This is a genomic window from Cupriavidus oxalaticus (assembly GCF_038900635.1).
GTDB lineage: Bacteria > Pseudomonadota > Gammaproteobacteria > Burkholderiales > Burkholderiaceae > Cupriavidus > Cupriavidus oxalaticus_B.
The window spans coordinates 285,516-341,404 of record NZ_JAYMRX010000001.1; the positions used below are offsets into that span (position 1 = coordinate 285,516).

At 65.9% G+C, this 55,889-nt stretch carries 57 protein-coding genes and 1 tRNA gene (1 of these 58 only partly in view); 15 read left to right on the forward strand and 43 right to left on the reverse strand.

What is annotated here, in order from left to right; genetic code table 11:
• From moaA to VSR71_RS01335, 4 genes are all read left to right on the forward strand, one after another.
• Positions 1–268: the 3' portion of a GTP 3',8-cyclase MoaA gene (gene moaA / locus VSR71_RS01320; RefSeq protein ID WP_342912155.1), read on the forward strand. It extends 857 nt beyond the left edge of the window; 268 of the gene's 1,125 nt are visible here — the last part of the coding sequence; its start codon lies off the left edge, out of view; the stop codon is at positions 266–268.
• Between the two features lie 18 nt (positions 269–286).
• A complete protein-coding gene (mobA, locus tag VSR71_RS01325; protein ID WP_342912156.1) occupies positions 287–886 on the forward strand; it encodes a molybdenum cofactor guanylyltransferase MobA in 600 nt (199 codons plus the stop codon).
• Positions 887–915: 29 nt separating this feature from the next.
• On the forward strand, positions 916–2,220 hold the full coding sequence (moeA, locus tag VSR71_RS01330) for a molybdopterin molybdotransferase MoeA (RefSeq protein WP_342912157.1): 1,305 nt from the start codon (positions 916–918) through the stop codon (positions 2,218–2,220).
• A gap of 182 nt (positions 2,221–2,402) precedes the next feature.
• Positions 2,403–2,684, forward strand: a complete 282-nt coding sequence (locus VSR71_RS01335) for a hypothetical protein (RefSeq protein WP_029046288.1) — start codon at positions 2,403–2,405, stop codon at positions 2,682–2,684.
• Between the two features lie 79 nt (positions 2,685–2,763).
• Here VSR71_RS01335 and rmuC read toward each other — a convergent pair whose 3' ends face one another.
• From rmuC to VSR71_RS01365, 6 genes are all read right to left on the reverse strand, one after another.
• Positions 2,764–4,251 (reverse strand): DNA recombination protein RmuC, encoded by a 1,488-nt coding sequence (gene rmuC, locus VSR71_RS01340; RefSeq protein WP_342912158.1) that lies wholly within the window; start codon positions 4,249–4,251, stop codon positions 2,764–2,766.
• Positions 4,252–4,286: 35 nt separating this feature from the next.
• The gene (locus VSR71_RS01345; RefSeq protein ID WP_342912159.1) at positions 4,287–5,282 is read right to left on the reverse strand and encodes a D-glycerate dehydrogenase; all 996 of its coding nucleotides are present in this window, start codon (positions 5,280–5,282) and stop codon (positions 4,287–4,289) included.
• Between the two features lie 4 nt (positions 5,283–5,286).
• Positions 5,287–6,723, reverse strand: coding sequence for a sodium:proton antiporter (locus VSR71_RS01350; protein ID WP_342912160.1), 1,437 nt, complete (start codon positions 6,721–6,723; stop codon positions 5,287–5,289).
• Positions 6,724–6,898: 175 nt separating this feature from the next.
• Positions 6,899–7,585, reverse strand: coding sequence for a lactate utilization protein C (locus tag VSR71_RS01355; RefSeq protein ID WP_342912161.1), 687 nt, complete (start codon positions 7,583–7,585; stop codon positions 6,899–6,901).
• A gap of 84 nt (positions 7,586–7,669) precedes the next feature.
• Positions 7,670–8,845, reverse strand: coding sequence for a nicotinate phosphoribosyltransferase (gene pncB / locus VSR71_RS01360; RefSeq protein ID WP_342912162.1), 1,176 nt, complete (start codon positions 8,843–8,845; stop codon positions 7,670–7,672).
• 68 nt (positions 8,846–8,913) lie between these two features.
• On the reverse strand, positions 8,914–9,372 hold the full coding sequence (locus VSR71_RS01365; RefSeq protein WP_342912163.1) for a hypothetical protein: 459 nt from the start codon (positions 9,370–9,372) through the stop codon (positions 8,914–8,916).
• Positions 9,373–9,758: 386 nt separating this feature from the next.
• On the opposite strand from VSR71_RS01365, the gene fdxA reads away from it, so the two are divergent.
• From fdxA to VSR71_RS01380, 3 genes are all read left to right on the forward strand, one after another.
• Positions 9,759–10,082, forward strand: coding sequence for a ferredoxin FdxA (fdxA, locus tag VSR71_RS01370; protein ID WP_342912164.1), 324 nt, complete (start codon positions 9,759–9,761; stop codon positions 10,080–10,082).
• Positions 10,083–10,168: 86 nt separating this feature from the next.
• Positions 10,169–11,278, forward strand: coding sequence for an NAD(P)/FAD-dependent oxidoreductase (locus tag VSR71_RS01375; RefSeq protein ID WP_029046280.1), 1,110 nt, complete (start codon positions 10,169–10,171; stop codon positions 11,276–11,278).
• Positions 11,279–11,490: 212 nt separating this feature from the next.
• Positions 11,491–11,566, forward strand: a tRNA-Asn gene (locus VSR71_RS01380).
• An 86-nt stretch (positions 11,567–11,652) separates the two neighbouring features.
• Here VSR71_RS01380 and VSR71_RS01385 read toward each other — a convergent pair.
• The 5 genes from VSR71_RS01385 to VSR71_RS01405 all read right to left on the reverse strand — a co-directional run bounded on the left by VSR71_RS01385 (position 11,653) and on the right by VSR71_RS01405 (position 16,290).
• Positions 11,653–12,420, reverse strand: coding sequence for an IclR family transcriptional regulator (locus VSR71_RS01385; RefSeq protein WP_342912165.1), 768 nt, complete (start codon positions 12,418–12,420; stop codon positions 11,653–11,655).
• Between the two features lie 98 nt (positions 12,421–12,518).
• On the reverse strand, positions 12,519–13,673 hold the full coding sequence (locus VSR71_RS01390; protein ID WP_342912166.1) for a CoA transferase: 1,155 nt from the start codon (positions 13,671–13,673) through the stop codon (positions 12,519–12,521).
• 14 nt (positions 13,674–13,687) lie between these two features.
• Complete coding sequence (locus tag VSR71_RS01395) at positions 13,688–14,854, reverse strand: acyl-CoA dehydrogenase family protein (RefSeq protein ID WP_342912167.1); 1,167 nt, start codon at positions 14,852–14,854, stop codon at positions 13,688–13,690.
• 20 nt (positions 14,855–14,874) lie between these two features.
• Positions 14,875–15,852, reverse strand: coding sequence for a tripartite tricarboxylate transporter substrate binding protein (locus VSR71_RS01400; RefSeq protein WP_342912168.1), 978 nt, complete (start codon positions 15,850–15,852; stop codon positions 14,875–14,877).
• Between the two features lie 48 nt (positions 15,853–15,900).
• The gene (locus VSR71_RS01405) at positions 15,901–16,290 is read right to left on the reverse strand and encodes a cupin domain-containing protein (protein ID WP_342912169.1); all 390 of its coding nucleotides are present in this window, start codon (positions 16,288–16,290) and stop codon (positions 15,901–15,903) included.
• 485 nt (positions 16,291–16,775) lie between these two features.
• Here VSR71_RS01405 and rpsU point away from each other — a divergent pair, with 485 nt between their 5' ends.
• The 3 genes from rpsU (at position 16,776) to VSR71_RS01420 (ending at position 18,957) form a co-directional block, all read left to right on the forward strand.
• Positions 16,776–16,988: a 30S ribosomal protein S21 gene (gene rpsU / locus VSR71_RS01410; protein ID WP_010814647.1), complete on the forward strand. Its 213-nt coding sequence runs from the start codon at positions 16,776–16,778 to the stop codon at positions 16,986–16,988.
• A 180-nt stretch (positions 16,989–17,168) separates the two neighbouring features.
• Positions 17,169–18,080, forward strand: coding sequence for a nodulation factor ABC transporter ATP-binding protein NodI (gene nodI, locus VSR71_RS01415; protein ID WP_342912170.1), 912 nt, complete (start codon positions 17,169–17,171; stop codon positions 18,078–18,080).
• Positions 18,081–18,093: 13 nt separating this feature from the next.
• Positions 18,094–18,957, forward strand: a complete 864-nt coding sequence (locus tag VSR71_RS01420; protein WP_342912171.1) for an ABC transporter permease — start codon at positions 18,094–18,096, stop codon at positions 18,955–18,957.
• Positions 18,958–18,979: 22 nt separating this feature from the next.
• On the opposite strand, the gene sugE is transcribed toward VSR71_RS01420, so the two are convergent.
• Positions 18,980–19,300, reverse strand: coding sequence for a quaternary ammonium compound efflux SMR transporter SugE (gene sugE, locus VSR71_RS01425; RefSeq protein ID WP_342912172.1), 321 nt, complete (start codon positions 19,298–19,300; stop codon positions 18,980–18,982).
• Here sugE and VSR71_RS01430 point away from each other — a divergent pair.
• Complete coding sequence (locus VSR71_RS01430) at positions 19,294–19,593, forward strand: hypothetical protein (RefSeq protein WP_342912173.1); 300 nt, start codon at positions 19,294–19,296, stop codon at positions 19,591–19,593. The genes sugE and VSR71_RS01430 overlap by 7 nt on opposite strands.
• 14 nt (positions 19,594–19,607) lie before the next feature.
• Here the strand turns inward: VSR71_RS01430 and VSR71_RS01435 are convergent, their stop codons facing one another.
• The 31 genes from VSR71_RS01435 to VSR71_RS01585 all read right to left on the reverse strand — a co-directional run bounded on the left by VSR71_RS01435 (position 19,608) and on the right by VSR71_RS01585 (position 51,356).
• Positions 19,608–20,813, reverse strand: coding sequence for an O-succinylhomoserine sulfhydrylase (locus tag VSR71_RS01435; protein ID WP_342912174.1), 1,206 nt, complete (start codon positions 20,811–20,813; stop codon positions 19,608–19,610).
• Entirely contained in the window at positions 20,810–20,989 is a 180-nt protein-coding gene (locus VSR71_RS01440) for a hypothetical protein (RefSeq protein WP_342912175.1), read from the reverse strand. Before VSR71_RS01440 ends, VSR71_RS01435 begins: the two co-directional genes overlap by 4 nt.
• A 147-nt stretch (positions 20,990–21,136) precedes the next feature.
• Positions 21,137–22,666, reverse strand: coding sequence for an amidophosphoribosyltransferase (purF, locus tag VSR71_RS01445; protein ID WP_342912176.1), 1,530 nt, complete (start codon positions 22,664–22,666; stop codon positions 21,137–21,139).
• Between the two features lie 109 nt (positions 22,667–22,775).
• Positions 22,776–23,273 carry a CvpA family protein gene (locus VSR71_RS01450; protein WP_209763429.1) on the reverse strand — a complete coding sequence of 166 codons (498 nt, stop codon included), beginning with the start codon at positions 23,271–23,273 and terminating at the stop codon, positions 22,776–22,778.
• Positions 23,274–23,315: 42 nt separating this feature from the next.
• Positions 23,316–24,035, reverse strand: coding sequence for an SPOR domain-containing protein (locus tag VSR71_RS01455; RefSeq protein ID WP_342912177.1), 720 nt, complete (start codon positions 24,033–24,035; stop codon positions 23,316–23,318).
• 67 nt (positions 24,036–24,102) lie between these two features.
• Entirely contained in the window at positions 24,103–25,413 is a 1,311-nt protein-coding gene (gene folC / locus VSR71_RS01460) for a bifunctional tetrahydrofolate synthase/dihydrofolate synthase (protein WP_342912178.1), read from the reverse strand.
• A gap of 159 nt (positions 25,414–25,572) precedes the next feature.
• Entirely contained in the window at positions 25,573–26,445 is an 873-nt protein-coding gene (gene accD / locus VSR71_RS01465; protein ID WP_342912179.1) for an acetyl-CoA carboxylase, carboxyltransferase subunit beta, read from the reverse strand.
• Positions 26,446–26,620: 175 nt separating this feature from the next.
• Positions 26,621–27,421: a tryptophan synthase subunit alpha gene (gene trpA, locus VSR71_RS01470; protein ID WP_342912180.1), complete on the reverse strand. Its 801-nt coding sequence runs from the start codon at positions 27,419–27,421 to the stop codon at positions 26,621–26,623.
• A 1-nt stretch (position 27,422) separates the two neighbouring features.
• On the reverse strand, positions 27,423–28,334 hold the full coding sequence (locus VSR71_RS01475; RefSeq protein ID WP_428979331.1) for a DNA-methyltransferase: 912 nt from the start codon (positions 28,332–28,334) through the stop codon (positions 27,423–27,425).
• Positions 28,334–29,527, reverse strand: a complete 1,194-nt coding sequence (trpB, locus tag VSR71_RS01480) for a tryptophan synthase subunit beta (RefSeq protein WP_116346157.1) — start codon at positions 29,525–29,527, stop codon at positions 28,334–28,336. The genes VSR71_RS01475 and trpB overlap by 1 nt, the downstream gene beginning before the upstream one ends.
• A gap of 136 nt (positions 29,528–29,663) precedes the next feature.
• A complete protein-coding gene (locus VSR71_RS01485; RefSeq protein WP_342912181.1) occupies positions 29,664–30,386 on the reverse strand; it encodes a phosphoribosylanthranilate isomerase in 723 nt (240 codons plus the stop codon).
• Positions 30,373–31,191, reverse strand: a complete 819-nt coding sequence (gene truA / locus VSR71_RS01490) for a tRNA pseudouridine(38-40) synthase TruA (protein WP_342912182.1) — start codon at positions 31,189–31,191, stop codon at positions 30,373–30,375. The genes VSR71_RS01485 and truA overlap by 14 nt, the downstream gene beginning before the upstream one ends.
• Before the next feature lie 128 nt (positions 31,192–31,319).
• Complete coding sequence (locus VSR71_RS01495) at positions 31,320–34,166, reverse strand: FimV/HubP family polar landmark protein (protein WP_342912183.1); 2,847 nt, start codon at positions 34,164–34,166, stop codon at positions 31,320–31,322.
• 275 nt (positions 34,167–34,441) lie between these two features.
• Positions 34,442–35,578: an aspartate-semialdehyde dehydrogenase gene (gene asd / locus VSR71_RS01500; RefSeq protein WP_342912184.1), complete on the reverse strand. Its 1,137-nt coding sequence runs from the start codon at positions 35,576–35,578 to the stop codon at positions 34,442–34,444.
• 90 nt (positions 35,579–35,668) lie between these two features.
• Positions 35,669–35,800 (reverse strand): hypothetical protein, encoded by a 132-nt coding sequence (locus VSR71_RS01505; RefSeq protein ID WP_012353360.1) that lies wholly within the window; start codon positions 35,798–35,800, stop codon positions 35,669–35,671.
• Positions 35,801–35,899: 99 nt separating this feature from the next.
• Positions 35,900–36,967: a 3-isopropylmalate dehydrogenase gene (gene leuB / locus VSR71_RS01510; protein WP_342912185.1), complete on the reverse strand. Its 1,068-nt coding sequence runs from the start codon at positions 36,965–36,967 to the stop codon at positions 35,900–35,902.
• A 22-nt stretch (positions 36,968–36,989) separates the two neighbouring features.
• Positions 36,990–37,640: a 3-isopropylmalate dehydratase small subunit gene (gene leuD, locus VSR71_RS01515; RefSeq protein WP_342912186.1), complete on the reverse strand. Its 651-nt coding sequence runs from the start codon at positions 37,638–37,640 to the stop codon at positions 36,990–36,992.
• Positions 37,641–37,650: 10 nt separating this feature from the next.
• Entirely contained in the window at positions 37,651–37,782 is a 132-nt protein-coding gene (locus tag VSR71_RS01520) for an entericidin A/B family lipoprotein (protein ID WP_022535977.1), read from the reverse strand.
• A gap of 14 nt (positions 37,783–37,796) precedes the next feature.
• Positions 37,797–39,206, reverse strand: a complete 1,410-nt coding sequence (leuC, locus tag VSR71_RS01525; RefSeq protein WP_342912187.1) for a 3-isopropylmalate dehydratase large subunit — start codon at positions 39,204–39,206, stop codon at positions 37,797–37,799.
• A gap of 351 nt (positions 39,207–39,557) precedes the next feature.
• On the reverse strand, positions 39,558–40,259 hold the full coding sequence (locus tag VSR71_RS01530; protein ID WP_116322290.1) for an ABC transporter ATP-binding protein: 702 nt from the start codon (positions 40,257–40,259) through the stop codon (positions 39,558–39,560).
• On the reverse strand, positions 40,259–41,026 hold the full coding sequence (gene livG, locus VSR71_RS01535; RefSeq protein WP_342912669.1) for a high-affinity branched-chain amino acid ABC transporter ATP-binding protein LivG: 768 nt from the start codon (positions 41,024–41,026) through the stop codon (positions 40,259–40,261). Before livG ends, VSR71_RS01530 begins: the two co-directional genes overlap by 1 nt.
• Before the next feature lie 8 nt (positions 41,027–41,034).
• Complete coding sequence (locus tag VSR71_RS01540) at positions 41,035–42,297, reverse strand: high-affinity branched-chain amino acid ABC transporter permease LivM (RefSeq protein ID WP_342912670.1); 1,263 nt, start codon at positions 42,295–42,297, stop codon at positions 41,035–41,037.
• 35 nt (positions 42,298–42,332) lie between these two features.
• Positions 42,333–43,259, reverse strand: a complete 927-nt coding sequence (gene livH / locus VSR71_RS01545; RefSeq protein WP_133098521.1) for a high-affinity branched-chain amino acid ABC transporter permease LivH — start codon at positions 43,257–43,259, stop codon at positions 42,333–42,335.
• Positions 43,260–43,515: 256 nt separating this feature from the next.
• Entirely contained in the window at positions 43,516–44,643 is a 1,128-nt protein-coding gene (locus tag VSR71_RS01550) for a branched-chain amino acid ABC transporter substrate-binding protein (RefSeq protein WP_342912188.1), read from the reverse strand.
• Between the two features lie 539 nt (positions 44,644–45,182).
• Positions 45,183–46,484 (reverse strand): citrate synthase, encoded by a 1,302-nt coding sequence (gltA, locus tag VSR71_RS01555; protein ID WP_342912189.1) that lies wholly within the window; start codon positions 46,482–46,484, stop codon positions 45,183–45,185.
• Between the two features lie 43 nt (positions 46,485–46,527).
• On the reverse strand, positions 46,528–46,815 hold the full coding sequence (locus tag VSR71_RS01560; protein ID WP_116322295.1) for a succinate dehydrogenase assembly factor 2: 288 nt from the start codon (positions 46,813–46,815) through the stop codon (positions 46,528–46,530).
• A gap of 78 nt (positions 46,816–46,893) precedes the next feature.
• Positions 46,894–47,595 carry a succinate dehydrogenase iron-sulfur subunit gene (locus VSR71_RS01565; protein WP_135705162.1) on the reverse strand — a complete coding sequence of 234 codons (702 nt, stop codon included), beginning with the start codon at positions 47,593–47,595 and terminating at the stop codon, positions 46,894–46,896.
• A gap of 34 nt (positions 47,596–47,629) precedes the next feature.
• Entirely contained in the window at positions 47,630–49,408 is a 1,779-nt protein-coding gene (gene sdhA, locus VSR71_RS01570) for a succinate dehydrogenase flavoprotein subunit (protein ID WP_342912190.1), read from the reverse strand.
• 3 nt (positions 49,409–49,411) lie between these two features.
• Complete coding sequence (gene sdhD / locus VSR71_RS01575) at positions 49,412–49,777, reverse strand: succinate dehydrogenase, hydrophobic membrane anchor protein (RefSeq protein ID WP_116324062.1); 366 nt, start codon at positions 49,775–49,777, stop codon at positions 49,412–49,414.
• An 11-nt stretch (positions 49,778–49,788) separates the two neighbouring features.
• Positions 49,789–50,196, reverse strand: a complete 408-nt coding sequence (gene sdhC, locus VSR71_RS01580) for a succinate dehydrogenase, cytochrome b556 subunit (RefSeq protein WP_342912191.1) — start codon at positions 50,194–50,196, stop codon at positions 49,789–49,791.
• A gap of 281 nt (positions 50,197–50,477) precedes the next feature.
• On the reverse strand, positions 50,478–51,356 hold the full coding sequence (locus VSR71_RS01585) for a GntR family transcriptional regulator (RefSeq protein WP_342912192.1): 879 nt from the start codon (positions 51,354–51,356) through the stop codon (positions 50,478–50,480).
• 431 nt (positions 51,357–51,787) lie between these two features.
• Between VSR71_RS01585 and VSR71_RS01590 the strand changes: the two genes are divergently transcribed.
• From VSR71_RS01590 to VSR71_RS01605, 4 genes are all read left to right on the forward strand, one after another.
• Positions 51,788–52,771: a malate dehydrogenase gene (locus VSR71_RS01590; protein ID WP_342912193.1), complete on the forward strand. Its 984-nt coding sequence runs from the start codon at positions 51,788–51,790 to the stop codon at positions 52,769–52,771.
• A 126-nt stretch (positions 52,772–52,897) separates the two neighbouring features.
• Positions 52,898–53,878: an HpcH/HpaI aldolase/citrate lyase family protein gene (locus tag VSR71_RS01595; RefSeq protein ID WP_342912194.1), complete on the forward strand. Its 981-nt coding sequence runs from the start codon at positions 52,898–52,900 to the stop codon at positions 53,876–53,878.
• A gap of 45 nt (positions 53,879–53,923) precedes the next feature.
• Entirely contained in the window at positions 53,924–55,105 is a 1,182-nt protein-coding gene (gene prpC, locus VSR71_RS01600; protein ID WP_342912195.1) for a bifunctional 2-methylcitrate synthase/citrate synthase, read from the forward strand.
• Between the two features lie 167 nt (positions 55,106–55,272).
• The gene (locus tag VSR71_RS01605) at positions 55,273–55,848 is read left to right on the forward strand and encodes a hypothetical protein (RefSeq protein ID WP_342912196.1); all 576 of its coding nucleotides are present in this window, start codon (positions 55,273–55,275) and stop codon (positions 55,846–55,848) included.
• Positions 55,849–55,889 lie beyond the last annotated feature (41 nt).

The window sequence follows — 55,889 nt, forward strand, 5'->3', positions numbered from 1 at the left end:
GATTTCCAGCGTTACCCATGCCTTCTGCGGCGATTGCAGCCGCATCCGGCTGTCCACCGAAGGCCGCCTTTACCTGTGCCTGTTCGCCACCGAGGGCTACGATCTGCGCGCGCTGCTGCGCGGCGGCTACAGCGACCTGGAGATCTCGAACGCGATCGCGCAGGTGTGGCTGGGCCGCACCGACAACTACTCCGAGCAGCGCGGCGACCCGGCGGTGCGCCAGGCACGGGCCGAGCGCAAGATCGAGATGTCCTATATCGGCGGCTGAACCCGCCGCCGCACCTTCATGATTGCACGCGACGACATCACCGGCCTGATTCTCGCAGGCGGCAGGGGCAGCCGCATGGGCGGCACCGACAAGGGGCTGCAGCCGCTGCACGGCACGCCCATGGCGATGCATACGATGATGCGCCTCGGCCCGCAGGTCGGCGGCCTGATCATCAACGCCAACCGCAATCTGGCGGCCTATGAATCGTTCGGCGTGCCGGTCTACACCGACTCCTTGCCCGACTTCGCCGGGCCGCTGGCCGGCATGCTCGCGGGGCTGGAACAGTGCGGCACATCCTGGATGGTGACCGCGCCATGCGATTCGCCTTTCCTCCCCACCGACCTCGTGGCGCGGCTGTCGCAGGCCATCGAGTCCGAGGGCGCGGAACTGGCGATCCCTGTGACGCTGGATGAAACCGGCAAGCGCCAGACCCAGCCCGTGTTCTGCCTGATGCCGGTCAGCGCGCTGGACAGCCTGGTAGCGTATCTTTCGGGCGGCGGCCGCAAGATCGAAACCTGGGCCGCCTCGCACCGGCTGGCCGAGGTGATGTTCGACGATGCCGCGGCCTTCGCCAATATCAACACGCTGGACGAACTGCGCACGCACGAAAGCCGCTAGTCGCCGCAACCACCCGCCGCCGAGCCACCATGCCTTCCCTGCAATCCGTCATTTCCTGCCTGTCCGACTATGATCCCACCGCGCTGCCGGTGGACCAGGCCAACCGCATCATCGGCGAGGTGGTGGAGCCGGTGCGCGGCATCGAACAGCTGCCGATCCGCAGTGCGCTCGACCGCGTGCTGGCCGAAGACATCGTCTCGTCCATCGATGTGCCGGCCCATGACAACTCGGCCATGGACGGCTATGCCTTCCGCAGCGAAGCGCTCGCCGCCGCGCAGACTGACATGGTCGAACTGGAAGTGATCGGCAGCGCCTTCGCCGGCGGCGCCGGTGCGCTCGCGCCCACGGCCGTGCAGGCGGTACGCATCATGACTGGCGCGGTAATGCCGGCCGGCTGCGACACGGTGGTGCCGCAGGAATTCGTCGAAACGTTGGCCGACGGCGCACGTATCCGCTTTGCCGCCGACTGCGTGCGTGCCGGCGACAACCGCCGCCTGCGCGGCGAAGACTTGGCGCGCGGCCAGGCCGCGCTGCCGGCCGGCCGCATCGTCCAGCCCGCCGACCTGGGCCTGCTGGCCTCGCTGGGCATTGCCGAAGTGCGCGTGCGCCGGCGCCTGCGCGTGGCCTTCTTCTCCACCGGCGATGAACTGCGCTCGATCGGCGAGCCGCTGGAGGCTGGCTGCGTCTACGACTCGAACCGCTATACGCTGCACGGCATGCTGCGCCGGATGAACGTCGAACTCCTCGACATGGGCGTGGTGCGGGACGACCCGGAGGCGCTGGAAACGGCTTTCCGCACTGCCTGCGAAAGCGCCGACGCGGTCATCACCTCGGGCGGCGTCTCGGTCGGCGAGGCCGACTACACCAAGCAGATCATGGCGCGCCTGGGGGATGTCACCTTCTGGAAGATCGCCATGCGCCCGGGCAGGCCGATGGCGTTCGGTCGTATCGGCCGCGGCGAGGGCCGGGAGGACCGGGATTCGGCGCTGCTGTTCGGGCTTCCGGGCAACCCCGTCGCGGTGATGGTCACTTTCTACCACTTCGTGCGGGCGGCGCTGCACCGGCTGATGGGTGCCAGCGTGCCGCCGCTGCCGCTGCTGCAAGTACGCAGCGCGCAGGCGATTCGCAAGAAGCGCGGCCGCACCGAATACCAGCGCGGCATCCTGGGCCGGGCGGCTGACGGGCAGTGGGAAGTGCGCATTACCGGCCAGCAGGGTTCGGGCGTGCTGCGCTCGATGAGCGAGGCCAACTGCTTTATCGTGCTTGGCCACGAGCAGGACTCGGTCAAGGCCGGCGATCCGGTCGGGGTCATGCTGTTCGACGGGCTGATCTGAGCGTCGCAACGGGCCGGCCGCCTGGCTGCGGCCGCAATGTGTCGCATTTGTGCCGCACATTTGCCGCCGTGACGCCTCCGGCGCTTGGCTTTCGGCCGCGGCGCGGGCAGCAGACTATGCTTGGGGTCGGGCAGTCGCTACACTTGGCGCACGATTCAGCAACAATCAAGTTATCCCCAGTCATGAATCAGGAGATCGCCTACCTCCACCCCGTAAAGACCGCCCGCGCGCTGGTGCTGGTCTACCTGTGCTTCTCCCTGCCGATCGTCTCGCTGGGCCTGTTCGTTACCTTTATCCGCTACGGCGACCTGCCGGCGATCACGGTCTTCAGCGCGATCATCCTGAATGCGCTGATCGGCTTCGGCCTGCTGTGGCTGGCGTGCAAGGCCTACAACTGGGTGGCCGCCCGCTTTGGCGGCATCGAAGTCCACGTGCGCGAGCTGGCGCCGGAAGACGACCGCTGAACCCTCGCTGATTACGGGCCGGCAGGCTGCCGGCCCGCCGGCCTCGCCCGCCCCGCGGGCCTTCCCTGCTCCGGCGCGCTCAGCCGCCGCTGTCGTCCGGCGTCTCGGCCGTTTCCACCCCGTTAAGTCCCAGCAACTGCTGCGCGGCATCGCCCGGCAGCGCTTCCACCGTCCGCAGCTTGCGCGCCATCTGGCGCGTGCGCACCTCGGCCTGCTCGATATTGCGCGCCGCGCGCTCGAGCGTGTCGCGGGTCTTGGCCAGAACGTCGCCGAACTTGCCGAATTCGGTCTTGACCGCGCCGAGCACCTCCCACACTTCGCTCGAGCGCTTTTCCAGCGCCAGCGTCCGAAATCCCATTTGCAGGCTGTTCAACAGCGCGGTCAGCGTGGTCGGGCCCGCCACGGTGACACGGTAATTTCGCTGCAGCAGGTCGGTCAGGCCGGGGCGCCGCAGCACTTCGGCGTACAGTCCTTCGGTCGGCAGGAACAGGATGGCAAAATCCGTGGTCTGCGGCGGCGCCAGGTACTTCTCGGCAATGGTCTGCGCCTCGCGCCGCAACGCAACTTCCAGTTCGCGGCCAAAGGCGATGACGCCCTCCGGGTCACCACGCTCCTGGGCATCGACCAGTCGCTCGTACTGCTCCTTGGGAAACTTGGCATCGACCGGCAGCCACACTGGCGCGCCGCCGTCCCCACCGCCGCCCGCGGCCTTGCCGGGCAAGCGGATGGCAAATTCCACCCGGGCACCGGAGTTGCGCACCGTTTCGACATTCTTGCCGTACTGGTCCGGCGTCAGCATCTGTTCCAGCAGCATCTCAAGCTGGACTTCGCCCCAGGTGCCGCGCGACTTCACGTTGGTGAGCACCTTCTTCAGGTCGCCAACGCCCTGCGCCAGCGCCTGCATTTCCCCCAGCCCGCGATGCACCTGCTCGAGGCGGTCCGAGACCAGCCGGAACGACTCGCCCAGGCGCTGCTCCAGCGTCGCATGCAGTTTCTCGTCGACGGTGCGGCGCATCTCCTCCAGCTTGGCCGCGTTGTTGGCCTCGATGTCGCGCAGCTTCTGCTCCAGCGTGGCGCGCACTTCTGCCAGCCGGCGCTCGTTGGCTTCGGACATCTGCGCCAGCTGCTGCTGCAACCCGTCGCCGAAGCGGCGCAGCGCCCCCGCCTGTTCGTCGCGCGCCTGCTGGCCTTGCAGCATCAGGTGCTGGCGTACGTGCTCGAGCTGCTGCGTGTTGGACTCGGTCAGCTTGGCGAGCTGCTGCGCGAAGGTGTCGATCTGGTTGTTCTGCAGCGTGGCGATGCCGGTCAGCTGCGACGACAGCGCCTGCTGGAAGCGCAGCATCTGCTGTGCCGACTCGTCGCGATTGCCGCGCGCGGCCTCGGCTACGTCGGTGCGGACCTCACGCTCCACGCGCTCCATGCCGCGCGCCCCTTCGACACGCAAATCGGCAAGCTGACGGGCCAGCTCGGCGCCGGGAGAGGCGGCCTGCTGGCGCAACAGCACAATCACCAGCAGGACGACCGCGAGCAGCGCCACGGCCAGCGTCAGGTACGGAATCAAGGACATGCAGCAACAGGTTAAGCGACGGACAACCGCGCGCCTCAGCGGCGGTTCGGCATGACTTCAGGGTTGATCACGGTAGGCGGATGGCCGGCCTGCGGGCCCTGGTCGAGCGCGGCGATCAGGTTATCGGCGGCCAGCATCGCCATGGCGCGGCGGGTCTTTTCCGACGCGCTGGCGATATGCGGCGTCAGCACGACGTTGGGCACCGTCAGCAGGTCCGGATGGACCTTGGGCTCGCCCTCGAACACATCCAGCCCGGCGCCGAAGATGCGCTTGTCGCGCAGCGCCTGCGCCAGTGCGGCGTCGTCGACGATACCGCCGCGCGCAAGGTTGACCAGCGTTGCCGTCGGCTTCATCAGCGCCAGCTCGGCAGCGCCGATGGCATGGTGGCTCTGCGGGCCATAAGGCAGCACCAGCAGCAGGTGGTCGGATTGGCGCAGCAGGTCCTCCTTGCTGACATAGCGGGCATTGAGCGCGTGCTCGGTGTCCGCCGGCAACTGGCTGCGGTTGTGGTACAGCACGCTCATGCCAAACCCGCTGGCACGGCGCGCCAGCGCCTGGCCGATGCGGCCCATGCCCAGGATGCCGAGCGTGCTGCCGTACAGGTCCATGCCGACCAGCATGTCGTAGCTCCAGCGCTGCCACTTGCCGGCGCGCAGGTAGTGCTCGGACTCGGTGACGCGGCGCGCGGTGGCCATCAGCAGCGCCCAGCCGAAATCGGCGGTGGTCTCGGTCAGCACGTCGGGCGTGTTGGTGGCGACGATGCCCGCGGCGGTCAGCGCCGGCACGTCGAGATTGTTGTAGCCGACGGCCATGTTGCACACCGCGCGCAGCGACGGCAGCGCAGCGACCACGTCCGCGTCGATGCGGTCGGCGGCGTTGGCCAGCACGCCGGCCTTGCCAGCCAGCCGCGCCATCAGCGCGGCGGCATCAAGCACCGCGTCCTGCTGGTTGTCGTCGACATCGAAATACTGCGCCAGGCGCTCGATCACTTCGGGATAGATGGCGCGGGTGACAAGGACGGACGGCTTCATGGCATCACACGTGGAAGAAGAGGAGGGTCATGATGACGAACAGCGGCATCAGGAAGATGCCCGAGTACAGCATGTAGCCGAAAAAACTCGGCATGCGTACGCCGCGGTTCTCGGCAATGGCCTTGACCATCAGGTTGGGCGCGTTGCCGATATAGGTATTGGCGCCCATGAACACCGCGCCGGCGGAAATCGCGGCCAGTGTCGAGGCGTCGCGCGTCATCAGCGTGGCGGCGTCGCCGCCGGCGGTGTTGAAGAACACCAGGTAGGTTGGCGCATTGTCCAGGAACGAAGACAGCAGCCCGGTCGCCCAGAAATACATGCTGTCGACCGGCTGCCCGTTGCTGTCGCTGACCGCGCGGATCACGCCGGCAAAGGCGCCGTCGGTGCCGGACTTGAGCATGGCGATCACCGGGATGATGGTCAGGAAGATGCCGGCGAACAGCTTGCCGACTTCCAGGATCGGTTCCCAGTTGAACTCGTTGCCCGTGCGCGCGGTGTGCGGCGTGACCAGCAGCGACACCACCGCCACCACGATCAGCAGCGCATCGCGCACCGCCGCCTGAAGCGGCACATCGGTACCGAAGACGTTGAACGAGATGGCCGGCTGCCACAGGCCGCTCATCAGCACCAGGCCGATCAGGGCCAGCAGCAGCGCGAAGTTGATCTTGCCGTCGATGGTGATGCCGTTCGAGTCAGGCGTCGGATCGTTCTTCTGCGGCAGTTCTTCTTCCTTGTTGCGGTAGTAGTGGCGGTCGACCAGGTAGAACACCACCAGCAGCACCGCGCAGATAAACAGTGCTTCCAGGTAGATGTTGCGCATGGTCCAGAAGAAGTCCACGCCCTTCAGGAAGCCGAGGAACAGCGGCGGATCGCCCAGCGGCGTCAGCGAGCCGCCGGCATTGGCCACCAGGAAGATAAAGAACACGACCACGTGCGCCACGTGCCGGCGGTTGTCGTTGGCACGCAGCAGCGGGCGGATCAGCAGCATGGCCGCGCCGGTAGTCCCCATGAAACTTGCCAGCAGCGTACCCAGCGCCAGGATGCCCGTATTGAGCCCCGGTGTGCCATGCAGGTTGCCACGCACGCAGATACCGCCCGCGACGATATAGAGCGAAGCGATCAGCGAGATGAACGGGATGTACTCGGCGAGCAGCGCATGCACCGCGCTGGCGGCGGCCGCATGCGTGCCGAACACCGCGGCGAACGGCAGCAGGAACAGCAGTCCCCAGCCCGCTGCGATCTTGCCATAGTGGTGGTGCCAGAACTTTGGCGCGAGCAGCGGCCACAGCGCGATCGACAGCAGGATGCCGGCAAACGGCAGGCCCCATAGCGGCGACAAGGTGGCCCCGGCGAGGTCCGCGGCATGCGCGGCAACAGGGAAGACAGCAAGGACAGCTGCCAGCATGGTCAGCATCGGCAACTGTACGAAAGCACGTCGCATCAGGCAGGATCTCCTCGGGAATGCAGCATTCATGGTGCATCGAGCCCCGGCAACGAACGGCGTGCGGGCTCGCATGGCAAGCCTGCAAGTGTAATCCAAGCTTCTCGCGCGACCGCGCTCCGTCGCACGTTTACAGGCGATTCTTATGTCCGCTTATGTCCGTGCCGCCCGTGGATCAAGCCTGCTCGACCACGATCACATGCACGCGATACGGGCCATGCGCGCCCAGCACGATGGTCTGCTCGATATCCCCGGTGCGCGACGGACCGCTGATGATATTGGTCGCGCGCGGCAGCTCGCCGCGCTCGCTGCGCACCAGCGCAAAGGCCTCTTCCAGTCCGGCGACCACGCGCGAGCGCGGCACCACCGCGATATGCGTTTCCGGCAGCAGCGCAGCGGAGGCAAACGTCGCCGGCCCCGACAGCAGCATCAGCGAGCCCGTCTCGGCGATCGCGCAGAAGCAGCCGGTGATGCCGACCAGATCGCCATGATCGCGGTCGGCCTCGACCTCGCGCAGCGGCGGCCGGCATTCGACCGTAATGCCGGCGTCCTGCCAAGGCAGCGTGCCCAGCGCATCCCATGCCACCGCGCGCTGCACCAGGTTCAGGCTGTCGAGAAAACGTCGCGCTGCCGCCGGCACCTGGTCCATGGTGGCGACACGGTCGACGGTGGACGCCATGCGCTGGGCCTGCGCCAGGAAGGCTTCGACGAGATCGGCAACCGGCGCCGGGCGCGGTCCCTGCGGATGGCGCGCGAGGTAGTCGGCCACCGCGGCGCGTTCGCCCTGCGTGGGCTGGCGCGGCCTGCCCTGTGCGGCACGGATGCGGGCGAAGATGCGGTCGCGGGCGTCGTTGGTTTCCATAGGGCCTGGCAGTGCGGTTGGCAAGGATGCGCCGATTATAGTTGCCGCGGCACGGCACGGCGCGCCGAAATCCCGCTATGTCCGCTATGCCGGCTGGACCGAGAACACCTGCCGCAGGTAGGACAGGTAGCCGGCATCGTCGCACATGGTCTTTTCCGGTGTGTCCGACAGCTTGGCCACGGGCTGGCCATTGCAGCGCACCATCTTGATCACGATCTGCAGTGGCGTGTAGCCGAGATCGTTGGTCAGGTTGGTGCCGACGCCGAAAGCCAGCCGGCAGCGGCCGTGGAAGCGCTGGAACAGCTCGATCACGCGCGGCACGTCGAGGCTGTCGCTGAAGATCAGCGTCTTGGTGCGCGGGTCGACGCGGTTGGCGGCGTAATGCGCCACCATGCGCTCGCCCCACACGATCGGATCGCCCGAGTCATGGCGCACGCCGTCGAACAGCTTGCAGAAGTACAGGTCGAAGTCGCGCAGGAAGGCATCGAAGCCGTAGGTATCGGACAGGGCGATGCCAAGGTCGCCGCGGTACTCGCGCGCCCAGCGTTCGAGCGCGTACACCTGCGAGTCGCGCAGACGCGGCCCCAGCGCCTGGCAGGCCTGCAGGTATTCGTGCGCCATCGTGCCGAGCGGCACCATGTTGTGCAGGCGGGCGAAATGGACGTTGCTGGTGCCGACGAGCTGCGGACCGAGCTCGCGCCGCATGGTCAGCAGCACCTCTTCCTGCCAGTCGCGCGAGAAGCGCCGGCGCGTGCCGTAGTCGGCGATGACGCAATCGGCCAGTTCAGGCGGCTGCAGCAGGGCCAGCTTGTCTTCCAGGCGGCGGCGGCCGCCGGCGAGATCGGGCCGCGGCTGGGTGCGGCGGAAGTAGACCTCGTTGACGATCGCCAGCACCGGCACTTCGAACAGGATGGTATGCAGCCAGGGGCCGATGATCGAGATCTCGATCTCGCCGTTGCCCTGCGGCGCCTCGCGCACCGACACGTACTTCTCGTTCAGGTGGAACAGGCCGAGGAAGTCGATGAAATCGCTCTTGATAAAGCGCAGGCCGCGCAGGTAGGCGAGTTCATCGTCGGTAAAGCGCAGCTGGCACAGGTGCGCGATCTCGGCGCGGATCTCGTCGATATACGGCGTCAGGTCGACGCCGGCGTTGCGGCACTTGAAACGATATTCGACCTGCGCCTGCGGAAACTGGTGCAGGACCACCTGCATCATCGTGAACTTGTACAGGTCGGTGTCGAGCAGAGACTGGATGATCATGGCTAGCCAGACGGCGATGTGCCGGGTCAGTCCGACATGCTAACCGAGACTGCGCGCGTCGGGGGCGCTCAGGCGCCGTCGAGGAACGGCTGCGGCGCGCGCAGGACCGGCTTTCCGGCTGCCCTGCCCTGCAGGCACCACAGCACCCGGCCGTCGCGCCCGGGGCATGACACCAGCGTGGCGGCGCTGCGCGGCACGCGTTGCGGCAGCGGCTCGGCAAAGGCGCCGTCCTCGGCAAGGATGCGCTCGCTGTAAACCGCCGCGCCCGCGCGCTCGAAACGCAGCACCTGCATCCGGTCCCCCGGCTTCGGGTTCAACTCGGGTCCGCAAGGCATCAGTCCGGCACGGCCGCAATGGGCGATGGCATCGCCCGCGGGGGAATCGGTCACGGTGAAGTGGTCCCAGTCGAAGCCGGTCAACGCGGGCAAGGCGACCGGCGCTTCGGATCGCGCGCGCCATGCCACGAGCCGGGACACTACGCTGTCCGCCATGCCCGGCTGGACCAGGGCTTGCGCAGCGGCGGACATTGTCATCGCCGGAAATGCCGCGAGCATCACAAGCAATGACGGCAAGACGGCGCGGCGGCAATAACGGAGCTGGCGTAGCATACGAATCTCCCGGCGTGGAGGCATGGGGCACTCAGGCGTCTCATCATGCCTGCGGTCGTGCAAGCATGCCAGCGGCCCGCCATGTCTTGGATCAAAAGTACATAAAGAAATAAGAAAACTATCTGATCCAGCTATATAGACCCGCTATCCTTGCCAGAAGGCTCGGCTACAATACCGGTTCCCGAAAGGCCACGGCTGGCGCTCGCCCCGCCCATACCTGCCGCCAAGGCAGATGGAGGCGTCCGCCGGCAAGAAGCGGCCCAACAGTTTCCCATTAAAAGCCGACCCGTTTTCCTGGAACCGAAATGACTCACGTTGTCACCGAATCCTGCATCCGTTGCCGCTATACAGACTGCGTTGACGTATGTCCGGTGGATTGTTTCCGCGAAGGCCCGAACTTCCTGGCCATCGACCCGGATGAGTGCATCGACTGCGCCGTGTGCGTGGCCGAATGCCCGGTGAACGCCATTTACGCCGAGGAAGACGTGCCGGGCGACCAGCAGCAATTCATCGACCTGAACGCCGAGCTGGCGCGCGCCTGGCCGTCCATCACCAAGACCAAGGCCCCGCTGGCCGAGGCCGAGGACTGGAAGGACACCACCGACAAGCTGCAGTACCTGGAGCGCTGAGCGTACCAGGCAGCAAAGAAAGCCGTCCCCACGCGCTTTCCGCAATGCCGGGCACTCGCGTGCCCAACCAACGTATCAGGACGAATATGGACTTGAGCATTCCAAATCCCGTTGCCGACGCGACCAAGCAGGTCGAAGGCGGCAGCCCCGCCGGCGGCCAGCCGCTCGAAATCGACGCGCTGATCGTCGGCGCCGGTCCGGTGGGCCTGTTCCAGGTATTTGAACTGGGCCTGCTCGAAATCAAGGCCCACGTGATCGATTCCCTGAAAGTCGTTGGCGGCCAGTGCGTGGAGCTGTATCCGGACAAGCCCATCTACGACATCCCGGCCGTGCCCAGCTGCACTGGCCAGGAACTGACCGACAACCTGCTCAAGCAGATCGAGCCGTTCGAGCCGACCTTCCACCTGGGCCAGGAAGTCTCAGTGGTGGAGCGCCGTGAAGACGGCCGCTTCTTCGTCGAGACCTCGCTCGGAACCCGCTTTATCACCAAGACCATCTTCATCGCCGCCGGTGTGGGCTCGTTCCAGCCGCGTACGCTGAAGGTCGAGGGCCTCGACAAGTTCGACGGCAAGCAGCTGTTCTACCGCGTCAAGGATCCGAGCCGCTTTCACGGCCGCAACCTGGTGATCGTCGGCGGCGGCGATTCCGCGCTGGACTGGACGCTGGACCTGGTCGGCAAGGCCGAGTCGGTGGTGATGATCCACCGCCGCGACGGCTTCCGCGCCGCGCCGGCCTCGGTGGCCAAGATGAAGGAACTGTGCGAGCAGATGGAAATGCAGTTCCTGGTCGGCCAGATCGGCGGCTATGAAGAGAAGGACGGCGTGCTTACCGAGATCAAGGTGACGGGGGCCGACGGCGTGACCCGCCGCCTGCCGCTGGACGACCTGCTGGTGTTCTTCGGCCTGTCGCCCAAGCTCGGCCCGATCGCAGAGTGGGGCCTGGACCTGGAGCGCAAGCAGATCAAGGTGGATACCGAGAAGTTCCAGACCAACATCCCGGGTATCTTCGCCGTGGGCGACATCAACACCTACCCCGGCAAGAAGAAGCTGATCCTGTCGGGCTTCCACGAGGCCGCGCTGGCCGCGTTCGGTGCTGCGCCGTATATCTTCCCCGAGAAGAAGATCCACATGCAGTACACCACGACCTCGCCGAAGCTGCACAAGGTCCTGGGCGTGGAATCGCCGGTGTTCGACTGATCCGGCGCTGCACGAAGCCGCAGAAAAAAGCCGCCGCAAGGCGGTTTTTTTCTGGCACAAACGAAAAACCGTCGCTATAATGCGGCCTCGCTGTCGAACACCAAGGTGGGACGCAGCCAGCCAGCCGTCCCGAAGCACCTGACGACAAACAAAATGTTGACAAGGTGTTGACGACAAAAAGAGAAACTGGCTATAATCTTTTTCTCAGCTGTTCCCCGATAGCTCAGTCGGTAGAGCGACGGACTGTTAATCCGCAGGTCCCTGGTTCGAGCCCAGGTCGGGGAGCCAACCGATACGGAAGCCCGGTGCAAACGCACCGGGCTTTTTCGTTTGTGACGTGCGTTCGGGGCTGCCGCAGCGCCCCTGCCCTCCGCTTATCCCTGCAGTGAACCGCCTGCGGCCTTCAGTGCCACAACAATAGCCTCCGCATTGGCCTCGACCCGATGCAGCGGGCCCGCCACTGACATCCCGTAGACAACGCCGCCGAGCGATACCGGGATCGCGATGGCCCCCAGGTCCGGGAACGATTCGCCGAAATTCGGATACCAACCCTGCGCTTGCCATTGCTGCATCGCTGCCTCGAATACCCGCAGCGAGTCCACTGTGCGCCCGGTGCGCGACGCAAAGGAAACGCCAGCCAGCAGTTCCGCGCGGGTCTGCGCGGTCATGGTGCCGAGGATGGCGCGGCCGATGGAATTTACATGCGCATCGCGCAGTTCGCCCGGCGCGGCGATATAGCGCACCGGGTTGGCGGACTCGCGCACCTCCAGGTACAGCACGCGGCCGTCGTCCTGCAGCTTGCCGAAGATCACGGTTTCGCCGGTGCCGTCGCGCAGCGACTCCAGCACCGGCTGCACGCGTTCGAGCAGCGGGTCGTTGCGCGCGATGCGCTGGGCGATATCGAGCAACCGCCGCGTGGGGTAATAGCCCTGGCGGCGGCCGGTTTCGTACAGGTAGCCCAGCGACGCCAGCGTGCGGATCAGCCCCAGGCAGCTCGACATCGGCGCGCCCAGCAGCTTCGCCAGTTCGGTCAGCGTCAGCGAGCGCCCTTCGCGCGCATAGATCTCCATGATCTCGATCACGCGCAGCGCCGTCTTCACGCTGCCGTGGCCGGATTTTTCCGCCGCTTCGTTTTCTGCCATCGTAGGCTTCCTCGACTTCCGTGTGCTTTGGCCAGATTGTACGCGGCGCGTTGGCACGCGACATGCGGGTGGCACCTGCCGATTCCGGTGCAGCCGGATCAGGTGCCGGTATCGTCCTGCGCCTGTGGCAGGCCTTCCGGCCAGCTGCGGATATTGCCCGGCGTGCGCGAGAACCGCGTGGGGATGCCGACGCCGCGCAGCCTCCCTTCGCTCGGATGGTCGTATTCGAACATCATGCCGGTGGCGCGCAGGTGCGGGTCATCCACCAGGCTGTCGAAATGCGGCAGCTCGCTGTGCGGGATATCGGCGTCGCGCAACAACGCCAGCCACTCCGCGGTGGTGCGCTGCGCGACGATTTCGGCCAGCGTGGCGTAGAGCGCGTCGATATTGGCGCTGCGCGCGGCCGGGGTCGCATAGCGCGGGTCGCGCGCCAGTTCGGCATGTCCTGACAGGTCGAAAAAGCGCAGCCACTGCGCGCTCGTGTAAGGCAGCAGCGCGAGATGGCCGTCGCTGGTGCGGTATGGCTTGCGGTGGGCCGACATCACGCGCGGATAGCCGGCAGGGCCGAGCGGCGGCACGAAAGTCTGCCCGGCGAGCTGCTCGGTGGCGAGGAAGGCCACCAGCGTCTCGAACATCGGCACCTCGATGGCCTGCCCCTGGCCCGATCGCTCGCGCTCATACAGCGCCATCGGGATCGCATAGGCGACAGTCAGGCCAGCGACCTTGTCGGCAAGAATGGTGTTGACGTACTGCGGGCCCTCGTTCGAGTTGGCGCCCTGGAACTGCGCCATCCCGCTGCGGGCCTGGATGATGTCGTCGAAGGCCGGTGCGCCGGCATACGGCCCCTCCTCCGAATAGCCATAGGCGCCGCAATAGATCAGCCGCGGATGGTCCGCCCGCAGCGAGGCATAGTCCAGGCCGAGCCTGCGCAGCGACTGCGGACGCACGTTGGAGACGAAGACATCGGCCGTGGCGATCAGCGACTTCAGCTCGGCAAGGTCGTCCGGCCGCTTGACGTCGAGCACGACGAACCGCTTGTTGCGGTTCAGGTTGAGGAAGCTGGCGCCCATCGCGGCATGGCGCGCCGGCTCGGCATGGCGGAACACATCGCCGGCGGGCGCTTCGACCTTGATTACCTCGGCGCCCATGTCGCCGAGGATCTGCGTGGCGTACGGACCCATCGCCACCGAGGTCATGTCGATCACCCGCACGCCCGCCAGTGGCCCGGTCGCGGGAGGCGCTTTGTCTTGCATCGTCACCTCCCCGTTCAGTACGACTTGGGCAAACCCAGCACCCGCTCGGCGATAAAGCACATGATCAGCTGCGGGCTGACCGGCGCGATGCGTGGGATATACGACTCGCGCAGCAGGCGCTCGACGCGGTATTCGCGCGAATAGCCCATGCCGCCCAGCGTCAGGATCGCGGTCTGGCACGCGTTGTGGCCGGCCTCGGCGGCGAGGTACTTGGCCGCGTTGGCCTCGGCCCCGCAGGACTGCCCCGCATCGTAGCGCGCGGCAGCCTTCAGCATCATCAGGTTGGCCGATTCCAGCTGCATCCACGCCTGCGCCAGCGGGTGCTGGACGCCCTGGTTCATGCCGATCGGGCGGCCGAAGACCACGCGCTCCTTGGCATACTGCGTGGCGATCGCCAGCGCCGCGCGACCCAGCCCGATGGCTTCCGCGGCGATCAGGATGCGCTCGGGGTTCAGGCCATGCAGGATGTATTCGAACCCCTTGCCCTCTTCGCCGATCCGGTCTTCCTCCGGGATGAACAGGTCGTCGATGAACAGCATGTTGGTATCGACGGCGGCACGGCCCATCTTGTCGATCTCGCGGATCTCGATCCTGCTGCGGTCGACCTTCGTGTAGAACAGCGACAGCCCTTCGGTCGACTTCTTCACCTGCTCCAGCGGCGTGGTGCGCGCCAGCAGCAGCATGCGATCGGCCACCTGCGCGGTCGAGATCCAGATCTTGCGCCCGCTCACTGAATAACCACCCGGCACCTTGCGCGCGAAGGTCTTGAGCTTGGTGGTGTCCAGGCCCGCGTCGGGCTCGGTCACGCCGAAGCAGGCCTTCTCCTTGCCGGCGATCAGCGGCGGCAGAAAGCGGCCCTTCTGCTCCTCGGTGCCGAACACAACCACCGGGTTCAGGCCGAACACGTTCATATGCACCGCCGAGGCGCCGGTCATGCCCGCGCCCGACTGCGAAATGGTCTGCATCACCAGCGCCGCTTCCAGGATGCCGAGACCGGCGCCGCCGAACGCCTCGGGCATCGCCACGCCCAGCCAGCCGCCCTCGCACAGGGTCTTGTAGAACTCGTGCGGATAGGTGCCGGACTTGTCGAGGCGGTCCCAGTATTCCATGTCGAACTGCGTGCAGACCTGCTGCACGGCTTCGACGATCGATGCCTGTTCTTCGGAAAGATCGAAATTCATGTGCTTGCCTGTCTCGTTGTTTATTCCGGCTGGATGCCCGCGTCCTTCACCAGCCGCGACCACTTCTGCAGTTCGGCCACGACAAACTGGTTCAGCTCGGCGGGCGTGCTGCCGAACGGCTCGAAGCCCAGCGCGTGGAACTGCGCGGCATGCTGCTTGCTGGTGGCGATGGCAACCAGTTCGCGGTTGAGGCGCTCTACCACGGGCGCCGGCACGCCGGCGGGTGCGAATACGCCGTTCCACGACGTGATATCGAAACCCTTGAGTTCGGGCGCACTGGCGACCGGCGGCAGGTCGGGCAGCAGCGCACTGCGTTGCGCGGTGGTCACGGCCAGCGCGCGCAGCTTGCCGGCCCGCACATTGGCGATGCCCGCGGCAAAGTCGACGAACATCGCCTGCACCTGGCCGCCCATCACGTCGGTCATCGCCGGCGGCGTGCTCTTGTACGGCACGTGCAGCATCTTCAGGCCCGCCATCTTCGACAGCGTCGCGCCGGCGACAATGCCGGTGCTGTTGCCGCTCGCGTAGCTCATGCCAGGATGCGCCTTGGCGTAGTCGATGAACTCGCGCAGCGTCTTCACCGGCAATTGCGGATTGACCACCAGCATGAACGGCAGGTTGCCCATGCGCGAGACCGGCGTGAAGTCTTTGACCGGGTCGTAGCGCAGCTGTTTCATCAGCGACGGGTTGGCCGAATGCGTGGTGTTGGTGGTCATGAACAGCGTATAGCCGTCCGCCGGCGCCTTGGCGACGAACTCGGCGGCGATGGTGCCGTTGGCGCCTGGCTTGTTGTCGACCACCACTGGCTGCTGCAGCGATTCGCCCAGGTACTTGGCGGTCAGCCGCGCCACGGCATCGGTGCCGCTGCCGGCGGCGAACGGCACCACCAGACGCAGCGGCTTGGACGGAAATTCATCGGCGGCCAGCGCCGGTGTTGCAAGCAGCGCGGCGGCACATCCCAGCACCAGGCTGGCGAAAGCGGTCTTGAAGCACTTCACGGTCTGTCTCCTGTCGTTATATGAACCCTTGCCGTGGCCGGCCGCGTCTCAGGCGGGCCGTATCACGCGCTCAGGCGATTCCTCGTATGGTGGGGAATAGATCACCAGGATCCTGGCTGGCTCTTCACTGACCACCGTGAACACATGCATCTCGTCCGGCGGGAAGAAGCAGCAATCGCCAGGTCCGAGTTCCTTGCGCTGGCCGCCCACCTCGGCAATGGCGCGGCCTTCCAGCACGTAGCACACTTGCTCGATGCCAGGGTGCGCGTGGGGCAGCGCGCCCTTGCCCTTCTCGATGGTGCCGTGGATCACTTCCAGGTGGCGCGAACCCACGGTCTCGGGGCCGATCAGCCGGCGGTTCAGCGTCCCGACGTGGTTGGCGGGGTGGTAGCCCTCGACCTCATCGGTCGAGATGAAATAAACCGGGGATTTCGACACGCTGCTCTCCTGTCTGGAACTCGCCGTTTGACGATTAATTCATATTCATGAATCTTATTTTATATATATGAATTTCGTCGTCAAACTATTTCGGGCGCCTTGCGGGTTTACCGGGAGGGAACGTTGGTCCATGCATTTGCTGGCTTCATCGGGGTGGCCGACGCGCGAGGAAAAGCGGATAATTCGCGGCTTAGCGGTCCTTCCTGCGGCGCCCATCGCACGCCATTCTTGACAGGCGCGTCGTATACATGCCATAGTTACGGGCGTATAGCATTCATGGAAACCGGTACTGTCAGGCTCCAGTTATATTCGGACCTGGCGCTATCACCCCTGACACTGGTTGCACGGACTGAAACGTCCACATCTTTCAGGTTCGCGGGGGCGCACCGGGCGTATGCCCAGCGTGCAATACCAGTCGCTCCGGCGACAGCAGTTTCCCCCCGTGTGAACCAGCCGCTACCGCGGCAATCCCCTAAAGGACTGAATTGACCAAGATCGTTTTGAAACCCGGTGAGCCCGTTGAAGTTGCGATGCGGCGTTTCCGTCGTGCCATTCTGCAGACTGGCCTGATCGTTGAACTCAAGAGCCGCACCGCTTACGAGAAGCCGACGACCGAGCGCAAGCGCAAGAAGAAGGCCGCCGAAGCACGCCTGCGCAAGCGCCTGCGCATGCAAATGCTGCCGAAGAAGATGTACTGATTCGGGCAAGCTTCAAAAAAACCGCCAGTTCGCTGGCGGTTTTTTTATGCCCGCGCGCAACGCATTCCGGGCATTCGCCAAAACGGCGGCTTTTGCTGCACTGCGCAACCTGAGCGTTGCGCGGATGCCCGGCATAATGGCGGATATTGCGCCCGCTTAGGGCGCCCACCGGACCCTACCTTGACTGCCATCCTCGAGTTGCGCAAGGTGCGCAAGCAATACGGCGAGACGGTCGTCGTCGACGACCTCGACCTCCAGGTGTTTCGCGGCCAGTGCTTTGGGCTGCTCGGCCCCAACGGCGCCGGCAAGACCACCACGCTGCGCCTGCTGCTGGGCCTGACCACGCCCATGGCCGGCTCGCTGACGCTGTGCGGTGAGCCCATCCCCGAGCGGGCGCCGCAGGCGCGCATGCGCGTGGGCGTGGTGCCGCAGTTCGACAACCTCGATCCGGATTTCTCGGTGATCGAGAACCTGCGCATCTTCGGGCGCTACTTCGGGCTGTCGTCGGCCGAGATCGAGCGGCGCGTGCCGATGCTGCTCGAATTCGCACGGCTGGAGAACCGGGCCGAGGCGCAGGTGCGCGATCTCTCCGGCGGCATGCGCCGGCGCCTGACGGTGGCACGCGCGCTGATCAACGATCCCGACCTGCTGGTGATGGACGAGCCCACCACCGGGCTGGACCCGCAGGCGCGCCACCTGATCTGGGAGCGCCTGAAGTCGCTGATGGCGAGCGGCAAGACCATCCTGCTGACCACGCATTTCATGGAAGAAGCCGAACGGCTGTGCAACTACCTGTGCGTGATCGACGGCGGGCGCAAGATCGCCGAAGGCAAGCCGCACGAACTGATCGACAGCCAGATCGGCTGCGATGTGGTCGAGGTCTACGGCGATGAACTGGACACGCTGCGCGGCACGCTGACTCCGCTGGCGCAGCGCACCGAAATGAGTGGCGAGACACTGTTCTGCTACGTGCGCGAGCCCGCCCCGCTGCTGGCGGCGCTGCACGGCAGGAACGGCGTGCGCTACCTGCACCGCCCGGCCAACCTGGAGGACGTGTTCCTCAAGCTGACCGGCCGCGAGATGCGGGATTGAACCAGGGACTGACATGAGCGAACAGGATCCCCGCACCGATACGTCCGAAAGGCCCGCCATCGCCACCCGGAGCGCTGGCCCGGCCGCGCGCCAGATTTTTCCCCAGCCGCTGCTGCCACGCAACATGCGCAACTGGATGATGGTCTGGTACCGCAACTACCTGGTGTGGAAGAAGCTGGCCATTCCGTCGATGATCGGCAACCTGGCCGACCCGATGATCTACCTGTTCGGCCTCGGCCTCGGGCTGGGGCTGATGGTGGGCCAGGTCAACGGCGTGTCTTACATCGCCTTCCTCGCCGCCGGCACCACCGCATCGAGCGTGATGATGTCGGCCAGCTTCGAGTCGATGTACTCGGCCTTCTCGCGCATGCACGTCCAGCGCACCTGGGAAGCGATCATGCACGCACCGCTGACGCTGGGCGACGTGGTGCTGGGCGAGATCTTCTGGGCGGCCAGCAAGGCGGTGCTGTCGGGCCTGGCGATCATGCTGGTGGCGGCCGCGCTGGGCTATGCGCAAATGCCGGGCGCGCTGCTGGCGCTGCCGGTGATCGTGCTGGCCGGCATTGCTTTCGCCGCGCTGGCGATGATCGTCACCGCGCTGGCGCCCAGCTACGACTTCTTCATGTTCTACCAGACGCTGGTGATGACGCCGATGCTGCTGCTGTCGGGCGTGTTCTTTCCGGTGGAGCAATTGCCGGAAGGCGTGCAGGCGGCCACCAGGCTGCTGCCGCTGGCGCACGCGGTCGAGCTGATCCGGCCGCTGATGCTGGGCCGGCCTGTGGAAGGCGCCGGCCTGCACCTTGCCGTCCTCGCAGCCTATGCGGCGGCAGCGCTGGTGGTTTCGCTGGTGCTGCTGCGCCGGCGCATGCTGCGCTGAGTTGCGCTGGGTTGCGCTGAAATCAGGCGCTGCCCACCAGCTTGAGCCCGGCAATGCCGCACACGATCAGCGCGATGCAGCCTATGCGCGCCACGGTCGCGGGCTCATTGAAGAGTATGATGCCGAGGATCGCGGTGCCAACCGCACCGATGCCGGTCCACACCGCGTAGCCGGTTCCCACCGGAATGTGACGCAGCGCCAGTGCCAGCAGGATCACACTGATGGCCATGCCGGCCAGCGTGATGACGCTCGGCACCAGGCGCGTGAACCCGTCGGTGTATTTGAGCCCGATTGCCCACACCACCTCGAACAGCCCTGCCAGGGCCAGCAGTGTCCATGCCATACCGAAATTTCCCGTTGCAGCATACCGTGCGCAACGATAGCGGAGAATCCGCCACCTTGCAGCGCGTTGCCGTGGCGTTGGCAGCCGCGTTGGCCACCATTTCGCTGAACGGCTGCATGGTGATGGCCGTGGGGAGTGCCGCGGTTTCGACCGTGGCAACCGTCGGCTCCGCCGCGGTCAGCGTGGCCTCGACCGCGGTAGGCACCACCTACGACATCACCGCTGCTGGCGTGAAAGCGGTGGCCGGCAGCGACGATCCAGCGCCGGCGCCGGAGCCGGAGCCGGCGCAGTAAGCGCAGCGGCTTGCTTATTCGCCCAGGCCGCGCAGCAGGTCGGCCTTCAGGTCCTCGACCGACTCCAGCCCCACCGCCAGCCGGATCAGCCCTTCTCCCACGCCCGCGGCGGCCTTGGCCTCCGGGCTCACGCGCGCGTGCGTGGTGGTGTACGGATGCGTGATGGTGGTGCGGGTATCGCCCAGGTTGCCGGTGATCGAGCACAGACGCGTGTTGTCGATCACGCGCCACGCGTTGGCGCGCTGCTGCTCGGGCGTGGCGCCCTTCAGTTCGAACGAAACGATCGCGCCGCCGCCGCTCTGCTGCCGCATCGCAATCTCGTGCTGCGGGTGCGACGCCAGCGCCGGGTGGAACACGCGCGCCACGGCCGGATGCGACTCCAGGAACTGCGCCAGCGCCAGCGCGCTGGACGAATGGCGCTCCATGCGGATCGCCAGCGTCTCCATGCCCTTGAGCAGCACCCACGCGTTGAACGCCGACAGCGTCGGGCCGGCGGTGCGCACGAACGGGAATACCTTGCCCATGATGTAATCGTGCGAGCCCAGCACTGCGCCGCCCAGCACGCGGCCCTGGCCGTCGATATGCTTGGTGGCGGAGTGCACCACGATGTCGGCGCCGAACTTCATCGGCTGCTGCAGCGCGGGCGAGCAGAAGCAGTTGTCGACCACCAGCAGCGCATTGGCGTTGTGGGCGATGTCCGCCACGGCCGCGATGTCAGCCACTTCGGTCAGCGGATTCGACGGCGTCTCCAGGAAGAACAGCTTCGTGTTCGGCCGCACTGCCGCACGCCACGCTTCAAGGTCGGTCGGATCGACGAAGGTCGTCTCCACGCCGAACTTGCCGAAGATATTGTTGAACAACGTCATGGTCGAGCCGAAGATCGCGCGCGAGCTGACCAGGTGATCGCCCGCCTGCATCGACGACAGCACCACCGACAGGATCGCGCTCATGCCCGATGCCGTGGCCATGCAGGCCTGCGCGCCTTCCAGCGCGGCCAGCCGCGACTGGAACATCGACACGGTCGGGTTGGTGAAGCGTGAATAGGTGAAGCCCTCTTCCGAGTTGGCAAAGCGTTCGGCGGCCTCGGCGGCGCTGTTGAAGCAGAAGCTCGAGGTCAGGTACATGGCCTCGGAATGCTCCATGAACTCGCTGCGCAGCGTGCCGGCGCGCACGCCAAGGGTATCGATGCCGAGCGATTCAGGATTGAGCGGTTCGTTCATGCTGGTGGCGCGGTCGTACCCGCGCGAATGCAATGGTTGCGGCCCGCCGCGGCGAGGCGGCCGGCCATGAAAAAAGCCCGTACGATCGGATGGTCGGATCGACGGGCTTGCTGTTCTGCGGCGGCCTTCAGCGGGCTGTGGCGATTGGTGGAAGCGTTGCGCAGCGCTGCACGCATTGGCGAATCTTGCCGGCCACCATCTCTTTAGCTGTTTCGGGCTGGACCCGCGTCCGCAAGCTGACTATCAAATCGACGCCCGGCCATGTTACGGCCGGGCGTCGCATCCGTCAACGAAGGGACATGCCCGCGTGGCGGGCTTGCGGCTTACTCGTTGTTGCCGGAGCGCTGCAGGTGCAGCGCCGAGCGCTCGGTGTCGGCCGCGGTGCCGTCGCGGTCCGCCTGGCTGCGCGCGGTTTCCAGGCGGTCCAGGTAGGCCTCGTCGATATCGCCGGTGACGTAACGGCCATCGAAGCACGACGCATCGAAGTCCTTCAGCGCCGGGTTGATGTCGCGCACCGCCTGCTTCATCGCTTCCACGTCCTGGTACACGAGCTTGTCCGCGCCGATGATCTTTGCGATCTCTTCGTGCGTGCGGCCATGCGCCACCAGTTCGCTGCGGGTCGGCATGTCGATGCCGTACACGTTCGGGAACTTCACCGGCGGCGCTGCCGAGGCAAAGATCACCTTGTTGGCGCCGGCGTCGCGCGCCATCTGCACGATCTCGAACGAGGTGGTGCCGCGCACGATCGAGTCGTCGACGATCAGCACGTTCTTGCCCTTGAACTCGACGCCCATGGCGTTGAGCTTCTGGCGCACCGACTTCTTGCGCACCGCCTGGCCGGGCATGATGAACGTACGGCCGACGTAGCGGTTCTTGAAGAAGCCTTCGCGATAGTTCACGCCCAGGCGGTTGGCCACCTGCATCGCGGCCGGGCGGCTCGAATCGGGAATGGGCATCACCACGTCGATGTCGCCGGCCGACACTTCCTCGCGGATCTTTTCGGCCAGGTAATCGCCCATGCGCAGGCGCGCGTCGTAGACGGGAACGCCGTCGATGCACGAATCCGGGCGGGCCAGGTAGACGTACTCGAAAATGCAGGACGTCAGCACCGGATTGTCGGCACACTGCTTGCTGTAGAGCTTGCCGTCCAGGTCGATAAAGATGGCCTCGCCCGCTGCCACGTCGCGCTCGAACTTGTAGCCGATGCCTTCCAGCGCCACCGATTCGGACACAACCATCCACTCCTTGCCCGACGGGGTCTCGACGCTGCCCAGGCACAGCGGCCGGATGCCGAACGGATCGCGCACCGCCAGCATGCCGTAGCCGGCGATCTGCGCCGTGATGGCGTACGAGCCGCGCACGCGGCGGTGCATGCCCGCAACGGCCTTGAAGATGGTTTCCGGGTCCAGCGCCATGCCGTTGCTGGCGCGCTGCAGCTCGTCGGCCAGCACGTTCAGCAGCACTTCGGTGTCGGAGTGCGTGTTGATGTGGCGGCGGTCGCGGCGGAACATTTCCTCGCGCAGCTGCTGCCAGTTGGTCAGGTTGCCGTTATGCGCCAGGATGATGCCGTACGGTGCATTGACGTAGAACGGCTGCGCCTCTTCCTCGCTCGAGGCCGAGCCGGCGGTCGGGTAGCGCACCTGGCCGATGCCCGCGGTGCCCGGCAGGCCGCGCATGTTGCGGGTACGGAAGACGTCGCGCACCAGGCCGTTGGCCTTGTACATGTGAAAAGTACTGCCGTTGGCGGTGGCGATGCCGGCAGCATCCTGTCCGCGGTGTTGCAACAACAGCAGGCTGTCGTAAATCAATTGGTTGACAGGCGTGGCTGAAACCACACCGACGATACCGCACATGCCAAGCTCCCAGGAAAGGCTTTGAATCAGGGGGCGCAGCCTGGTCCGGCTATCCTTCCGGACCGCAAGGCCTGCGTACTACTGGCCGGGCACCATGCCCGGCTTCATGTCATGTCTTGACGTACTTCGCCAGCTCCGGCGGCAACCATGGCTTTACCGATTCCATGGCCTGCATCACATAGGGGCGGCTCACCGCATCGCGCCAGAACGGTTCCTCCGGCAATTTCGTCAGGCTGGCGAGCGTCACCATCACCATCACCAGCAGCACGCCGCGCAGCAATCCGAACACCAGCCCGAGCCCGCGGTCCGCCGGCTTGAGGCCCGTGCTCTCCAGCAGTTGCCCGACCACCATGCCGGCCAGCGACGCCCCGAGCACGGTGCCGATCAGCAGCACCACGAAACCCAGCGCGTGACGGGCCAGCTCTCCGCCGGGCAGCGACTCGGGCATCCAGCCCGCGGCCACCGCGCCGTAGCGGAACGCGACCCAGAATGCCACCACCCAGCCGATCAGCGACAGCACCTCGCGCACCAGGCCGCGCAGCACGCCCAGCGCGGCCGAGGCCAGCAGGATAAAGACCACGGCGTAGTCGAAGAAAGTCGGCTGCATCGTTGCTCGCTGCCGCGCCCATGCGCCAGGCAGCGCTAGCCCTTACTGTTCGATTACCTTCGAGGTCAGGCCCGCCGCGCGCACGCGCTTGTCGGCGGCATCGGCGGCGTCGCGGTCGCTGAAGGGACCGGCGCGCAGCAGGATGCGCTCGCCATCGGCCAGCACTTTCTTTTCCACATAGGCCGGCACCTTGCTCGCCTTGAGCTTGGCCAGCCAGGTCTTCGCCTTCTCTTCCGAAGAGAACGCGCCGATCAGGATCAAATACTTGCCGCTGCCCTGGGGCTTGGCCTCAGGCTTGGCTTCGGGCTTGGCGTCGGCCTTGGCCTCGGCGCGCTGGACGGGCTTGTCGGCAGGCTTGTCCGCCGTATTGACGATTTCCTCGCCGGCATCGAGCGCCGCCGCGTCGTTGCGGGCCGCCGGCGCCGGCGGCAGCGGGTCGGCCTTGCGCGGCTCGACACGGGGCTTGCTGCCCTGCCCGCCGCTCACCTTGACTGCGACATCGTCGGCCACCGGGCGCGGCTTGGTCTCGAACACGATTGGCAGCACGATCACCGCGGCCACCACCAGCACCACGGCGCCGATCAGGCGGCGCCGTGCGCGCTGCTTCTGCGGGAATTCAGGATCGAGCGTGTCGTCGGCATATTCGTCGGCGAGACGGCGCGACGAGGCGATGCCTGCACCCGGATCGTTGCGCTGGCGGCGCGCACGCTCTGGTGCCGGGTCGTTGCCCTTGCGGGAAGAAAACAGCGAAAGCAGGCCCATAGATTGGTTCGGTGCGACAGCCCCCTCAGGCAGGGGCCGGTCGTTGCGTTTGCCGCTCAGTGCCAGGTCAGTTGGCTTGCGTGGCCCGGTAGGCCATCACGCCGGCGACGGTATAGAACGATCCGAAGACCAGAATTCTATCATTCTCGGTCGCTCTCTCCATGGCGTCGCGGAACGCCGCCTCCGGACTGGAAAAGCAGGCGGCGGTGGCGTCGGGGCCGGCGCGGAATCCGCCCCCCTCCAGCGTCGCCAGCACGTCGGCGGCGCTGGCGGCGCGTTCGGTCGGCAGGTCGCACAGGCACCAGTGGTCGACCTTGTCGGCCACGTGCTGCAGAACGCCGGCGATATCCTTGTCCTGCATCGCGCCGAACACCGCATAGGTGTAGCGGAAGAAGCCCATGTTCTCCAGGTTCTGCCCCAGCGTGGCGGCCGCATGCGGGTTATGCGCCACGTCGAGGATCACCGCGGGCCGTCCCGGCAGCACCTGGAAGCGTCCCGGCAGCTCGACGAACGCCAGCCCGTTGCGCACTTCCTGCGCGCTCACCGGCAATTGCGGGCGCATGGCCTGCAGCGCGGCCAGCACGGCGGCGGCGTTCAGCAGCTGGTTGGCGCCGCGCAGCGCTGGGTAGCCCAGGCCATTGAGCTTGCGCCCGCCGCCGCTCCAGTCCCATTGCTGGCGTTCCTGGCCCTTGGCCGCGTGGAAGTGGAAATCGCGTCCCACCAGCCACAGTTCGGCGCCGATTGCGTCGGCATGCGCCACCAGCGACTTGGGCGGCACCGGGTCGCCGCAGACCGCCGGCACGCCCGGGCGGAAGATGCCGGCCTTCTCGAAGCCGATTTCCTCGCGCGTGTTGCCCAGGTACTGGGTATGGTCGATATCGACGCTGGTGACGATGGCGCAGTCGGTATCGATCACATTGGTCGCATCCAGGCGTCCGCCCAGCCCGACTTCGAGGATGATCGCGTCCAGCCCGGAAGCCGCGAAGAAATGGATGATCGCCAGCGTGGTGAACTCGAAGTACGTCAGGCTGACCGGGTCGGCAAAGCTGTTGCGCGCACGCTCGACCGCCTCGAAGTGCGGCAGCAGCTGCGCGTCGGTCGCCATCTCGCCATTGAGGCGCGCGCGCTCGTTGAACGAGATCAGGTGCGGCGAGGTATGGCAGCCCACCTTGTAGCCCGCCTCCAGCAGGATGCGCTCCAGCATGGCACAGGTCGAGCCCTTGCCGTTGGTGCCACCCACGGTGAAGACCGTGGCGTCGATGCGCAGCCCGAGGGCTTCCTTTACGCGCGTGATGCGCGTCAGGCCCATGTCGATGCCCACGGGGTGGGCGGTTTCGAGATGGGTGAGCCATTCGGGGAGCGTATGGAAGACGGGCATTTCAGGTGGGCGAGGAAAGCGAAGGAAAGCGTTTGCTACCAGATTCGGGCAGGCGGGCGCAAAGTCAAGGGCCGGCGCCGCGGGCGTCCAGAAAAGGCGAAAGGCGCGTCAACCACCCGCGCCTTGATTACTACATCATGTACAGCGACATTTGCGGTGTCACGCCACCGCGTCGGCCGGCTGCTTCTGCAGCAGCGCCAGCAGCTGCGCCAGTTCCGCGCGCATCTTGCGGCGGTCGACGATCATGTCGATGGCGCCCTTCTGCAGCAGGAATTCCGAGCGCTGGAAGCCTTCCGGCAGCTTTTCGCGCACGGTCTGCTCGATCACGCGCGGGCCGGCAAAGCCGATCAGCGCCTTGGGCTCGGCGATCACCACGTCGCCCAGGAAGGCGAACGAGGCCGACACGCCGCCCATGGTCGGGTCGGTCAGCACGCTGATGAAGGGCAGCTTGCTTGCGCTCAGCTGGTTCAGCATGGCCGTGGTCTTGGCCATCTGCAGCAGCGACAGCAGGCTTTCCTGCATGCGCGCGCCGCCCGTGGCGGTAAAGCAGATGAACGGCACCTTCTGCTCGAGCGCGGCCTGCGCGCCGCGCACGAAGCGCTCGCCCACCACCGAGCCCATCGAGCCGCCCATGAATTCGAACTCGAAGCAGCTCGCCACCACCGGGATGGTGTGGATGGCACCGCCCATCACCACCATGGCGTCGGTCTCGCCGGTCTCGTCCATGGCCGCCTTGATGCGGTCCGGATATTTCTTCGAATCCTTGAACTTGAGCGCGTCGACCGGCACGATCTCCTGGCCGATCTCATAGCGGCCTTCGGCGTCGAGCAACGCGTCCAGGCGCGCACGCGCGTTGATGCGCATGTGGTGGTCGCACTTGGGGCAGACGTGCAGGTTGGCCTCGACGTCGGTCCGGTACAGGGTGGACTCGCACGACGGGCACTTGACCCACAATCCCTCCGGGATGCCCTTGCGGGTACGGGGGTCGGTCTGTTGAATCTTGGGGGGCAGGAGTTTATCCAACCAGCTCATGAAAGCTCCTTTCGGATAGCTGCGCGCCGCCGGCAAACCCTGTGTCAGGGCGAACTTCGGCAGGTGGCAGGGAATCAACCCGCGAATTTACCACGGCAGGCCGGTGACCTCGAAGCGCGGCGCGCGTATTGGGCACGTCACGCCACTTCGTGGAGCCCGCCGGGCCGCGATTAGGTCACTTCGCGTCCAGCGCCTGGCGGATCTCCGCGATAAACGCCTGCAGCGCCGCCACCGCCTGCTCGCGCGGCGTGTCTTCCAGCAACTGCACCAGACGGCTGCCGATCACCACCGCGTCGGACACGCTGCCGATCGCGCGCGCGGTCTGCGCGTCGCGGATGCCGAAGCCGACGCCCACCGGCAGGTTGGCGTGCTGCTTGATCAGCGGCAGGCGCGAAGCCACGCTGTCCAGGTCGATCGATGCGGAACCGGTCACGCCCTTGAGCGAGACATAGTAAAGATAGCCGCTGGCGACCTTGGCCACCGCCTCGATACGCGCGTCGGTGGAGGTCGGCGCCAGCAGGAAGATCGGGTCCATGCCCTTGTCGCGCATCAGCCCGGCGAACGACTCGCACTCCTCGGGCGGATAGTCGACCACCAGCACGCCATCCACGCCGGCCGCGCTCGCGGCCTTGGCAAAGGCCTCTTCGCCCATGCGCTCGATCGGGTTGGCGTAGCCCATCAGCACCACCGGCGTCTCGGCATTGGTCTGGCGGAATTCGCGCACCCACTGCAGCACCTGCGTCAGCGACACGCCCTGCGCCAGCGCGCGCTCGGAGGCGCGCTGGATCACCGGGCCGTCGGCCATCGGGTCGGAGAACGGCACGCCCAGCTCGATCACGTCGGCGCCGCCCGCCACCAGCGCCTGCATCAGCGCCACGGTCAGGCCGGGCTCGGGATCGCCGGCGGTGATGAACGGAATCAGGCCCTTCTTCTGCTGCGCGGCCAGTGCCGCGAACGTCTTCTGGATACGGGACATATCAGGGAATCAGGTGAGGCCGCGGCGCCGGCGAGGCGTCGTCGTTGGCAGCGGCCAGGGTTGGGGTGGCGTCAGGCTCGATCGCGGGCATGGCTTGCGCGGCCGCGGCCACGCGCCCGCACGCCACCTGCACGTACTCCGGGTTGATCTCGTAGCCGACAAAGCGCCGGCCGTGGCGCAGGCACGCCACCGCGGTGGTGCCGCTGCCCGCGAACGGGTCCAGCACCAGGCCGCCCGGCGGGCAGCTCGACAGCACCATGCGCTCGACGATCTCCAGCGGCTTCTGCGTCGGATGGTTGGCGCGTTCGGGGTCCTGCCGGTGGATGCGCGAGATGCTCCACAGGTCCTTGGGGTTGTAGCCCACCTCCAGCCACTTCTTGCCCTCGAAGCGCGGACGGCTGCGCGCCTTCTTGGTCTCGGGGTCGTACGGAATGCGGACCGGGTCGAGATCGAAGTAGTAGTCGCGCGCCTTGGCAAAGAAGCCGATGTTGTCGTGCACCGACGAGAACTTGCGCGTGGTGCCGCCCATGCTGGGCACGCGGCGGTCCCAGATGATCTCGTTGATCATCGTCAGGCGCCGCTTGAGCATCACGAACAGCTCGGGTGAATACTGCCAGGTGCAGAAGAGGTAGAGCGTGCCCTTGGGCGCGAGCTTGGGCACGACCGCGTCCATCCAGCGCTCGGACCAGTCCAGGTAGGCCTGGCCCGACAGCAGGTCGGAATCGTTGCCGTAGTCCTTGCCCAGGCCGTACGGCGGATCGGCGACGATCAGGTCGACCGAGCCGTCCGGCAGTCGGGCAATGCCCTCGAACATGTCTTCCTGGAACAGGTGCAGCGGCGGCGCGTCGGACGCGCCAGGCAAGCAGTCGGGCCCGCCGACGGCAAGGCCCTGGGGGTGGGGCAGCGCGCGCATCAGAGCTTGAGCCCCGCGCGCTCGGCCACGGTATGCATGTCCTTGTCGCCACGGCCGGACAGGTTCACCAGCAGCAGCTTGTCCTTGGGCAGCGTCGGCGCCAGCTTGCAGGCATAGGCGATCGCGTGGCTCGATTCCAGCGCCGGGATGATGCCCTCGATGCGGCAGCAATCATGGAAGGCCTTGAGCGCTTCCTCGTCGGTGATCGGCACGTACTGCGCGCGGCCGCTGTCCTTGAGCCAGGCGTGCTCGGGGCCGACGCCGGGGTAGTCCAGGCCGGCCGACACCGAATGCGTCTCGATGATCTGGCCATTGTCGTCCTGCAGCAGGTAGGTGCGGTTGCCGTGCAGCACGCCGGGCGTGCCGCCGGTCAGCGAAGCCGCGTGGCGGCCGGTGTCCAGCCCGTCGCCGGCGGCTTCCACGCCGATCAGCTGCACGTCCTGGTGTTCGATGTACGGGTAGAAGATGCCCATCGCATTGGAGCCGCCTCCGACGCAGGCGATCACGGCATCCGGCTGGCGCCCGGCCAGCTCTGGCATCTGCACCTTGGCCTCTTCGCCGATCACGCACTGGAAGTCGCGCACCATCATCGGGTACGGGTGCGGACCAGCCACGGTGCCGATGATGTAGAAGGTGTTCTCGACGTTGGTGACCCAGTCGCGCATGGCTTCATTGAGCGCGTCCTTGAGCGTGCGCGAACCGCTTTCCACCGGCACCACGGTCGCGCCCAGCAGCTTCATGCGGTAGACGTTGGCGGCCTGGCGCTTGACGTCCTCGGCGCCCATGTAGACCACGCATTCCATGCCAAAGCGGGCGGCGATGGTGGCCGTGGCCACGCCGTGCTGCCCTGCCCCGGTCTCGGCGATCACGCGCGGCTTGCCCATGCGCTTGGCCAGCAGCGCCTGGCCGATGACGTTGTTGATCTTGTGCGCGCCGGTGTGGTTCAGGTCTTCGCGCTTGAAGTAGATCTGCGCGCCGCCGAGCGTCTCGCTCCAGCGCTGCGCGTGGTAGATCGGCGACGGGCGGCCGACGAAGTGCTTCAGCTCGCGACGGAATTCGGCATCGAACTCCGGGTCCTTCTGGTAGTGCGCATAGGCTTCGCGCAACTCGTCCAGCGCGTGGACCAGCGTCTCGGAAACGAAGGTGCCGCCATAGGGGCCGAAATGGCCACGGGAATCGGGCAGGTCGTACATGTCTAGGCTCTTCGGAACAGCGGCCTTGCCTCACGCGGCAAGGCTCGCCTGGTTGACTGGGTGTGCGATGCCCGCTTTGGGTATGGAAAAAGCGGGCGGGGCGCAGTATGCGGAGGGAATCGGGTTTCGATCCGGCTCATCCGGCCCTGGCGCCGCGGACAGCGCGCACGAACTCGGCAATGCGGGTGTGGTCCTTCACGCCCTTGGCGGCCTCTACCCCGCTGCTGACATCCACAGCGTAGGGCCGCACGCGCTCAATCGCGCCAGCGACGTTTTGCGCGTTCAACCCACCACTCAAAACGATGCGAGGAGCGCCGCTTGCGTTCGGGTTGCCGGTAGCCGTAACCGGAGGATTGGGCGGAAGCCATGCCGGAGGAATCAGGGTCCAGTCGAAGACGTGGCCGCCACCGCCGTAGCCTTCGACGAAGGCATCGAGCAGCAGGGCAGCGGCATCACGGTATTGATCGGCAAATTCTACCAAATCGAGCCCCGGACGGACACGGGCGGCACGCAGGAACGGCAGCCGGCAGCGCTGGGCGGCCTGGGTGCAGAACTGCGGGGTTTCGTCGCCGTGCAGCTGCAGCAGCGTCAACGGCACACGCTCCGCCACGTGCGCGATGTCTTCCAGTTCGGCGTTGACGAACAGGCCCGTCACCGCGACGAACGGCCCGGCGGCCTCGGCCAGCGCCGCGGCTTGCGCCACTTCGACGTAGCGCGGGCTCTTCGGGTAGAACACCAGCCCGATCGCGTCCACGCCGGCATCGACGGCGGCGCGCACGTCGTCCTCGCGGGTCAGGCCGCAGATCTTGATGCGGGTACGCTGTGGCAGGTGCACCGCACTGCCCTCAGGCTGCGTCATCGAACACTCCATGGAACACGCTCGCGGACGGGTCGGCCGCGGGGATCGGGTAAGCATCAGGATACTTGACTCCGACCAGGTAGAGGCCGTCCGGCATGAACGTGGGCGCCGCCAGCTTGCGGTCGCGCCCGGCCAGCACCTGCGCCAGCCACTGCGGCGGGTAGCGGCGACGGCCCACCGCCACCAGGCAGCCCATCAGGTTGCGCACCATATGGTGCAGGAAGGCGCTGGCACGGAAGCGCAGGAACACCCAGTTGCCGTCGTCGCGGATGGTGACGTCGTACATGGTCTTGACCGGCGACTTGGCCTGGCATTCGGCGGCGCGGAACGCGGAAAAGTCGTGCTCGCCGATCACATTCGCCGCGGCTTCGCGCATGGCGTCTACGTCGAGCCGCTGTCCGGGCGGCAGCATCTGGTAGCCGGCGCGGCCATGGACCATCGGCACCCGGTGCGGACCGGTGTAGAGCGCGTAGTAATACATGCGCTCGTACGCCAGGAAGCGGGCATGGAAGCCTTCGTCGACCGGCAGCGCCCACTGCAGCGCGATCGACGGCGGCAGGAAGGCATTGACGCCACGCACCCAGGAAAAAGGCTCGCGTTCCAGCTCGGTATCCAGGTGGATCACTTGCCCCAGCGCGTGCACGCCGGTATCGGTGCGCCCCGCAACGGTGGTCAGCAGGCGCACGCCGGCGAAGCGCTCGATGGCGTCTTCGAGGTGGTCTTGCACGGTGTTGCGGTGCGGCTGCGACTGCCACCCGGAAAAGGCGGCGCCGTCGTAATGCAGGCCAAGGGCGATGCGGTTCATGTCAGGGGAAAATACATGGCGGCGAGCAAGCCGTGCGCGCCTGAAAAGCAAATGCGCCGGAAGGGACGCTTCCGGCGCATCGCTTCACGCCGCGGCAGCGCGTGCCGCGGCGGACCGTCAATGATAGCTCAGGCCACTTCCAGCAGCAGCGAACGGGCTTCGGCCTGCAGCGGGTCCTGCGACTGCTCGACCACTTCCTGCAGGAGCTCGCGCGCGCCTTCCTTGTCACCGATGTCGATATAGGCGCGTGCCAGGTCGAGCTTGATCTGCATGTCGCGCCCGCCGTCGACACCATCGATCGACAGCGTGCTGGGCGAAACGCCGCGAGCGGTGTCGGGATTGGTCTCGTCGGGAATACGGGACAGGTCGATCGGCTTCGGCAGCTTGCCGCCATCAAGCATGGTCGGTGCCGGCAGCGGCGCGAAGGCCTCGTCCGCCCCGGCCGGCGAGCCGCTGGTGGCCGAAGGCTCACTGCCCAGGTCCAGCGACAGTGCCGACATGTCGAACTCCAGCGGCCGCGAACGGGTGGGCGTATCCAGGCGCGGCACGCCGTGCGCGTGCTCGTCCGCACCGTCCGCCAGCGGGTCGGTGGCGCGAGCCGGGAAGTCCAGGCCTAGTCCGCCGTCCAGGCGAATGGCCGGCTCGGTCGGGTCCGAATCCGCACCGAACACCATCGCCGCCGACGCCGGCGCCACGATCGGGTCGCCCGCCGCGGGTGCCGGGAAGGCGTCCAGCGGCAACGCCAGGTCGCCCAGCGAGGGCTCCAGGCGCGGGATCGAAGCCGGATCCTGCGACGGGTCCTGTGTGCGCCACTGGTCCGTCGCCGGCGAGGCCGTATCCGGACCCGTGGCCTCCGGCGTCACCGCCAGGAACATCGCGTTGCCCGGCTCGAGCGCGCGCCCCATTTCCGCTGCCTTCAGCCATTCCGCACCGTGCCCGCCGGTCTGGGCGAACATTTCTTCTGCTATCACGCGGAAACCTTCCACATCCTGTCTGTTGCTGTAAATCTCCAGGAGCTTGAGCCGCACCGGCTGCTGCTCCGGGTTTTTCTCCAGGGCTTCGCGCAGGATTTCCTCCGCCTGCACATCGCGCCCGTAGGCGATATAGACCTCGGCCTCGGCGATCGGGTCGACCTCGTTGGCTTCCGGCGTGTTGTTGCCGATGCGGAAGTCGGCGCCGAACACGCTGTGCTGCGAGGTGTCCACGCTCTGCCCGCCGGCGGCACCGAACAGCGAATTGGTGCCGGCCATCACGGTGCTTTCCTGCGACAGGATGCTGTCGCCGAAGCCGGTCGCCTCGCCTTCCTTCTGCTGCCGGCGCCGGCGATAGATCGCGTAGACGCCGAGCAGCGCCACCACCAGGCCGCCGCCGGGCAGCAGCATGGGATTGGCCAGCAGGCCGTCGAGGAACGACGCCTCCTGCACCGGTGCGGGCTGCGCCACCACCGGCGGCGCCGGCTTGGCTGCCGGTGCCGATGCCGGCGCGGCAGCCGCCGCAGCAGCCTGCGGCGCCGAAGCTCCGGCTGCAGCCGCCGCGGGCGCTGCGGTCGCAGCTGTTGCGGCAGCACTGGCGGCATCGGGCATTGCGGCGGCGGCAGTCGCCGCCGGTTCCGCGGCATCGGCCTTCGGCGCCTGAGCAGCCACCACGTTCGGCGCGGCTGCTTCGGGCTTGGCCACCGCGGCCGCCTTTTCCTTTTCCTTGTCGGCCAGCGCCGCCTGGTTGGCCTGGCCCAGCTTGGCTATCTCGGCGTTTTTCAGCTCGAGCAGCTTCTGCATGTCGCCGATATTTTTTTCCAGCTGCGCCAGGCGCGCCTCGGCTTCCTTGGCCTGGCGCTCGCGCGCGACGTTGGCTTCGGCCTTGGCAGCGGCATCGGCCTGCGCGCCCCGCTCGGCCTTGCTTAGTTTCAGCTCGTCGCGCGGGCCATCGGTCGGGGCCGCCTGTTCCTGCACGCGCGCCGTGACATTGCCGGACTGCTGGCGGCCGCTGTCGGGCTCGACCGACTTGGCCGCGGCAGCACTCGCCAGGCGGCTGCGATAGGCATCGAAGCCCTGCGTGCGCGCCACCACCTCGCGGCGCGCCTCCTTCGGCGTGACGGACTGCGCCTGTTGCTGGGTCGGCACCTGCAGCACCGCGCCGCTGCGCAGCCGGTTCATGTTGCCGCCGATAAAGGCGTTGGGATTGTTGCGGTAGAGCGCGACCAGCATCTGGTCCAGCGATACCGAATCGGCGCCCTGCACGGCTTCGCCGGCAATCCCGTACAGCGTATCGCCGCGCTTGACGGTATAGCCACCGCCCGGCGCCGTGTCGGCGCTGGCCGCGGGCGGCGCGGGCGGCGCGCGCCTGGCCTGCCGTGCCGGGCGCACCGGCGCTGCCGGGCGGGCGGATTCGGCGGCGGGCGCGGCTCCTTGTGCGGCGTCCGGTGCCGCCGCTTGCGCCGCCGCGGCGGCCCCAGGCTGCTGCGCGGTGGCGGGCGAAGCGTCCGGCGTTGCCGCCTGCATCACCGTCGACGGCGAGTAGGTCTCGTTGGAGGGCTTGGCCCCGGCGGGATCAAGCAGGAATGTGTAGGCGCGCGATACCTTGCCGCTGGCCCAGCTCATGTCGACCAGGATATCGACGAACGGCTCGCTGATCGGCTGCGTCGAACGGACCTTGGCGACATAGCTGCCGTTCGGGCGGCGCTCGATCTCCAGGCGCAGCGTGCTGACCGCGGGCTGGTAGGTCAGCCCGGCCGCGGCGTACGCCCCCGGCGACGCCAGTTTGACGTTCAGCGCGGCGGCCTCTTCAGGCGTGACCCCGCTGATATCGATCTCAGCCTGCAGCGGCTGCCCCAGATTCGACTGAACCCGCAATTGCCCGAACCCCGCGGCATATGCGGCCGGCTGCGCAAGCAGCAGGCCCAGTGCCGTGACGGCCAGCGTTGACCAGCGCTGACGGGCAGTAGGCGCATCTTTCCGGCGATGTTGGCTCACACTCACCTTATGCTCCGTTATGTTTTAGTAGCGATATACATCGACAAACCGACCCCATAAACAGGTCCGGCAAGCTGGCGGGGCATTCTGGTTGCACCCCTTGACCAGCCGGCGCGCAGGCGCCGACCCCTGCGGACCGGGGCGCATGCCGGCGTATTGTGACGCATCGCCCGGGAAAATAGGCGCCCGGATACAACAACGCCGCGCGTGGGCGCGGCGTTGTCGGCAAAGCGGTCGTTTCTGTTGCCTGGCCGCAACGGACGCAACCAGGCAGCTTCCCATCAGGACTCGATCAGGATACGCAGCATGCGGCGCAGCGGCTCGGCCGCGCCCCACAGCAGCTGGTCGCCCACCGTGAAGGCCGACAGGTACTCGCCGCCCATCTGCATCTTGCGCAGGCGGCCGACCGGGATCGTCAGCGTGCCGGTCACGGCCGCCGGGGTCAGGTCGGTCATGCTGGCTTCACGCGTGTTCGGCACCACCTTGGCCCACGGATTGTGGGCGGCCAGCATGCCTTCGATCTCGTCCAGCGGCACGTCGCGGCGCAGCTTGATGGTCAGCGCCTGCGAGTGGCAGCGCATCGCACCGATGCGCACGCACAGGCCGTCGACTGCGATCGGCGTGGCGCCGGTCGCGCCCAGGAAGCCTTCGCCGCGGCCCAAGATCTTGTTGGTCTCGGCGCCGCCCTTCCATTCTTCCTTGGACTGGCCGTTGCCGAGGTCCTTGTCGATCCAGGGGATCAGGTTGCCGGCCAGCGGCACGCCGAACTGTTTGGTTTCTTCGGCGGACAGGCCGTGCTGGGTCGCCAGGATCTGGCGGTCGATTTCCAGGATGGCCGAGGCCGGGTTATCCAGCAGCGACTTGACCGACGCATTCAGCGTGCCGAACTGCGTCAGCAGCTCGCGCATGTGCTGGGCGCCGCCGCCCGAAGCGGCCTGGTAGGTCATCGAGGTCATCCATTCGACCATGTCGGCCTGGAACAGGCCACCCAGGCCGATCAGCATGCAGCTGACCGTGCAGTTGCCGCCGATGAAATTCTTGACGCCCTTGGACAGCGCGTCCTTGATCACACCCTGGTTGACCGGATCCAGCACGATGATGGCATCGTCCTTCATGCGCAGCGACGAGGCCGCGTCGATCCAGTAGCCCTTCCAGCCCGCCGCGCGCAGCTTGGGGAAGACCTCGTTGGTGTAGTCGCCGCCCTGGGCGGTCAGCACCACGTCGCACTTCTTCAGCGCTTCGATGTCGTTGGCATCCTTGAGCGTGGTTTCGTTCTTCGCCATGGCGGGCGCCTTGCCGCCGGCGTTGGACGTGCTGAAGAAGACGGGCTCGATGTGGTCGAAATCACGCTCTTCCTGCATGCGCTGCATCAGGACGCTGCCGACCATACCCCGCCAACCGACGAGACCTACAATCATGATTTACCTCGGATGTGATTTTTACTTCCCCGCCATTTTCCTCGCCCGGCGTGGCTGCGCGGGGAAGACGGGCAGGCACGACGAACGGATCTAGGCGATCGCGGTTTTAATAATGGTTTTAATCGTCGTTGCGGTCTGGCCGAGCGAAATCGTGCCGACCGGGCCGCGGGTGGCGGTCAGGGCGACAACAGCAGTCAGGGTGGACTGGGAAAATCGGGCCATTCGCAGAGTCTACACGATTTTGCGGCGCCGCCGCAGCGTGCAAATTAGGGACAAATAAAACAAAGGGCACCGCGCCGGCGGTGCCCTTTTGCGTGTGACTTACAGTGCGGCCAGCACCGCGTCACCCATCTCGCGGGTGCCAACCTGCTTGCAGCCCGGGGTCAGGATGTCGCCGGTGCGGTAGCCCTGGGCCAGCACCTTCTTGACCGCGTTCTCGATGCGGTCGGCCTGCTCGGCCTTGTTCAGCGAGTAGCGCAGCATCATCGCCGCCGACAGGATGGTGGCCAGCGGATTGGCCACGCCCTTGCCGGCGATGTCCGGCGCCGAGCCGTGCGACGGCTCATACAGGCCCTTGTTGTTCGCATCCAGCGACGCCGACGGCAGCATGCCGATCGAGCCGGTCAGCATGGCGGCCTCGTCCGACAGGATGTCGCCGAACATATTGCCGGTGACGATCACGTCGAAGCTCTTGGGCGCCTTGACCAGCTGCATGGCCGCGTTGTCGACATACATGTGCGACAGCTCGACTTCCGGATATTCCTTGCTGACATCGATCACGATGTCCTTCCAGAACTGGAAGGTCTCGAGCACGTTGGCCTTGTCGACGCTGCACAGCTTCTTGCCGCGCTTGGCCGCGGCCTGGAATGCCACGTGCGCGATGCGGCGGATTTCCGGCTCGCTGTAGCGCATGGTGTCGAAGGCTTCGCGCTCGCCCTTGAACAAACCGTCCGGCGCTTCGCGCAGGCCGCGCGGCTGGCCGAAGTAGATGTCGCCGTTCAGCTCGCGCACGATCAGGATGTCCAGGCCGGCCACCAGCTCGGGCTTCAGGCTCGAGGCGCCGGTCAGTTCCGGATAGCAGATCGCCGGACGGAAGTTGGCGAACAGCTGCAGGTGCTTGCGCAGGCCCAGGATGGCCTGCTCGGGGCGCAGCGCGCGCTCCAGGCTGTCGTACTTCCAGTCGCCGACGGCGCCGAACAGGATGGCGTCGGCTTCCTTGGCCAGCTTCAGCGTGTTCTCCGGCAGCGGATGGCCTTCGGCCTCGTAGCCGGCGCCGCCCACGGGCGCGGCTTCCAGTTCGAACTTCTCGTCGAGCGCGTTCAGGACCTTGACGGCCTCCGTCACGATTTCGGGACCGATGCCGTCACCCGGCAGGACTGCGATCTTCATTGTTGTCTTCCTCGGTTGAGTCTTATCCGACCAGGCGGTTGTTCAGCCACGGCATCTTCGCCACGCGCTCGGCCTCGTAGGCCTTGATCTTGTCGGCATGGCGCAGGGTCAGGCCGATATCGTCGAAGCCATTCAGCATGCAGTACTTGCGGAACGGGGCAATGTCGAATTCATAGCCCTGGCCCGACGGCGTGAGCACCACCTGCTTGTCCAGGTCGATGGTCAGCTGGTAGCCATTGAACGCGTTGGTCTCGTTGAACAGGTGATCGATCTGCTGCTCGCTCAGCACCACCGGCAGCAAGCCGTTCTTGTAGCAGTTGTTGAAGAAGATATCGGCAAAGCTGGGCGCGATCACGGCGCGGAAGCCGTATTGCGTCAGCGCCCACGGCGCGTGCTCGCGCGAGCTGCCGCAACCGAAGTTGCGGCGCGCCAGCAGGATCGACGCGCCCTGGTAGCGCGGCTGGTTCAGCACGAAGTCCGGGTTCAGCGGACGCTTGCTGTTGTCCATGCCGGGCTCGCCGACATCCTTGTAGCGCCACTCGTCGAACAGGTTGGGGCCGAAGCCGGTACGCTTGATCGACTTCAGGAACTGCTTCGGGATGATGGCGTCGGTGTCGACGTTCTCGCGGTCGAGCGGGGCCACGAGGCCGCTGTGTACAGTGAACTTGTCCATGTCTCTTTCCTTACTTCTTGGCCGCGCGCTCGAGCGAGCTGCCGGCGGCCTGCGTGTCCTTGCCCAGGCCGGCCATGGTGTTGCAGCCAGCCAGCTGCAGCATGCCCAGGCATGCCAGCAATGCGATCAGGGTCCTTTTCATCTGCCGCGCTCCGCTCAGCCCAGCTTGCGGACGTCGACGAAATGGCCTTCGATGGCGGCAGCCGCTGCCATCGCCGGGCTCACCAGGTGGGTACGGCCACCGGCGCCCTGACGGCCCTCGAAGTTCCGGTTCGAGGTCGACGCGCAGCGCTCGCCCGGATCGAGGCGGTCGGCGTTCATGGCCAGGCACATCGAGCAGCCCGGCTCGCGCCATTCAAAGCCGGCGGCCTTGAAGATCTTGTCCAGGCCTTCACGCTCGGCCTGTTCCTTGACCAGGCCCGAACCCGGCACCACCAGCGCCAGCTTCACGTTGGCAGCGATCTTGCGGCCCAGCTTCTGCACCACCCACGCGGCGGCGCGCATGTCTTCGATACGGCTGTTGGTGCACGAGCCGATGAAGACCTTGTCGATGTTGATGCTCTCGACCGGCACATTGGGCTGCAGGCCCATGTATTCCAGCGCGCGCTCCATCGCGTTGCGCTTGTTCTGGTCCTTTTCCTTCTCGGGATCCGGCACGCGGTCTTCGATGCTGATCACCATTTCCGGCGACGTACCCCAGGTCACCTGCGGGCGGACGTCTTCGGCGCGCAGCTCTACCACCTGGTCGAACTTGGCACCGCCGTCCGAATGCAGCGTGCGCCAGTAGGCCACGGCCTGCTCCCACTCCACGCCCTGCGGCGCATACGGGCGGCCCTTGACGTATTCCAGCGTGACGTCGTCCACCGCCACCAGGCCGGCGCGCGCGCCCGCTTCGATGGCCATGTTGCAGACGGTCATGCGCCCTTCCATGGTCAGGTCGCGGATGGCCGAGCCGGCGAACTCGATGGTGTAGCCGGTGCCGCCGGCGGTGCCGATCTTGCCGATGATGGCCAGCACGATGTCCTTGGCGGTGCAGCCGCGCGGCAGCTTGCCTTCCACCTTGACCAGCATGTTCTTCGCCTTCTTGCCCAGCAGCGTCTGCGTGGCCAGCACGTGCTCGACTTCCGAGGTGCCGATGCCATGCGCCAGCGCGCCGAAGGCGCCGTGCGTGCTGGTATGCGAGTCGCCGCACACCACCGTCATGCCCGGCAGCGTCGCGCCCTGCTCCGGCCCGATCACGTGCACGATGCCCTGGCGGTGGTCGGTCATCTTGAACTGGGTGATGCCAAAGCTGTCGCAATTGGCGTCCAGCGTATCGACCTGCAGCTTCGACACCGGGTCGGCGATGCCCTGGCTGCGGTCGGTGGTCGGCACGTTGTGGTCCGACACGGCCAGGTTCGCGCTGATGCGCCATACCGGACGCTCCGCCATCTTCAGGCCCTCGAACGCCTGCGGGCTGGTCACTTCATGCAGCAGGTGGCGGTCGATGTAGAGCAGCGTGGTGCCGTCTTCCTCGACGTGGACGGTGTGGTCATCCCAGAGTTTGTCGTAGAGCGTCTTGGCCATGATGCGATGGCGGGCCGAATGACCGGTCCCTTGCAGGAGAGGTCCGCGGTGACCGCGCAGTAGTTTGCAGGGGTTTTTGTTCGCTTCGGTCGCGGTGGCGAACACGGGCGCCGATATAGTAATCAATCGCGATGATCGCGCCGGAAGCCGCCTGAAGCGAGCGTTATTTCAAGCGTTGCGGCAATGCTTGACTTGGCAATCGATTATGCCACAGGGGGTATGGGGATCCGCCCCCTGCCCGGCCTGGCGGGCGGCTGGAATGTAATGTGATTGGCGAAAGGGGGTTTTCGCCAATCACGAAAACGAGGCTTGAAGGGCCGCCGCCCCATTGCAGGGCGGCGCCCGCCGGCATCAGCCGCCCAGGTATGCAGCCTTGATCCGGTCGTTGGCGAGCAGGTTGGCACCGGTATCGGCCAGTACCACCTTGCCGGTTTCCAGCACATAGCCCCGGTCCGCGACCTGCAGTGCCTTGTTGGCATTCTGCTCGACCAGGAACACAGTGACGCCCTCGTCACGAATGGTCCGGATGATGTCGAAGATCTGCGCAATGATCAGCGGCGCGAGGCCGAGCGTGGGCTCGTCCAGCAGCAGCAAGCGCGGCCGGCTCATCAGCGCGCGGCCGATCGCCAGCATCTGCTGCTCGCCGCCCGACATGGTGCCGGCACGCTGGCTGGCGCGCTGGTTCAGGCGCGGGAACAGCTTGAAAACGTGCTCGATGCCGGCCTCGATCTCGTCGCGCCTGGCGAAGAACCCGCCCATCTTGAGGTTTTCCAGCACCGTCAGGCTCGGGAACACGCGTCGGCCCTCGGGTGAGATCGCCATGCCCAGCCGCATGATTTCGTGCGTCGAGCGGTTGGTGATGTCCTCGCCCTCGAACAGCACGCGCCCGCTGGAGGCGCGCGGCGTGCCGCACACGGTCATCATCAGCGTCGTCTTGCCGGCACCGTTGCTGCCGATCAGGGTGACGATCTCCCCCTTGTTGACTTCGATCGATACGCCCGACAGCGCCTCGACGGCGCCGTAGTGGGTATGGACCTGTTCCAGCTTCAGCATCAGTCCTCTCCCAGGTAGGCCTTGATCACGCGCGGGTCGTTGCGCACCTCGTCGGGCTTGCCGATCACGATGGGCTTGCCGTGCTCCATGACGAGGATGCGGTCGGACACCCCCATCACCAGGCTCATGTCGTGCTCGATCAGCAGCACGGCAATGCCGAACTCGCGGCGCAGCTGGTCGATCAGCTGCTGCAGCTCGACCTTTTCCTGCGGGTTCAGGCCGGCGGCTGGCTCGTCCAGCATCAGCAGGCGCGGCTTTGTGATCATGCAGCGCGCGATCTCCAGCCGGCGCTGGTGGCCGTAAGAGAGCGTGCCCGCCTCGCGGTTGGCGACCCTGGTCAGGCCCATGCGCTCCAGCCATTCGGCGGCACGCTGCAGCGCTTCGCGCTCGGCGCGGCGGTAGGCCGGCGTCGCGAACAGCCCGCGCAGGATGCCAGACTGCACCTGCAGGTGTTGCGCCACCAGCAGGTTCTCGACCACGGTCAGGTTCTTGAACAGCCGGATGTTTTGGAACGTGCGCACCAGGCCCTTGCGCGCCACCATATGGCTTGGCAGGCCGGCGATGGCGTGGCCATCGAGCGTCACGTCGCCCGCCGTCGGCTTGTAGAAGCCACCGACGCAGTTGAAGACCGTGGTCTTGCCGGCGCCGTTCGGGCCGATGATCGCGAAGACCTCGTCGCGCTTCACATCGAATTCGATACCGTCCACCGCCAGCAGGCCGCCGAAGCGCATCTGCAGGCCGGAAACTTTCAGCAGTTCTGCATTCATCGCGGTACTCATCGGGGAAGCTCCACGTGCGGACGGCTCGCGGGCAGCAGGCCCTGCGGACGCCACATCATCATCAGCACCATCACCAGACCGAATATCAGCATCCGGTACTCGGCAAAACCACGCGCCACTTCCGGCAGCACGGTCAGCAGGATCGCCGCCAGGATCACGCCGAGCTGCGAACCCATTCCGCCCAGCACCACCACGGCCAGCACCAGCGCCGATTCGATGAAGGTGAACGATTCCGGGTTGACCAGCCCCTGGCGCGCCGCGAAGAACGCGCCGCCAATGCCGGCGAACGACGCGCCCAGCGTGAACGCCGAGAGCTTGATGCGGGTCGGGTTCAGGCCCAGCGAACGACAAGCGATCTCGTCTTCGCGCAGCGCCTCCCAGGCACGACCCATCGGCATGCGGATCAGGCGGCTGGTGACGAACAGCGTGAAGCCCACCAGCAGCAGCGCGATCAGGTAGAGCAGGATCACCATGTGCTGGCTGCTGTAGTTCAGCCCGATCAGATCGTGGAAGGTCTTGGCTCCCTCCACGCTTGCACTGCGCGCCATCTCGATGCCGAACACCGTGGGCTTCGGGATGCCCGAGACGCCGTCCGGGCCGCCGGTCAAGCTGGTCAGGTTGTTGGCCAGCAGGCGGATGATCTCGCCGAAGCCCAGCGTCACGATGGCCAGATAGTCGCCGCGCAGCCGCAGCACCGGGAAGCCCAGCAGGAAGCCAAAGGTTGCCGACATCGCTGCGGCGATCGGCAGGCATTCCCAGAAGCCCAGCCCGAAATGCTGGTTCAGCAGCGCATAGGTATAGCCGCCGATCGCATAGAAGCCGACGTAGCCCAGGTCGAGCAGGCCGGCATAGCCCACCACGATATTCAGGCCCAGGCCCAGGATCACGTAGATCAGCGCCAGCGTGGCCACGTCGACCGCGCCGCGCGAGCCGAAGAACGGCCACACCAGCCCGACCGCCAGCATCACCCACACTGCCATGCGCTGCTCGCGCGCGCCCAGTTGCGGTAGCGCCGGCAGGCGCACGGCACTGCCGGCACGCGACAGCATCGGCTTGAACAGCTGGAACAGGAACACCGCCGCCACGGCGATCCACACCGGGCGCCAGTGCGGCTCGAGCACGACCTTGTAGCCTTCCAGCCTGAGCTGCAGGCCCAGGATGGGGATAGTCAGGATCGCCGTCATCACGGCCGCCGTGATCGCGTTCTTCAGCGATTGCCCCGGCGTCGTACCGCGCACGACGGCCTTGCCCGCCGGCATTGCAGAAGCGTTATTAGTCATTGTCTCGCCCTCCCTCACACCTTCTCGACATCAGGCTTGCCCAGCAGCCCGGTCGGACGGAACAGCAGCACCAGCACCAGCAGGCTGAATGCGACCACGTCCTTGTATTCGGCCGGCATGTAGCCCGAGGCGAAGGTTTCCGCCAGGCCCAGCAGCACGCCGCCGAGCATCGCGCCCGGAATGCTGCCGATGCCGCCCAGCACCGCCGCGGTAAAGGCCTTGATGCCGGCGATAAAGCCGATAAAGGGATTCAGCTTGCCGATGCTCAGCCCGATCAGCACGCCGCCGACGGCGGCCAGCATCGCGCCCAGCACGAAGGTGAACGAGATCACCTTGTTGGTATCGATGCCAAGCAGGTTGGCCATGCGCATGTCTTCGGCGCAGGCGCGGCAGGCGCGGCCCATGCGCGAACGGCCGATGAACAGCGTCAGCGCGATCATCATCACCAGGGTCACGCCGACGATCAGCAGGCGCGAATACGGCACGGTCACGGTGAAATCGCCGCCCATCTGGAACTCGATGGCGCCCGAGATCAGCACCGGCACGGACACGTCGCGCGCGCCCTGCCCGATCTGGACATAGTTCTGCAGGAAGATCGACATGCCGATGGCGGAGATCAGCGGCACCAGCCGCGGACCGCCGCGCAAGGGCCGGTATGCCACCCGCTCGACCGCAAAGCCGTAGACGCCGGTGACCAGCACCGAGACCAGCAAGGCGGCGCCCAGCACCAGCGGCAGGGGGTAGCCTGCCTGGGCGCCGATCGCGGTGAGCGTGACCAGGCCGACATAGGCGCCGATCATGTAAATCTCGCCGTGCGCGAAATTGATCATGCCGATGATGCCGTAGACCATTGTGTAGCCGATGGCGATCAGCGCATAGATCGCACCCAGCGTCAGGCCGTTGACCAGCTGCTGGGTGAACTGTGGAAGGAATTCATTCATTGGGGGGAAACCTCGAAGCCGAAGAGCTGGCCTCAGCAGGGATGCACCAAAACCATTCGAACTTGCCAAAGCAAGGTGTTCTCCCTCTCACCGCATGGGGAGAGGGCCGGGGTGAGGGGTGGTTTAGCGAGGAGCCACATCAAGCGGGGCCAACGGTTTGAACCCGCAGGCCTCAGCCTTTGATCCGTCCGCCCTCACCCCCTGCCCCTCTCCCGCGAGCGGGAGAGGGGAGCAACCCACCGGGAGATGAAGCGCCTTAGTTCGCAGCCGTCTTGCTGGCGTCCTTGTGCCAGGTGTAGACCACGAACTTGAAGGACTTCAGGTCGCCCTTGTCGTCGTACTCGACCTTGCCGATCGGGGTGGTGAAGGCGTTCTTGTGCATGTACGCCGCGACCTTGGCCGGGTCGGTGCTCTTGGCGCCGGCGATGGCGTCGCCGATGATCTTGACGGCGGCGTAGGCCGGCATCTGGAACGGGCCGTTGGCGTCACGCTTCTTGTCGGCGAATGCCTTGACCAGGCCGGCGTTGGCCGGGTCGGCCGAGAAGTCGGCCGGCAGCGTCACCAGCATGCCTTCCGACGACGGGCCGGCGATCGCGGTCACGTCCTTGTTGCCCACGCCCTCGGGGCCCATGAAGGTGGCCTTCACGCCCTGCTCGCGCGCCTGGCGCAGCAGCAGGCCCATTTCCGGGTGGTAGCCGCCGAAGTAGACGAAGTCCACGCCCTGCGACTTGAGCTTGGTGATGACGGCGGAGTAGTCCGAATCGCCGGCATTGATGCCCTCGAACACGGCCACCGGAATCTTGGCCGCTTCCAGGTCCTTCTTCACCGAGCTGGCGATGCCCTGGCCGTACGACTGCTTGTCGTGCAGCACGGCGACCTTCTTCGGCTTGATCTTGCCGATGATGTACTGGGCGGCGGCCGGGCCCTGCTGGTCGTCGCGGCCGATGGTGCGGAAGATGAACTTGCGCTTCTTGGCCTCGGTCAGCTGCGGCGCGGTAGCCGACGGCGTGACCATCACGATGCCTTCGTTCTCGTAGATGTCCGAGGCCGGGATGGTCGAGCCCGAGCACACGTGGCCGATCACGTACTTGATGTTCTGGCTGACGATCTTGTTGGCCACCGCAACGGCCTGCTTCGGTTCGCAGGCGTCGTCCATCATCACCACTTCGAACTTGTTGCCGCCGGCGCCGCCGGCTGCGTTGATCTGTTCGACGGCGGTCAGCGCACCGGCCTTGACCATGTCACCGTACTGCGCCACCGAGCCGCTCATCGGGCCGGCAATGGCGATCTTCACGGTTTCGGCGTTGGCGGCGGCGCCAAAGGTGGCCAGCATGGCGGCCAGCGAAATAGACGTGATGCGGGACGTAAGACAGGACAGCGTCATCAGGAGCTCCTCGATTTATGTTTGGATCATCCGGGCAGAAGCGGAATGACCTGCGCAATCGAACAACACCCGCGGACTACAGAGATCGGAACGGCAGAAAGGCAGCCCGAGACGCGGAAGACGGGCCTGCGGAAAAGCTCAAGAGATGCGGGGCCCGGCATGTGTCAGTCCCGCTGTGTATGGGGACCAAGGTTCGGAAAGACAACGTTTGATGCGTTCTCTATTGCGCAAGCGATTCGCCTGCCCCGCTTGCCGCACCGCAGGCCGGAGGGGTGGCCCGGCTGCCGTCGGCAAAGCAGCCCGCATTATAGGGTCAAATTTCCTGCACTACGCAACAATCGCACAATAAATGCGGAACCCCATTGGGAAAACGCGACACAATTTTCCACTAATTGCGCTCCCGACCATTCGAGGTGCAATTTCCTGCCCTTGCCGGCATTGCGCCGCACAACGCACGCCGGCGCAGAAAAGACAAACGCCCCGGCGGGCCGGGGCGTTTGCAATTGCTGCACTGCGCAGCGGATCGGATGAGCCTGCGCTCAGCGCTTGGCCACGTCCGGCACGTCGCGAGTGGCGGCGCCGACGAACAGCTGACGCGGACGGCCGATCTTGTATTCCGGATCGGTGATCATCTCTTCCCACTGCGAGATCCAGCCCGGGGTGCGGGCCAGCGCGAAGATGCAGGTGAACAGCGAGGTCGGGATGCCCAGCGCGCGCTGGACGATGCCCGAGTAGAAGTCGACGTTCGGGTACAGCTTGCGGCTGACGAAGTACTCGTCTTCCAGCGCGATCTTTTCCAGCTCCATGGCCAGCTTGAACAGCGGGTCGTTGTGCAGGCCCAGCTCGTTCAGCACTTCATGGCAGGTTTCGCGCATCAGCTTGGCGCGCGGATCGTAGTTCTTGTACACGCGGTGGCCGAAGCCCATCAGGCGCACGCCCGAGTTCTTGTCCTTGACCTGCTTGATGAACTCGCCGATGTTATCGACGCTGCCGATCTCTTCCAGCATCTTCAACGCGGCTTCGTTGGCGCCGCCGTGGGCCGGACCCCACAGGCAGGCCACGCCGGCGGCGATGGCGGCGAACGGGTTGGTGCCCGACGAACCGGCCAGGCGCACGGTCGAGGTCGAGGCGTTCTGCTCGTGGTCGGCGTGCAGGATGAAGATACGGTCCAGCGCGCGCTCGAGCACCGGGTTCACGGTGTAGGGGGCGCACGGCGTGCCGAACAGCATGCGCAGGAAGTTGCCCGAGTAGGACAGGTCGTTCTGCGGATAGATGTACGGCTGGCCGATGTTGTACTTGTACGCCATGGCGACCATGGTCGGCATCTTGGCGATCAGGCGGATGGCCGAGATCTCGCGCTGGTGCGGATCGTCGATATCCATCGCGTCATGGTAGAACGCGCTCATGGCACCCACCAGGCCGGTCAGCACGGCCATCGGGTGGGCATCGCGGCGGAAACCGCGCATGAAGAACTGCAGCTGCTCGTGAACCATGGTGTGGTTCATCACGTGGCCGACGAATTCTTCCTTCTGCTTGGCGTTGGGCAGCTCACCCTTGAGCAGCAGGTAGCTGGTCTCGAGGTGGTCGCACTTCTGCGCCAGCTGCTCGATCGGGTAGCCGCGGTACAGCAGCTCGCCCTTGTCGCCGTCGATATAGGTGATCTTGGAATTGCACGAAGCCGTCGACATGAAACCGGGGTCGTAGGTGAACTTACCGGTTTGTCCGTACAGCTTGCGAATGTCGATCACGTCCGGGCCAACGGTGCCCGTATAAATCGGCAGCTCAACGCTGGGGGAACCATCGGAGAACGATAGCGTGGCTTTCACATCGGACGGCGTCATGTCGGATCCTTCAAATGCTGTGAATAATAATGTTGACCAAAACTCAGACCGAACGCAGCAGGTTCACTACGCGCTGCATCGGGGGCGTGTCGAGCTCACCGTCCAGTTCCTTGCGGGCAAGGAGCAGGTCCATCAACTCGTTGTCGCTGAGTTCGAACAGCTGGCTCAGCGCGGCCACATCCTCGTCGGACAGGCTCTCCTCGTAACGGTTGAAAAAACGTTCGACGATGATGTCGTTCTCCAGCAGGCCGCGGCGCGCGCGCCAGCGCAGCCGTGCGCGCTTGTGCGGATCGGCCTGATGGGAGAAGGTGGTGGCAGGACTCTCAGTCATGGCTTCCTACTTTCGGTGCGCCCGCCAGATATAGCCGCTCTGGCTGACGCACCGCTTACTACTTAGACAGCCGCAGGATCACACCGCGCGGCGGACCATCAGCTCCTTGATCTTGCCGATGGCCTTGGTCGGGTTCAGACCCTTCGGGCACACATCGACGCAGTTCATGATGCTGTGGCAGCGGAACAGGCGATACGGGTCGTTCAGGTTGTCCAGGCGCTCGCTGGTGGCCTGGTCGCGGCTGTCCGCGATGAAGCGGTAAGCCTGCAGCAGGCCGGCGGGGCCGACGAACTTGTCCGGGTTCCACCAGAACGACGGGCACGACGTCGAGCAGCTGGCGCACAGGATGCACTCGTACAGGCCATCCAGCTCGTCGCGCTCTTCCGGCGACTGCAGGCGCTCTTTCTCGGGCGGCGGCTCGTCGTTGATCAGGAACGGCTTGATCGAGTTGTACTGCTTGAAGAACTGCGTCATGTCGACGATCAGGTCGCGCACCACCGGCAGGCCGGGCAGCGGACGCAGCACGATGCGGTCCGGCAGCTCGCGCATGTTGGTCAGGCAGGCCAGGCCGTTCTTGCCGTTGATGTTCATCGCGTCCGAGCCGCACACGCCTTCGCGGCACGAACGGCGGAACGAGATGGTCTCGTCCAGCTTCTTCAGCTTCACCAGCGCGTCCAGCAGCATGCGCTCGTGGCCGTCGAGCTCGACCTCGTAGGTCTGCATGCGCGGCGCCGCATCCTTGTCCGGATCGTAGCGGTAGACTTCGAAAATACGCTTCATTTCTGTGGGTCCTGTTGTCTCTACGATGCGGTGCTCAGAAGGTACGGGCCTTCGGCGGCACGCTTTCCACCGTCAGCGGTTCCATCTTCACCGGCTTGTAGTCGAGACGGTTGCCTTCGCTGTAGAACAGCGTGTGCTTGAGCCAGTTCTGGTCGTCGCGGTTGGGGAAATCGCTGTGCGCGTGCGCGCCGCGCGATTCCTTGCGGGCGGCCGCCGAGATCATGGTGGCCTTGGCCACTTCCACCAGGTTGGCCACTTCCAGGGCTTCCACCAGCGCGGTGTTGAAGACCTTGGACTTGTCCTTCAGGTGGATGTTGTCGGCACGCTCGGCCACTTCCAGGATGCGCTCGACGCCTTCGTCCATCAGCTTCTGCGTACGGAACACGCCGGCATGCGACTGCATGTTCTTGCGGATGTCGTTGGCGACGTCCTGGGTGTATTCGCCCGACGACGTGGCCTGCAGCTTGGCCAGGCGCGACAGCGCCAGGTCAGCGGCATCGGCCGGCAGCGGCTTGTGTTCCTTCTGCTTCAGGTTCTGCGCAATGATGTGGTTGCCGGCGGCACGGCCGAACACCACCAGGTCGAGCAGCGAGTTGGTGCCCAGGCGGTTGGCGCCGTGCACCGACACGCACGAGCATTCGCCGATCGCGTAGAAACCGTTCAGGACTTCGTTCGGGTTGCCGTTCTTCGGCACCACGACCTGGCCGTGGTAGTTCGTCGGAATGCCGCCCATCTGGTAGTGGATGGTCGGGACCACCGGGATCGGTTCCTTGATCGCGTCGACGTTGGCGAACTTCATGCCGATTTCGCGGATCGACGGCAGGCGCTTCATGATGGTCTCGGCACCGACGTGGGTCAGGTCGAGCAGCACGTAGTCGCCGTTCGGGCCGCAACCACGGCCTTCCTTGATTTCCTGGTCCATCGAGCGCGAGACGAAGTCGCGCGGCGCCAGATCCTTCAGCGTCGGCGCATAGCGCTCCATGAAGCGCTCGCCATCCTTGTTGCGCAGGATACCGCCCTCGCCACGCACGCCTTCGGTGATCAGCACGCCCGCGCCGGCCACGCCGGTCGGGTGGAACTGCCAGAACTCCATGTCTTCCAGCGGCACGCCGGCGCGCGCAGCCATGCCCAGGCCATCACCGGTGTTGATGAAGGCGTTGGTCGACGCGGCGTAGATACGGCCGGCACCGCCCGTGGCGAACAGCGTGGTCTTGGCTTCGAGGATGTAGACCTCGCCGGTTTCCATTTCCAGCGCGGTCACGCCCAGCACGTCGCCGTCCTGGTCGCGGATCAGGTCCAGCGCCATCCATTCGACGAAGAAGTGGGTCTTGGCGCGCACGTTGCGCTGGTACAGCGTGTGCAGCAGCGCGTGGCCGGTACGGTCGGCCGCGGCGCAGGCGCGCTGCACCGGCTTCTCGCCGTAGTTGGCGGTGTGGCCGCCGAACGGACGCTGGTAGATGGTGCCATCCGGGTTGCGGTCGAACGGCATGCCGAAGTGCTCGAGCTCGTACACGACCTTCGGCGCTTCCCGGCACATGAACTCGATCGCGTCCTGGTCGCCCAGCCAGTCCGAGCCCTTGATGGTGTCGTAGAAGTGATAGTGCCAGTTGTCCTCGCTCATGTTGCCCAGCGAGGCACCGATGCCGCCCTGCGCCGCCACCGTGTGCGAGCGGGTCGGGAACACCTTGGACAGCACGGCCACGTTCAGGCCGGCTTCCGCGAGCTGGAGGGATGCGCGCATCCCGGCGCCGCCAGCACCGACGATGACCACGTCAAAGCGGCGACGCGGCAATCCAGTCTTGACTGCGACCATTTATTACACCCTCCAGAGAATCTGAGCAGCGTAGCCCGCGCAACCGACGAGCCACAGAATCGTAAGAACTTGCAGCACCAGGCGCACCGCCATCGGCCTCACATAGTCCATCCAGATGTCGCGCACGCCGATCCAGGCGTGATACAGCAGCGACAGGATGGTCAGGAACGTGATGATCTTCATCCACTGGTTGGCGAAGAGCCCCGCCCACGCTTCATACGAAGCGCCGTTCGACAGCAGGAAGGCAATGGCCAGGACCACGGTGAACACCACCATGATCACGGCCGTGACGCGTTGCGCGAGCCAGTCTTTCAGGCCGTAGTGGGCACCGACGACCAGACGCTTGGGACCGATATTGTTATTTGCCACCGTGATTCTCCTCAGAACAGGCCGAACAGCTTCAGGCCGAAAATCAGGGTAAGCAGCAGGCTGACAACCAGCACGCTGATGGCAGACTTGGCCGAAGCGGGCTTGGAGACACCGACGTGCACATCCAGCAGCAGGAAGCGGATACCAGCGCAGAAATGATGCAGATAACCCCAGATCAGGGCCAGAACAACCAGCTTGACAAAGCCGCCGGACAACAGGGCCGAGAACTTTGCGAAGCTCAGTTCGGAGGTGATGCTCTGCTCGAACAGATACAGGACGAAGGGAAGGAGGAGGAACATCAAGGCACCGCTCGCGCGATGCAGGATGGATACCTTGCCGGCCCAGGGCAACCGGTATTTCGCGATCTGCGAGATACCGATATTCCGGAACTCCGGCCTGGCTTGTTTGGCTTCAGCCATGCGAGACCCCAATTAGCGGTAAACAAAGAAACGAGACTGCCATTGCCTGCATGCAACGGGATGCACTGAGGCAAATCCACGAGATTTTAGCGCCTTTGTTGCGCGCTGCACCAATAATTTTCAGCTATCGCGCCACAACTTGCGCCACCCGACAATCGCACACCATGCACATGACACGGCAATTGCCACGCAACATTCACCTGCGCTGCGCAACAGGCCGCACCACCATCACAAATGCCGCAATAATCGCAGCCGGCACGGGATCACGCCGGCTCCCAGACTCAACTCAGGTCGTTCTGATAATAGTGTTTCGTCGTCACATACAACCCGCGGCGCACCTCTACAGGGCGATCGCCGTAGGTATAGGAAACGCGCTCGACCGACAACAGCGGCGAGCCCACTGGCACGGACAGCAACTCGGCCGCTGTCTCGTCGGCGGCCACGGCGCGGATCTTTTCCGAGGCGCGGATCATGCGCGTACCGAACTCGGCCTCGAACAATGCATACATGGGCCCCTTCCACTCGGTCAGCTTTTCCGCGGTGAGGCCTTTGAAGTTGGCGCCCAGCAGCCAGATCTCGTCGAGCACGGTCGACTCGCCGGAGAAATTCAGTACACGGCGGATCTGCACCACGCTGTCGCCGGTGCGGATATCGAGCAGCCTTGCGATCTCGGCGGGCGCGCGCAGGCGCTTGCACTCCAGCACGTGGCTGGCGCCGTAGTGGGGCTCGCCTTCATCGGGGACGAGGCGCAGGAAACGGAACTTGACCACGTCCTCGTGGTGCGTGGTCACGAAGGTGCCCTTGCCCTGCCGGCGCGCCACCAGGTTCTCCGCGGCGAGTTCGTCGATGGCCTTGCGCACCGTACCCTGGCTTACCTTGTAGCGTGCCGCCAGCTCCATTTCGCTGGGGATCATCTCGCCCGGCTTCCACTCGCCGGACTGCAGGCTGCGCATGATGAGCGCCTTGATCTGCTGATACAGCGGGCTGAAGGTGGGCGACGGCGCGGTGTGCGCCTGGGCGGAGGCCTGGGGCGCAGGAGATGACGACGGCACGGGCGAGGCCGACGAAGGCGGCTGCGTCCCGGCGCCAGGGGTGGCCGCGCCAGAGTCCTGCGCGCCGGGGACGGCAGCGCCGGAGAGGGACGTAGACAGGGAGGACATAGCCGGGATTTCACCACAAAAGGGCGGCGGGCGCCAGCCTGACGTTAATTGTCTTATGTCTTATATAAGACATATGAATTGACAGCCCGTGAGGCCGGGCCTACACTCGCGCTGGTCCACGCCTGCGAATGCCGTGAATGCCGTGCTCGTGCCGCCGGCGGATGCCTTTCCCGGCACCCTCCCCCGCGGCCCAGACTGGAAATCGGTCTGGAAATGGCGGCTCGCTTCGCAGTAGACTTACGCTTCGTTGCATCACCATGACCCGTTGTGGCTCATCCTCACCGGTTCCGCCCCGTGGCCCCGCCACCTGGTTCCGGCGGACGGCCGCTCCCCGCTGTGGCGACAACCAGCATCCGGCGTGCGCGCCGCCTTGAGTTGGCGACGGCGTGCCGCCGACCGGCTACCCCCTTCTATCGTTTGGAGATTTACTCATGGCTAAAGCCCCAATGCGCGTCGCAGTGACCGGCGCCGCTGGCCAGATCGGCTACTCCCTGCTGTTCCGCATCGCCAACGGCGACATGCTGGGCAAAGACCAGCCGGTCATCCTCCAACTGCTCGACCTCCCGCAAGCCCAGGCCGCCGTCAAGGGCGTGGTGATGGAACTGGAAGATTGCGCCTTCCCGCTGCTGGCCGGCGTGGTCATCACCGATGACCCCAAGGTCGCGTTCAAGGATGCCGACGTGGCCCTGCTGGTTGGCGCCCGTCCGCGCAGCAAGGGCATGGAGCGCAAGGACCTGCTCGAAGCCAACGCCCAGATCTTCACGGTGCAGGGCAAGGCGCTGGACGAAGTCGCCAGCCGCAATGTCAAGGTGCTGGTGGTCGGCAACCCGGCCAACACCAACGCCTACATCGCCATGAAGTCGGCACCGAACCTGCCGCGCGAGAATTTCACCGCCATGCTGCGCCTGGACCACAACCGTGCCCTGTCGCAGATCGCCGCCAAGACCGGCAAGCCGGTGTCGTCGATCGAGAAGATGTTCGTGTGGGGCAACCACAGCCCGACCATGTACGCCGACTACCGCTACGCCACCGTCGACGGCGCGAGCGTCAAGGACATGATCAACGACCCGGTGTGGAACAACGACGTATTCCTGCCGACCGTCGGCAAGCGCGGCGCCGCCATCATCGAGGCCCGCGGCCTGTCGTCGGCTGCCTCGGCTGCCAACGCCGCCATCGACCACGTGCATGACTGGGTGCTGGGCACCAACGGCAAGGTCGTCACCATGGGCATCCCGTCGAACGGCGAGTACGGCATCCCCGCCGACACCATGTTCGGCTACCCGGTGACCTGCGCCAACGGCAAGTACGAGATCGTCAAGGGCCTGGAGATCGACGCCTACAGCCAGGAAAAGATCAACATCACCCTGAACGAACTGGAAGAAGAGAAGGCCGGCGTGCAGCACCTGCTGGGCTGATCTTCGACGCGTTCCTGGAAAGACCGGGGTTCCGCAACGATTCAAGAATCGGCGCGGACCCCGGTTTTTTCATATTGGGGCGCTATGATGTGCTCTCCCGTCCAACCCTAACCTGCCTGAAATCCCGTGCATCCATCCGAGGTCTTGTTCCAGGGCGAAGCCATCCCGGTCCAGTTGCCGGTGTGTGACCACTATGCGGGCAGCGAAAAGCTGATGCGCAAGTCGCTTGCCCTGCAGCAAGAGCTTGGGCCAGTCTTCGATATCACCTTCGACTGCGAGGACGGCGCAGCCGTCGGCCACGAGCGCGAGCACGCAGAGCTGTGCGCGCAACTGGCCAACAGCGCGCTGAACGCGCACAACCGCGTCGGCGTGCGCATCCATGACCCCGCCCACCCGAGCTGGCGCCAGGATGTCGACGTGCTGGTGCGCGCCGCCGGCGCGCGGCTGGCCTATGTGGTCGTACCCAAGGTGACCGACGTGGTCGAGGTCGCGCGCGTCACCGACCATGTCAACCAGGTGGCGCGCAATGCCGGCATTGCCCGCCATATTCCGATCCATGTGCTGATCGAGACACACGCCGCACTCGAACAGGCCTTCGACATCGCCGCGCTGGTACAGGTGGAGTGCCTGAGCTTTGGCCTGATGGATTTTGTCTCGGCGCACCATGGCGCGATCCCTGGCGATGCCATGCGCTCGCCGCAGCAGTTCGAGCATCCGCTGATCCGACGCGCCATGCTGGAAATCTCCGCTGCCTGCCACCGCCATGGCAAGGTGCCGTCGCACAACGTCAGCACCGATGTGCAGACACCGCAGCGGGCTGGCGACGACGCGCTGCGCGCGCGCGCCGAGTTCGGCTACCTGCGCAAGTGGAGCATCCATCCGGGCCAGATCGCGCCGATCGTCGCCGCCTTCCGTCCGGGCGCGGAAGAAATCGGCGCCGCCAGCCAGATTTTGCTGGCGGCCCATGAGAACAACTGGGCGCCGATCCGCCACGACGGCCAGCTGCACGATCGCGCCAGCTACCGCTATTACTGGTCGCTGCTGCAACGCGCCCAGGCCACCGGCACGCCGCTGCCGGACAACGTGGAAGCGCTGTTCTTCGCCTGACACCGCCACAACAACAAATCCCGGACGCGACCGAAGGAGACCCGGATGTCCGCTTCGAAGACCGCAGCAGCGGCCGCCACGACAGAGCCCGCGGCACCGAAAGCCAAGAAATCCGTCGCGCTATCCGGCGTTGCCGCCGGCAATACCGCGCTGTGCACGGTTGGCCGCACCGGCAACGACCTGCACTACCGCGGCTATGACATCCTCGATGTCGCCGACGCCTGCGAGTTCGAGGAAATCGCCCACCTGCTGGTGCACGGCAAGCTGCCGACGAGGTCCGAACTGGCCGCCTACAAGGCCAGGCTGAAGGCGCTCCGCGGCCTGCCCGCCAACGTCAAGCTGGCACTGGAATGGGTTCCGGCCAGCGCCCACCCGATGGACGTGATGCGCACCGGCGTGTCGGTGCTGGGCACCGTGCTGCCGGAAAAGGAAGACCACAACGCCCCGGGCGCGCGCGATATCGCCGACCGCCTGATGGCCAGCCTCGGCTCGATGCTGCTGTACTGGTACCACTACAGCCACAACGGCCGCCGCATCGAGGTGGAAACCGACGACGATTCGATCGGCGCCCACTTCCTGCACCTGCTGCACGGCGAAAAGCCGTCGGCGCTGTGGGAACGCGCCATGAACACGTCGCTCAACCTGTACGCCGAGCACGAGTTCAACGCCTCGACCTTCGCCGCGCGCGTGATCGCCGGCACGGGCTCGGACATGTACTCGTCGATCGCCGGCGCGATCGGCGCGCTGCGCGGCCCCAAGCACGGCGGCGCCAACGAAGTCGCGTTCGAGATCCAGAAGCGCTACGACAGCCCGGACGAGGCCCAGGCCGACATCACCCGCCGCGTCGGGAACAAGGAAGTCGTGATCGGCTTCGGCCACCCGGTGTACACCACCGGCGACCCGCGCAACCAGGTGATCAAGGAAGTGGCGAAGAAGCTGTCGAAGGATGCCGGCTCGATGAAGATGTTCGACATCGCCGAGCGCCTGGAGACGGTCATGTGGGACATCAAGAAGATGTTCCCGAACCTGGACTGGTTCAGCGCGGTTAGCTACCACATGATGGGCGTGCCGACCGCGATGTTCACGCCGCTGTTCGTGATCGCGCGCACGTCCGGCTGGGCCGCGCACATCATCGAGCAACGCATCGACAACAAGATCATCCGCCCCAGCGCCAACTACGTGGGCCCCGAAAACCTCAAATTCGTGCCGATCGGCAAGCGTAAGTGAACCCGGACTAACCGGACACCCCGATTATGTAACCAAAGGCCAGCGTACTTCGCGGGCTCGGGCAAATCGTAGAGAATAGCGGCGGACTTTCCTCCCAGGCGCCGCCTGATGTGACGGCGGCGAACGACAAACAGACCAGATTTCAGAACCCGAGAGGCACTCACAAAATGAAACATCTCATACTTGCCGCCTGCATTGGCGCGTTCAGCCTGACCACCGCCACCGCCGTGATGGCGCAGGAGCCGGCCAAGCAGACCACCAAGAAGAAGTCCTCGACCAAGAAGAAGGCGGCAGCCGGCACCGCCGCCGCTGCCGGCGCCGCCGCCGCTGTCACCCCGACCGGTGAAAAGTGGCAGTGCGAGCTGGGCAACAGCATCTATATCTCCGGCGACATGCTGCGCGACGAAGTGCTGACCGTGCACTGGCAAGGCCGCGACTACAAGCTGCCGCGCCAGGCCACCGTGACCGGCGCCGACCGCTACTACGACGCCCGCACCGGCCTGGACCTGGTGGTGATCCCGAGCAAGGCCATGCTGTTCAACAAGAACCTGGGCCAGCGCCTGGCCGACGACTGCCAGAGCACCGCCATGCAGGCAGGCGCCGCGGCCCCGACCCAGGCCGGCGGCCTGCGCGCCCCGGTCACCTCCCCGTTGCTGGTCACGCCCCCGGGCGGCCCGACGGTCCAGCCGCAGCAGGCCCAGCAGCCTGACGCGACCCAGCAGAGCGCGGCACCGAAGCAATAAATCAGTACAGGGTGCCGGCGGCCGCCTGAATTCCGGCCGCC

Excerpts from the sequence above, each read along its gene's own strand:
- leuD (WP_342912186.1), bottom strand. The coding sequence starts at position 37,640 with ATGGACAAGTTCACTGTACACAGCGGCCTCGTGGCCCCGCTCGACCGC.
- folC (WP_342912178.1), bottom strand. The coding sequence starts at position 25,413 with ATGCCCGTCTTCCATACGCTCCCCGAATGGCTCACCCATCTCGAAACC.
- VSR71_RS01430 (WP_342912173.1), top strand. The coding sequence starts at position 19,294 with ATGCCATACCGAAATTTCCCGTTGCAGCATACCGTGCGCAACGATAGC.
- livH (WP_133098521.1), bottom strand. The coding sequence starts at position 43,259 with ATGAATGAATTCCTTCCACAGTTCACCCAGCAGCTGGTCAACGGCCTG.
- VSR71_RS01590 (WP_342912193.1), top strand. The coding sequence starts at position 51,788 with ATGGCTAAAGCCCCAATGCGCGTCGCAGTGACCGGCGCCGCTGGCCAG.
- VSR71_RS01550 (WP_342912188.1), bottom strand. The coding sequence starts at position 44,643 with ATGACGCTGTCCTGTCTTACGTCCCGCATCACGTCTATTTCGCTGGCC.
- accD (WP_342912179.1), bottom strand. The coding sequence starts at position 26,445 with ATGAGCTGGTTGGATAAACTCCTGCCCCCCAAGATTCAACAGACCGAC.
- leuC (WP_342912187.1), bottom strand. The coding sequence starts at position 39,206 with ATGGCCAAGACGCTCTACGACAAACTCTGGGATGACCACACCGTCCAC.
- VSR71_RS01585 (WP_342912192.1), bottom strand. The coding sequence starts at position 51,356 with ATGTCCTCCCTGTCTACGTCCCTCTCCGGCGCTGCCGTCCCCGGCGCG.
- sdhA (WP_342912190.1), bottom strand. The coding sequence starts at position 49,408 with ATGGTCGCAGTCAAGACTGGATTGCCGCGTCGCCGCTTTGACGTGGTC.
- VSR71_RS01375 (WP_029046280.1), top strand. The coding sequence starts at position 10,169 with ATGGACTTGAGCATTCCAAATCCCGTTGCCGACGCGACCAAGCAGGTC.
- VSR71_RS01560 (WP_116322295.1), bottom strand. The coding sequence starts at position 46,815 with ATGACTGAGAGTCCTGCCACCACCTTCTCCCATCAGGCCGATCCGCAC.
- trpA (WP_342912180.1), bottom strand. The coding sequence starts at position 27,421 with ATGTCCCGTATCCAGAAGACGTTCGCGGCACTGGCCGCGCAGCAGAAG.
- VSR71_RS01450 (WP_209763429.1), bottom strand. The coding sequence starts at position 23,273 with ATGCAGCCGACTTTCTTCGACTACGCCGTGGTCTTTATCCTGCTGGCC.
- VSR71_RS01530 (WP_116322290.1), bottom strand. The coding sequence starts at position 40,259 with ATGCTGAAGCTGGAACAGGTCCATACCCACTACGGCGCCGTCGAGGCG.
- VSR71_RS01365 (WP_342912163.1), bottom strand. The coding sequence starts at position 9,372 with ATGTCCGCCGCTGCGCAAGCCCTGGTCCAGCCGGGCATGGCGGACAGC.
- trpB (WP_116346157.1), bottom strand. The coding sequence starts at position 29,527 with ATGTACGACCTGCCCGATTCCCGTGGCCATTTCGGCCCCTATGGCGGC.
- leuB (WP_342912185.1), bottom strand. The coding sequence starts at position 36,967 with ATGAAGATCGCAGTCCTGCCGGGTGACGGCATCGGTCCCGAAATCGTG.
- rmuC (WP_342912158.1), bottom strand. The coding sequence starts at position 4,251 with ATGTCCTTGATTCCGTACCTGACGCTGGCCGTGGCGCTGCTCGCGGTC.
- VSR71_RS01345 (WP_342912159.1), bottom strand. The coding sequence starts at position 5,282 with ATGAAGCCGTCCGTCCTTGTCACCCGCGCCATCTATCCCGAAGTGATC.
- gltA (WP_342912189.1), bottom strand. The coding sequence starts at position 46,484 with ATGACGCCGTCCGATGTGAAAGCCACGCTATCGTTCTCCGATGGTTCC.
- VSR71_RS01350 (WP_342912160.1), bottom strand. The coding sequence starts at position 6,723 with ATGCGACGTGCTTTCGTACAGTTGCCGATGCTGACCATGCTGGCAGCT.
- VSR71_RS01565 (WP_135705162.1), bottom strand. The coding sequence starts at position 47,595 with ATGAAGCGTATTTTCGAAGTCTACCGCTACGATCCGGACAAGGATGCG.
- VSR71_RS01335 (WP_029046288.1), top strand. The coding sequence starts at position 2,403 with ATGAATCAGGAGATCGCCTACCTCCACCCCGTAAAGACCGCCCGCGCG.
- VSR71_RS01505 (WP_012353360.1), bottom strand. The coding sequence starts at position 35,800 with ATGGCCCGATTTTCCCAGTCCACCCTGACTGCTGTTGTCGCCCTGACC.
- moeA (WP_342912157.1), top strand. The coding sequence starts at position 916 with ATGCCTTCCCTGCAATCCGTCATTTCCTGCCTGTCCGACTATGATCCC.
- truA (WP_342912182.1), bottom strand. The coding sequence starts at position 31,191 with ATGAACCGCATCGCCCTTGGCCTGCATTACGACGGCGCCGCCTTTTCC.
- purF (WP_342912176.1), bottom strand. The coding sequence starts at position 22,666 with ATGTGCGGTATCGTCGGTGTGGTTTCAGCCACGCCTGTCAACCAATTG.
- VSR71_RS01395 (WP_342912167.1), bottom strand. The coding sequence starts at position 14,854 with ATGAATTTCGATCTTTCCGAAGAACAGGCATCGATCGTCGAAGCCGTG.
- sugE (WP_342912172.1), bottom strand. The coding sequence starts at position 19,300 with ATGGCATGGACACTGCTGGCCCTGGCAGGGCTGTTCGAGGTGGTGTGG.
- livG (WP_342912669.1), bottom strand. The coding sequence starts at position 41,026 with ATGAATGCAGAACTGCTGAAAGTTTCCGGCCTGCAGATGCGCTTCGGC.
- sdhC (WP_342912191.1), bottom strand. The coding sequence starts at position 50,196 with ATGGCTGAAGCCAAACAAGCCAGGCCGGAGTTCCGGAATATCGGTATC.
- fdxA (WP_342912164.1), top strand. The coding sequence starts at position 9,759 with ATGACTCACGTTGTCACCGAATCCTGCATCCGTTGCCGCTATACAGAC.
- pncB (WP_342912162.1), bottom strand. The coding sequence starts at position 8,845 with ATGATCATCCAGTCTCTGCTCGACACCGACCTGTACAAGTTCACGATG.
- VSR71_RS01385 (WP_342912165.1), bottom strand. The coding sequence starts at position 12,420 with ATGGCAGAAAACGAAGCGGCGGAAAAATCCGGCCACGGCAGCGTGAAG.
- prpC (WP_342912195.1), top strand. The coding sequence starts at position 53,924 with ATGTCCGCTTCGAAGACCGCAGCAGCGGCCGCCACGACAGAGCCCGCG.
- VSR71_RS01540 (WP_342912670.1), bottom strand. The coding sequence starts at position 42,297 with ATGCCGGCGGGCAAGGCCGTCGTGCGCGGTACGACGCCGGGGCAATCG.
- VSR71_RS01440 (WP_342912175.1), bottom strand. The coding sequence starts at position 20,989 with ATGCGTGCAGCGCTGCGCAACGCTTCCACCAATCGCCACAGCCCGCTG.
- VSR71_RS01475 (WP_428979331.1), bottom strand. The coding sequence starts at position 28,334 with ATGCGCGCGCTGCCCCACCCCCAGGGCCTTGCCGTCGGCGGGCCCGAC.
- mobA (WP_342912156.1), top strand. The coding sequence starts at position 287 with ATGATTGCACGCGACGACATCACCGGCCTGATTCTCGCAGGCGGCAGG.
- VSR71_RS01455 (WP_342912177.1), bottom strand. The coding sequence starts at position 24,035 with ATGGGCCTGCTTTCGCTGTTTTCTTCCCGCAAGGGCAACGACCCGGCA.
- VSR71_RS01520 (WP_022535977.1), bottom strand. The coding sequence starts at position 37,782 with ATGAAAAGGACCCTGATCGCATTGCTGGCATGCCTGGGCATGCTGCAG.
- VSR71_RS01605 (WP_342912196.1), top strand. The coding sequence starts at position 55,273 with ATGAAACATCTCATACTTGCCGCCTGCATTGGCGCGTTCAGCCTGACC.
- VSR71_RS01390 (WP_342912166.1), bottom strand. The coding sequence starts at position 13,673 with ATGCAAGACAAAGCGCCTCCCGCGACCGGGCCACTGGCGGGCGTGCGG.
- VSR71_RS01355 (WP_342912161.1), bottom strand. The coding sequence starts at position 7,585 with ATGGAAACCAACGACGCCCGCGACCGCATCTTCGCCCGCATCCGTGCC.
- asd (WP_342912184.1), bottom strand. The coding sequence starts at position 35,578 with ATGATTGTAGGTCTCGTCGGTTGGCGGGGTATGGTCGGCAGCGTCCTG.
- VSR71_RS01420 (WP_342912171.1), top strand. The coding sequence starts at position 18,094 with ATGAGCGAACAGGATCCCCGCACCGATACGTCCGAAAGGCCCGCCATC.
- VSR71_RS01485 (WP_342912181.1), bottom strand. The coding sequence starts at position 30,386 with ATGACGCAGCCTGAGGGCAGTGCGGTGCACCTGCCACAGCGTACCCGC.
- VSR71_RS01435 (WP_342912174.1), bottom strand. The coding sequence starts at position 20,813 with ATGAACGAACCGCTCAATCCTGAATCGCTCGGCATCGATACCCTTGGC.